Origin of the sequence: Streptomyces sp. NPDC090442 (assembly GCF_044769405.1) — a bacterium.
Taxonomy (GTDB): Bacteria; Actinomycetota; Actinomycetes; order Streptomycetales; family Streptomycetaceae; genus Streptomyces.
The window spans coordinates 1-57,671 of the sequence record NZ_JBIVXW010000054.1; the positions used below are offsets into that span (position 1 = coordinate 1).

Annotated in this window: 30 protein-coding genes and 1 pseudogene (1 of these 31 running past the window's edge); 13 read left to right on the forward strand and 18 right to left on the reverse strand. The window is 72.7% G+C overall.

The annotated features are described in order from the left end of the window. The coding region (locus tag ACIQU6_RS30910) for an integrase core domain-containing protein (RefSeq protein ID WP_403485010.1) at nt 1-187 on the forward strand (187 nt) is incomplete at its 5' end. Here ACIQU6_RS30910 and ACIQU6_RS30915 read toward each other — a convergent pair. From ACIQU6_RS30915 to ACIQU6_RS30930, 4 genes are read right to left on the reverse strand one after another with little or no spacing between them, the layout of a single operon-like run. Beyond that, nucleotides 184-1,500: an MFS transporter gene (locus ACIQU6_RS30915; protein ID WP_403485011.1), complete on the reverse strand. Its 1,317-nt coding sequence runs from the start codon at nt 1,498-1,500 to the stop codon at nt 184-186. The genes ACIQU6_RS30910 and ACIQU6_RS30915 overlap by 4 nt on opposite strands. Further along, a complete protein-coding gene (locus ACIQU6_RS30920) occupies nt 1,497-2,234 on the reverse strand; it encodes a thioesterase II family protein (RefSeq protein WP_403485012.1) in 738 nt (245 codons plus the stop codon). Before ACIQU6_RS30920 ends, ACIQU6_RS30915 begins: the two co-directional genes overlap by 4 nt. Beyond that, the gene (locus tag ACIQU6_RS30925; RefSeq protein ID WP_403485013.1) at nt 2,231-7,609 is read right to left on the reverse strand and encodes an SDR family NAD(P)-dependent oxidoreductase; all 5,379 of its coding nucleotides are present in this window, start codon (nt 7,607-7,609) and stop codon (nt 2,231-2,233) included. Before ACIQU6_RS30925 ends, ACIQU6_RS30920 begins: the two co-directional genes overlap by 4 nt. After that, a complete protein-coding gene (locus ACIQU6_RS30930) occupies nt 7,606-12,621 on the reverse strand; it encodes an amino acid adenylation domain-containing protein (protein WP_403485014.1) in 5,016 nt (1,671 codons plus the stop codon). Before ACIQU6_RS30930 ends, ACIQU6_RS30925 begins: the two co-directional genes overlap by 4 nt. Nucleotides 12,622-13,435: 814 nt before the next feature. Here ACIQU6_RS30930 and ACIQU6_RS30935 point away from each other — a divergent pair. The 5 genes from ACIQU6_RS30935 (at nt 13,436) to ACIQU6_RS30955 (ending at nt 18,198) form a co-directional block, all read left to right on the forward strand. After that, entirely contained in the window at nt 13,436-14,980 is a 1,545-nt protein-coding gene (locus tag ACIQU6_RS30935) for an AMP-binding protein (protein ID WP_403485015.1), read from the forward strand. Continuing rightward, nucleotides 14,977-16,182, forward strand: coding sequence for a thiolase family protein (locus ACIQU6_RS30940; protein ID WP_403485016.1), 1,206 nt, complete (start codon nt 14,977-14,979; stop codon nt 16,180-16,182). The genes ACIQU6_RS30935 and ACIQU6_RS30940 overlap by 4 nt, the downstream gene beginning before the upstream one ends. Nucleotides 16,183-16,188: 6 nt before the next feature. Further along, nucleotides 16,189-16,836, forward strand: coding sequence for an energy-coupling factor transporter transmembrane component T family protein (locus ACIQU6_RS30945; RefSeq protein ID WP_403485017.1), 648 nt, complete (start codon nt 16,189-16,191; stop codon nt 16,834-16,836). A 118-nt stretch (nt 16,837-16,954) separates the two neighbouring features. Continuing rightward, entirely contained in the window at nt 16,955-17,521 is a 567-nt protein-coding gene (locus tag ACIQU6_RS30950; protein WP_403485018.1) for a biotin transporter BioY, read from the forward strand. Continuing rightward, a complete protein-coding gene (locus ACIQU6_RS30955; RefSeq protein ID WP_403485019.1) occupies nt 17,518-18,198 on the forward strand; it encodes an energy-coupling factor ABC transporter ATP-binding protein in 681 nt (226 codons plus the stop codon). Before ACIQU6_RS30950 ends, ACIQU6_RS30955 begins: the two co-directional genes overlap by 4 nt. Before the next feature lie 83 nt (nt 18,199-18,281). On the opposite strand, the gene ACIQU6_RS30960 is transcribed toward ACIQU6_RS30955, so the two are convergent. Next, a complete protein-coding gene (locus tag ACIQU6_RS30960; RefSeq protein WP_403485020.1) occupies nt 18,282-18,836 on the reverse strand; it encodes an avidin/streptavidin family protein in 555 nt (184 codons plus the stop codon). 449 nt (nt 18,837-19,285) lie between these two features. Here ACIQU6_RS30960 and ACIQU6_RS30965 point away from each other — a divergent pair, with 449 nt between their 5' ends. Then, nucleotides 19,286-20,671 carry a cytochrome P450 gene (locus ACIQU6_RS30965; protein ID WP_403485021.1) on the forward strand — a complete coding sequence of 462 codons (1,386 nt, stop codon included), beginning with the start codon at nt 19,286-19,288 and terminating at the stop codon, nt 20,669-20,671. Between the two features lie 57 nt (nt 20,672-20,728). Here the strand turns inward: ACIQU6_RS30965 and ACIQU6_RS30970 are convergent, their stop codons facing one another. The 6 genes from ACIQU6_RS30970 to ACIQU6_RS30995 form a co-directional block, all read right to left on the reverse strand. Then, nucleotides 20,729-22,477: an AMP-binding protein gene (locus ACIQU6_RS30970; protein ID WP_403485022.1), complete on the reverse strand. Its 1,749-nt coding sequence runs from the start codon at nt 22,475-22,477 to the stop codon at nt 20,729-20,731. After that, a complete protein-coding gene (locus tag ACIQU6_RS30975; protein WP_403485023.1) occupies nt 22,474-27,249 on the reverse strand; it encodes an amino acid adenylation domain-containing protein in 4,776 nt (1,591 codons plus the stop codon). Before ACIQU6_RS30975 ends, ACIQU6_RS30970 begins: the two co-directional genes overlap by 4 nt. A 49-nt stretch (nt 27,250-27,298) precedes the next feature. Further along, nucleotides 27,299-28,123 (reverse strand): SDR family NAD(P)-dependent oxidoreductase, encoded by an 825-nt coding sequence (locus tag ACIQU6_RS30980; RefSeq protein ID WP_403485024.1) that lies wholly within the window; start codon nt 28,121-28,123, stop codon nt 27,299-27,301. Nucleotides 28,124-28,244: 121 nt separating this feature from the next. Further along, complete coding sequence (locus ACIQU6_RS30985) at nt 28,245-29,429, reverse strand: MFS transporter (protein ID WP_403485025.1); 1,185 nt, start codon at nt 29,427-29,429, stop codon at nt 28,245-28,247. Between the two features lie 34 nt (nt 29,430-29,463). Then, the gene (bioB, locus tag ACIQU6_RS30990) at nt 29,464-30,525 is read right to left on the reverse strand and encodes a biotin synthase BioB (RefSeq protein WP_403485026.1); all 1,062 of its coding nucleotides are present in this window, start codon (nt 30,523-30,525) and stop codon (nt 29,464-29,466) included. A 184-nt stretch (nt 30,526-30,709) separates the two neighbouring features. Further along, a complete protein-coding gene (locus ACIQU6_RS30995; RefSeq protein WP_403485027.1) occupies nt 30,710-31,231 on the reverse strand; it encodes a DUF6879 family protein in 522 nt (173 codons plus the stop codon). A 221-nt stretch (nt 31,232-31,452) separates the two neighbouring features. Here ACIQU6_RS30995 and ACIQU6_RS31000 point away from each other — a divergent pair, with 221 nt between their 5' ends. Beyond that, nucleotides 31,453-31,800 (forward strand): hypothetical protein, encoded by a 348-nt coding sequence (locus tag ACIQU6_RS31000; protein ID WP_403485028.1) that lies wholly within the window; start codon nt 31,453-31,455, stop codon nt 31,798-31,800. Continuing rightward, nucleotides 31,797-32,051 (forward strand): type II toxin-antitoxin system RelE/ParE family toxin, encoded by a 255-nt coding sequence (locus ACIQU6_RS31005; protein ID WP_403485029.1) that lies wholly within the window; start codon nt 31,797-31,799, stop codon nt 32,049-32,051. Before ACIQU6_RS31000 ends, ACIQU6_RS31005 begins: the two co-directional genes overlap by 4 nt. Nucleotides 32,052-32,112: 61 nt before the next feature. On the opposite strand, the gene ACIQU6_RS31010 is transcribed toward ACIQU6_RS31005, so the two are convergent. Continuing rightward, the gene (locus ACIQU6_RS31010; RefSeq protein WP_403485030.1) at nt 32,113-32,493 is read right to left on the reverse strand and encodes a hypothetical protein; all 381 of its coding nucleotides are present in this window, start codon (nt 32,491-32,493) and stop codon (nt 32,113-32,115) included. A 62-nt stretch (nt 32,494-32,555) separates the two neighbouring features. On the opposite strand from ACIQU6_RS31010, the pseudogene ACIQU6_RS31015 reads away from it, so the two are divergent. After that, nucleotides 32,556-32,732 (forward strand): annotated as a pseudogene (locus ACIQU6_RS31015) (IS5/IS1182 family transposase); the annotation flags it as partial. Between the two features lie 154 nt (nt 32,733-32,886). On the opposite strand, the gene ACIQU6_RS31020 reads toward ACIQU6_RS31015, so the two are convergent. From ACIQU6_RS31020 to ACIQU6_RS31045, 6 genes are all read right to left on the reverse strand, one after another. Next, nucleotides 32,887-33,528: a TetR family transcriptional regulator gene (locus tag ACIQU6_RS31020; protein ID WP_403485031.1), complete on the reverse strand. Its 642-nt coding sequence runs from the start codon at nt 33,526-33,528 to the stop codon at nt 32,887-32,889. Nucleotides 33,529-33,624: 96 nt separating this feature from the next. After that, nucleotides 33,625-41,286, reverse strand: a complete 7,662-nt coding sequence (locus ACIQU6_RS31025; protein ID WP_403485032.1) for a type I polyketide synthase — start codon at nt 41,284-41,286, stop codon at nt 33,625-33,627. Further along, nucleotides 41,283-42,062: a thioesterase II family protein gene (locus ACIQU6_RS31030; protein ID WP_403485033.1), complete on the reverse strand. Its 780-nt coding sequence runs from the start codon at nt 42,060-42,062 to the stop codon at nt 41,283-41,285. Before ACIQU6_RS31030 ends, ACIQU6_RS31025 begins: the two co-directional genes overlap by 4 nt. Then, nucleotides 42,059-43,642: a GMC family oxidoreductase gene (locus ACIQU6_RS31035; protein WP_403485034.1), complete on the reverse strand. Its 1,584-nt coding sequence runs from the start codon at nt 43,640-43,642 to the stop codon at nt 42,059-42,061. The genes ACIQU6_RS31030 and ACIQU6_RS31035 overlap by 4 nt, the downstream gene beginning before the upstream one ends. Before the next feature lie 6 nt (nt 43,643-43,648). Then, entirely contained in the window at nt 43,649-48,223 is a 4,575-nt protein-coding gene (locus ACIQU6_RS31040; protein ID WP_403485035.1) for an amino acid adenylation domain-containing protein, read from the reverse strand. Beyond that, on the reverse strand, nt 48,220-52,413 hold the full coding sequence (locus ACIQU6_RS31045) for an amino acid adenylation domain-containing protein (protein ID WP_403485036.1): 4,194 nt from the start codon (nt 52,411-52,413) through the stop codon (nt 48,220-48,222). The genes ACIQU6_RS31040 and ACIQU6_RS31045 overlap by 4 nt, the downstream gene beginning before the upstream one ends. Nucleotides 52,414-52,789: 376 nt before the next feature. Here ACIQU6_RS31045 and ACIQU6_RS31050 point away from each other — a divergent pair, with 376 nt between their 5' ends. The 3 genes from ACIQU6_RS31050 to ACIQU6_RS31060 all read left to right on the forward strand — a co-directional run. Then, a complete protein-coding gene (locus tag ACIQU6_RS31050) occupies nt 52,790-55,393 on the forward strand; it encodes a LuxR C-terminal-related transcriptional regulator (protein ID WP_403485037.1) in 2,604 nt (867 codons plus the stop codon). Between the two features lie 151 nt (nt 55,394-55,544). Then, nucleotides 55,545-56,465: an NAD(P)/FAD-dependent oxidoreductase gene (locus ACIQU6_RS31055; RefSeq protein ID WP_403485038.1), complete on the forward strand. Its 921-nt coding sequence runs from the start codon at nt 55,545-55,547 to the stop codon at nt 56,463-56,465. Continuing rightward, nucleotides 56,462-57,671: the 5' portion of an MFS transporter gene (locus tag ACIQU6_RS31060; protein ID WP_403485039.1), read on the forward strand. The gene runs 5 nt beyond the window's last position; the window shows 1,210 of its 1,215 coding nt (coding positions 1-1,210); it begins with the start codon at nt 56,462-56,464; the stop codon falls past the right edge of the window. The genes ACIQU6_RS31055 and ACIQU6_RS31060 overlap by 4 nt, the downstream gene beginning before the upstream one ends.

The following is a 57,671-nucleotide window of genomic DNA, read 5'->3' on the forward strand; positions in this document are numbered from 1 at the left end:
GGTTGAGCGGTTCAACCGCACCCTCCTGGACGAATGGGCCTACGCGCAGCCCTACCGGACCGAGGCCGAAAGACGCGCCGCCTACCCCGCCTGGCCGCACACCTACAATCACCACCGCGGACACACCGCGCTCAAGGGACAACCACCCACCAGCCGCGTCCCCAACCTCACAGGGCAATACACCTAGGGACCGCGGGGTGGTGTCGACTGTTGGGGCGCGGGGCGGTTTGTGCGGCCGGCGGTGGAGTTGAGGGGGGAGGCCAGGGCGCCGAGGCCGACGAGCAGGCGCAGGCCGCCCGCGAGCGCGATGATCAAGTACATGTTGTGCCAGTGCTGTTCCAGCACGCCGCCCAGCACCGAGGCGACCGGGATCGTCAGAAAGGCGACCATCCGGGTCGTGGCCACGACTCGGCCCAGGAGTTCGGGCGGTACGGTGCGCTGGCGCAGTACGAACCAGCTCACCATGTTGACGATGCCGACTCCGTAGACCAGGGCCCACAGCACCGCGATGCCGGTCACGTCGCGTACCGCGGCCAGGACGACGATGCCGGCACCGGCCAGCACCGTGCCGGCGATGACGACACGGCCGGGGGCGAACCGGCGGCCGATCCAGGGGCAGAGCGCGGCCCCGAGTACCGCGCCCGCGCCCTGTGCCGCCAGGACCGCGCCGATGCCCGCGGGGGTCACACCGTGGTAGTCCCTGAGGTAGTAGACGAGGTTGGCCTGCACCATCCAGGTACCGAGGTTGGCGAAGGCGAAGAGGACGGCGCCGCTCAGCAGGGCGCGGTTGTCGCGGCAGATGTGGGCCAGGGTGTCGCCGATCTCGCCGAGGAAGGTGCCGCGCGGCGGCGGGTCCGCGGCGGGCCGGGCCTCGGGCGGTGGTGCGGGAGGTGTGGGTGTTGGCCCTGAGCGGCGTCCGAGGGCCAGGATGGCCAGGGCCGACACGGCGAAGGTGGCGGCGTCGGTCCAGATGGCGCCCTGGTAGCCGAGGGCGGCGATGAGGACGCCGGCCGCGGCCGGGCCGGCCAGGCTCATCACGTTGTCGCCCATCTGCAGCCAGGCGTTGGCCCGTTCCAGGTCGGTGTCGCGCACCAGGCTCGGCACCAGGACCTGGAACGCGGGGTAGTACAGCGGCTCGACGCAGGCCAGCAGGAACGCCAGGACGTAGACCACGAGGACCGGCGCGGCGCCCGAGGTGACCACGAATGCCAGGAGCCCGGCCAGGGCCGTCGCCGCCAGGTCTCCGGCGACCAGGATGCGGCGGCGGTCGAAGCGGTCGGCCAACACCCCGCCGGGCAGCGACAGCAGGAGCAGCGGAGCGTACTCCAACGCGTAGACCACGGCCGTGTTCAGGGCCGAACCGGTCAGCTCCAGGACCATCAGCGGCAGGGTGAGCCGGTAGGTCCAGTTGCCGAGTCCGGAGACGACGAAGGCGAACAGCAGCATTCCGTACCGGGCGCCGAGCCCCCGGACGGCGGGGGCTCGGGCGGTCGCGGTCACCCCGCCACCTCGCGGACCAGGTCGAGGACGGCCGTGCGCCACGGGCGCAGGTAGAAGTGGTCGCCGGGGAACATGCGGACCGCGAACGGGCCCGTCACCTGCGGGCGCCACGCCTCCAGTTGTGCGAGCGGGATCGGGTCGTCGGTGCCGCCGAGCACGGTCGCGGCCACCGGGAGCGGGTCCGCCGCGGTGGCCCGGTAGGTCTCCAACACCTCGTAGTCGGCGCGGAAGTAGGGGAGCACCAGTTGGCGCAGCTCGGGGTGGTCGCGCAACTGCGCGGGTACGCCGCCGTGTCGTTCGGCCACGACGTCGAGGAAATCCGCCTCGGGCAGGTCGTGGAGGCTGCCCTCGTAGGCCACGAGGCCGGGTGCGGGGCGGGCGGAGAGGAGCAGGTGGCCGGGGCCGGGCAGGCCCGCTGTGCGCAGCGCGCGGGCCGCCTCGAAGGCGACCAGGGCGCCGAAGCTGTGCCCGAAGAACACGGTCGGCAGGTCCGTGCGGAGGTGTCCGGTGAGCTCCGCGACCAGCGGGCCCATCCGGGTGTGCGGACGCTCCCGGGCGCGGGCGCCGCGGCCGGGCAGCTGCACCGCGCAGACGTCCACGCTGTCCGGGAGATAGCGGTGCCAACTGCTGAACTCCGCCGCGGTGCCGCCCGCGTGGTGGAAGCAGTACAGGCGGGTGCGGGCGCCGGGGCGCGGGGCGCCGCGGACCACCGCGGTCTCGTGGCCGGCGGTCACCGGCTCTCCCCCGCCCGTCGGCGCAGTTCGCCGGCGAGTGCCTCAAGGGTGGGAAACGCGAACAGCTCGCCGATGCCCATCTCGACGCCGAGCCGGTCCCGGACCTCGGCGATCAGGCCGACGGCGCTGAGCGAGTCCCCGCCGAGGGCGAAGAAGTCGTCGGCGGGTCCGATGGCGGTACGGCCGAGCGCGGTCTGCCAGATCTCCGTCAGGACCGCGGTGGCGTCCGGGGCAGCGCCGCGGTCCGGTGCCGGCAGCGGGTCCGGGGGCGCGGGAGCGGGGTGGGAGGCGGCGGTCGGTTCGGGGTCCGGGGGCGGGGTGTGAAGGGGCTCCGGTGTTGTGGTGGGGAGGGGTTCGGGCGGCACCGGTTTGCCGTCGCGGTAGGGGCGGACCGTGACCTGCCGGCCGGGGCGGGCCGCCAGGATGTCGAAGAGCAGCGCCACGCCCTCGGCGGGCGGGATGCCGTCCGCCGACGGCAGGCCAGCCGCCGGGGTGCCGCCGCCGTCGGGTTCCACCACGGACCCGTCGTCGGCCTCGACTTCGGTGGCCGCCGACGCGAACGGGCGGTCCGCCACCGCGCGCATCGTGAAACCGCGGACCGTGACGGCCGGCGTCCCGTCGGGGTGTACCAGGTCGAGGTCGGCGACGAGGACCCCGCTGCCGCCGCGCCGGTGCCGCACATGGGCGGCGAACGCGCCGGGCAGGTCGTCGTAGACCGTGATCTCCTCGTACAGCAGCGGCAGATGGTGGCCGTCGGTGCGGCGCCGGGTGAGGGCGGTGGCGCTGTCCAGCAGGGCCGGGTGCAGTGCGTGGTCGTCGAGTTCGGCGTGGAAGCGCGGTTCGAGGCGGAGCCTGGCGAGCTGTTCGTCCGCGGAGCGGTGCACCTCCGCCACGGTGTGCCAGTGCGGGCCGAGTTCGGCCAGGCCGGCGGGGTCGTCGTCCTCGGCGGGTCCGGTCAGGCGCGCGGCCACCGCGGCCAGGTCCACCCGGGGCGGGGCCGCGTCGGCGGGCCGCTCCACCCGACCGGTGGAGTGCACGGTGGAGCCGCTGGCGAGCGTGAACTCCCAATGGCCGTCCCGGGGTTGGAACAGGATGCGAATGCGGCGGGTGCCGTCGACGAGCAGCGGACGGTGGAAGACCGCGTCGCGCAGCCGCACCGGCGCACCGGACGGCTCCGGGAGCAGTTCCCGGGCGGCTCGGACCACCAGGTCCAGGTGGGCGGTGCCGGGCAGAACGGCGCGCCCGTCGAAGCGGTGCTCGTCGAGCATCCACTCCCGTTCGGACAACTCCCGGTCGTGGACCAGGGGCTGTGGTGGGCGGCGGGTGGCGGACCAGTCGGCGAGCGGGGCGCCGCTGCCGGGGTCGACGGTGGACCGGGCGGCCATCCCGACGGCGGCCCAGCTCGGCCAGTTGACGCTGACGCAGCGCTGCCGGGAGGCGGTGGCGTGGGCGTCGAGGAAGGCGTTCGCGGCGGCGTAGTCGGCGCTGCCGACCAGCCCGGCGAGGGAGGCGCGGCTGGAGAAGTGGGCGAGGAAGTCGAGCGGTGGGCGGTCGGCGAAGACCTGTTCCAGCACGAGGGTGCCCAGGGTCTTCGGCCGCAGTACCGCCCGCAGTTGCTCGACGGTGCGGAAGGCGATCAGGCCGCCGCCGGGCAGCCCCGCGGTGTGCAGTACGCCGTGGAGGCGACCGACGGTGCGTTCGACGCGGTCGGCGAGGTCGCGCACGGACGCCTCGTCGGTGATGTCGGTGCGCTCGGCGAGCGCCCGCGCGCCCAGCCGGGTCAACTCGGCGAGGTGCGGCTCGGTGGCGGGGGTGGGTCCGCGGCGGCCGGTGAGGACGAGCGTCGGGGCGAGGCCGGTGGCGGCGAGCCCGCGGGCGGCGGCCAGGCCCAGGCCGCCGTATCCGCCGGTGATGAGGTAGGTGCCGCCGGGGCGGAGCGGTGGCTCGGTGGCGGGTCGGTGCGGGATCGGCACCTCGACGGGCGTCCAGCGGCGGTCGCCGCGCAGCGCGACGACCGGCGGCCCGGCGGGTTCCTGGAGCTGGTGGGTGATCAGGTCGTCGTCGGTGCCGGGTGCGATGTCCAGCAACAGGCAGACGACGCCCGGCAGTTCCAGCGGCACGGTGCGGGCGAGTCCGGCCAGGGCCGCCTTGGCCGGGTGGAGAGGTTCGCCACCTGAGACGTCCACGGCCTGCTCGGTGAGCAGCAGGAAGCGGGGCGGGCGGCGGGCGCCGCGGGCAACGGCCTGGACCAGTTCAAAGGCGCTCTCGACGCCCGCGGCGAGTTGGTCGGTGACGTTCCCGACGGTGGCCTCGGGCCATCTGCCGGCGGCGCGGGCGTGGACGTAGCGGGCCGGTTCGTCGCCGTCCGCGCGGAGGTTGTGCAGGACGTCGGCGAGGGTTTCGGGGTGGGCGGGGACGACGCGGTGGCCGGCGCGGCCGAGGAGTTGGGTGACGCGGCGGGCGGCGGCGGGGTCGTCGGGGAGCAGGGTGAGGGCGGTGCTGCCGCGGTGCCGGGGTGGACGGGCGGTGGCGGGCAGTTCGCGCCAGCGGACCAGGGACAGCGGGGAGGGGCTGGGTGCGGCGGCGTCTCCGGGGGTGGTGCGGGTGCCGTCTCCGGGTGCGGTGTGCTCCCCGCCCTCCGGCCGCGGTGGTTCGGCGGGCCGCTCCATCGCGGGTGGCGTCGCATCGGTGTCGGTGGCGGCGGGTTCCGGGGTGGGCGGCGGGCTGATCCAGTGCCGGGTGCGCTGGTAGGGGTAGGTGGGGAGGGCGGTGCGGCGCAGCGGGCGGGGCGGGCCGACCGCTTCCCAGCGCAGGTCGTGGCCCTCGGTCCACAGCGTGCCCGCGGCGGACAGGGCGGCGCTCGGGTCGTCGGCGTCGGTGCCGAGGCCCGGCACGGCGAGGGTGCCGCCGCCGTGGCCGCGGACGAGCGTGGTGAGGGCGCGACCGGGGCCGGCCTCCAGCGTGGTGCGCGGCCGGGCGTGCAGGAGGTGGGCCAGGGCCGGGCCGAAGAGCACCGGGGCGGTCAACTGCCCGGCCCAGAAGGCGGGGTCGGTGGCCTGTGCGTCGGTGAGCGGCTCGCCGGTGGCGGCCGAGACGACGGGGACGGCGGGCGGGGCCAGCGGTACACCGTCGAACGCCGCCAGGAACTGCTCGGCGGCGCGCGCCATGGCCGGGGAGTGGAAGGCGTGCGAGGTGGTGAGCCGCCGGGCCCGCCCGCCCGCGCCCCGCACCCGGGCGGCCGCGGCCTCGATCGCCTCCGCCGGGCCGGCCAGCACGCTCTGGCGCGGGCCGTTGACGGCGGCCAGGGCGAGGCCGTCACCGAGCAGGGCCCGCGCCTCGTCCTCGGGCAGGGCGACCGCGAGCATGGCGCCGGGCGGCATGGCCTGCATGGCCTGGGCGCGGGCGGTGATCAGGCGCAGGCCGTCCTCCGGCTCGGCGACGCCGGCGACCAGCGCGGCGGTCAACTCCCCGACGCTGTGGCCGAGGAGGGCGGTGGGGGCGATGCCCCAGGCCCGCCACATGGCGGCCAGGGACAGACCGACGGAGGCCAGCAGCGGCTGGGCGTACTCGGTGCGGTGGAGCAGTTCGGCGGCGTGCGAGCCGCGCCAGGCCGGCTCCAGGTCCACGCCGAGGGCGCCGACGGTGTCCAGGCAGCGGCGCATGGTCTCGGTGAACACCGGGTCGCTGCCCAGGAGTCCGGCGGCCATGCCCGGCCGCTGGGAGCCCTGGCCCGGGAAGAGCAGGGCCACCGGCCGGGCGGCGGCGCCGTCGGTCGGGCGGAGCACGTCGCGGCCTTCGGGGTCCGAGAGCAGGTCCACCGCGGCGCGGGCGGTCTCGGCGACGGCGGCCCGGCGCAGCCGGTGCACGGTCCGGCCCTGCCGCAGGGTCGCCGCGGTGTCCGCGAAGCCGTCCGCGCCGCGCCAGGTGAGGTGTCGGGCGAGCCGGGCCCGCACCTCGGGTTCGGCGGCCTCGGTGCGCGCCGACCAGACGAGCAGTTCGGGGCCGTCGGTGGCGGGGCCGGGCGGGGCGGGCGGCGCCTGCTCCAGCACGACGTGGGCGTTGGTGCCGCCCACGCCGAAGGAGCTGACGGCCGCGGTCCGGGGCCGGTGTCCGGCGGCGGGCCAGGCATCGCGCCGGCCGACGACGCGGAAGGGAGTGGTGTCCAGCTTCAACCGGGGGTTGGGCTCGGTGAAGTGGACGGTCGGCACCAACTCGCCGTGCTCCAGGCAGAGGACGGTCTTGATGAGCCCGGCGATCCCGGAGGCGGGGCCGAGGTGGCCGATGGCGGACTTGACGGAGCCGAGCGCGATGCCGGTCGGAGCGTCGGCGCCCGCACCGGTCAGGAAGCGGTACGCGGCGGTGAGCGCCTCGATCTCGATGGCGTCGCCGATGTCGGTGCCGGTGCCGTGTGCCTCGATGTAGTCGATGTCGCCGGGGGCGAGGTCCGCGACGGTCATCGCCTCTGCGATGGCCCGCAGTTGGCCGTCCACACCCGGTGCCGAGAAGCTGACGCGGTCGGCGCCGTCGTTGGCGACCGCGGAGCCACGGATCACCGCCCGGACGGGGTCGCCGTCGGCCAACGCGTCGGTGAGCAACCGCAGGACGACGGCGCCACCGCCGTTGCCGAAGACGGTGCCGTTGGCCCGGACGTCGAACGGGCGGCAGAACCCGTCCCGGGAGTAGATGCTGCCGGGCGCCCAGCGATAGCCGTGCCCGTAGGGCAGTTCGATCTCCGCGCCGCCCGCCAGGGCCGTCTCGCACTCGCCCGCCCGCAGTGCCTGGCAGGCCAGGTGGACGGCGACGAGGGAGGTGGAACAGGCGGTGGCCACGGAGAGGGCGGGGCCGGTCAGGCCCAGGCGGTAGGCGACGGTCGCGGCGACGTAGTCGTTGTTGTTGTGCAGGTCCAGGGCGAGCGCGCCGGCCCGGGCGGCGGTCTCCTTGTCGGCGCGCAGGTTGAACTCCGCATAGCGGTTGGCGGCGGCGCCCGCGTAGACGCCGACGGTGCCGGGCACCGCGAACGGGTCGTGGCCGGCGTCCTCCAGGGCGGAGTGGGCCAGTTCGAGGAAGAGGCGCTGCTGCGGGTCCCGCAGGGCGGCCTCGCGCGGGGTCATCCCGAAGAACTCGGCGTCGAACCGGTCGGCGTCGGAGAGCAGCGGGACGCGGCGGACGTAGTGCGGGTCGGTCAGGTGGTGAGCGGGGACGCCGGCGGCGCGCAGGGCGTCGTCGGTGAGGGTGGTGAAGCAGTCGGTGCCCTTGGAGAGGTTGTGCCAGAACCGTTCGAGGTTGTCGGCGCCGGGGAACCGGCCGGCCATACCGGTGATCGCGACCGGCTCGGTGGTGTGCTCCGACGTGGGCTGCTGCGGTGACGAGTTCATCGCTGGCTGGTCTCTTTCCGGTCGGCCAGACGGCGGCGGAGGGCGCGCCGGGCGGCGGCACCCGCGTGCGGTGTGGGGCGGGCGTCCGGTGTGGGACCGCCGAGTGCCGGCGCCCGCTCGCCGCCCAAGTGGCGGGCGAGCAGGCGGGCGTTGGGGAACCGGAAGAGGTCGACGACCTCGGCGGTCAGGCCGTCTGCGCGCAGCCGCTCGTGCAGGCGCAGCAGGGCGAGAGAGGTGAGGCCGGCCTCGAAGAAGTTGGTGGTCGCGCCGGGAGGCGCGGCCGGGGTGTCGCCGGCGGCGGTGAGCTGGTCGCGCAGGGCGGCGAGGACGGTGTCCTCGATGTCCAACGCGGCCTGACCCGCGGGACCTTGGGAGGTGCTCGCCCCGGCGGCGAGCGCGGCGGCCGCCCGCTGGTCGGGTTTGCCGTTGGCGTCCAGCGGCAGTGCGCCGACGAGCACGATCCGGTCGGGTACCGCCCATGCGGGCAGCACCGTGGCCAGTTCGTGCCGCAGTTCCCCGGCGAGTACCGGCCGCGCGCCGGGTGCGGCGACGACGGCGGTGAGGCCGGCACCGGCAGCCACCACGACACAGCCGGTCACGGCCGGGTGGGCGAGCAACGCGACCTCGATCTCGGCCGGTTCCAGCCGGTGGCCGCCGACCGACAGCTGCCGGTCCCGGCGACCGGCGAATTCGAGCTGCCCGTCCGGGGTGTAGCGGCCGAGGTCGCCGGTGCGGTAGGTGGTGACGCCCGGTTCGCCGTGCGGGTCGGGGCCGAACGGGGTGGCCTCTGCGGCGGGGTGGGTGCGCACCGCGAGGCCGCGACCGCGCACCACGATCTCGCCGAGCTGGCCGACACCGGCGCCCGGGAGGAGGAGTTCCCGCCATGGACTGCTGGCGGCCAGTGGTGCGCCGGTGCGGTCGCGGCGGCGCCGCACCGGGTCGCCCGCGGGGTCGCGCCAGCGCAGCCAGGTGCTCAACTGGGGCGTCTCGGTGGCGCCGTAGCCGTGGTGGATCTCGGCGGCCGGGGCGGCGCGGCGCAGTTCGCGGGCGACCGGGTCGGTCAGCGCCGCGCCGGAGAGCACGATGTGCCGCAGGTGGTCCAGTCGCCGTCCGGCCGCGCGCACCGCGGAGGCCAGCAGCCGGGCCCGGCCGGGGGTGGCGTGCAGCAGGGTCAGGCGCTGCTCGGCGAACAGGGCGGCGAGCGCGGCGGGTTCGGTGGTGTCGGGGAGGTAGAGGGTGCCGCCGGTGGTGAGCGGGACGAGGAGGTCGCGTAGGACGGGATCGTGCCCGGGGGCGGAGAGCAGGGCGACGCGGTCCTGGGGGCCGGCGTCGAACGCCTCGCGGTAGTGGTGCAGGGCCTCGGGGAGTGCGTCGCGGGGGACGAAGACCACGCTGGGCTCTCCCGTGGTGCCCGAGGTGCACAGGGCGTGGCCGCAGTCGAGGGACCGCGGGCCGGTGGTGGGGCGGGGCAGGTCGGGCCCGGCGAGGACGGGGACGGGCCAGTCGGCGCCGCCGGGGGTGAGCACGGCTTCGACACCGGCACCGGCCACGGCGGCCCGTAGCCGCTGTGCCGGCAGGGCGGCGTCCACGAGCGTGACGGCGCATCCGGCGTGCCAGGCGGCGAGGAGTTCGACGACGGTGGCGGGCGTGCGGTCGCCGGGGAGCAGCACCATGCGGCCGCTCCAGCCGGCGGCGCGCAGGGCGTCCGCCCGCTCCTCGACCGCCTGCCGGAGCCGGCGGTAGGTCACCTCTCCGGTGGGGTGGTGCAGCGCGATCCGGTCGGGGTGTGCCTCGGCCGCCGCGGTGAACGAGGCGCAGACGGTGGGCGGTTGGGGCCGGGGCGCGAGGGCCGCGGGGGGCCGCCGGGCGCCGAGCGGCCAGCGGGCGGGCGCCCGGCCGAGGCCGTCGGGGACCTCGTGCAGGAGCCGGACGAGCTGGTCGAGGAGGTGGCCGGCGGTCTCCTCGTCGAAGACGTCGCGGGCGTACACCAGGCGCAGCCGGTAGCCGCCGGCCGGGCCGCGGTGCAGGTAGAGGCCGAGGTCGAACAGCGCGCCGGTGGTGTCCGGTTCGACCTCCTGGGCCACCGCCCCGGCGAAGGAGGGGGCGGGCGCGGCGTGGGTGAGGTCGTTGAACCACACCTGGTAGAGCGGGTTGCGGCTGAGCGTGCGGGGCAGTCCGAGGGCGTGCACGATCCGCTCGAAGTCCGCCCCGGCGTGGGCGTGGGCGTCGAGCAGCGCGCCAGACACCCGGCGGACCAGGGTGGCGAGGCGGTCGGCGCCGGCGACGTCGATCCGCACCGGCAGGGTGTCGACGAGGAAGCCGAGGACGTCGTCGTCGGGCCCGCCGTCGCGGCTCGACCAGGGGACGCCGACGACGACCTCGTCCTGGCCGCTCCAGGAGGTGAGCACGGTGGCGAACGCGGCGAGCACGACCGGTACCGGTGTGACGTCGAGTTCCCGGGCCACCGCGGACAGGCGGTCGGCGACCGTCCCGGCCAGGGTGGCGCAGGCGGCGGCGCCGGTGAAGGTGGGGACCGCGGGACGACGGGCCTGGAAGGGCAGGCCGTGGGCGCGGGGCGCGTCGCGCAGCCGGTCGGTCCAGTAGGCGAGGTCCGCTTCCTCGGCGGCGTCGTCCGCATGCGTGGCCCGGTGCGCGAGCAGGTCGCCGAACTGGGGCGGTGCGGTGCTCGGGAGGCGCCCGTCGTAGGCCGCGGCGAGGTCGGTGAGGAAGAGGTCCATGGAGCGCTGGTCGGCAACGGCGTGGTGCAGTACGGCTACCAACAGCCCGTCCGGCCCGGGGCCCGCGGTGTACCGGACGCGCAGCAGCGGCGCCGCGTCGACGGGCAGCGGCTCGGCCGCGGCGTCGGCCGCCAGGGCCCGACAGCGCTGCTCGGTGAGCGGCTCGTGGACGGTGGTGACGGAGAGCGGCGGTTCGACGTGTGCGGCGATGTCCTGGTACGGGCCGCTCCCGTCCCGCACCAGGCGGGTGCGCAGTGCCTCGTGCCGGGCGACGACCGCGGCCAGTGCGGTGCGCAGCCGGCCGGTGTCCAGTCCGCCCGCGACGCGCACGGCGGCCACGACGTTGTAGGCGCTGAGCCGTGGGTGGAGCTGTTCCATCAACCACAGTCGGCGCTGGCCGGCCGAGACCGAGGCGCGGGCCGGGTCGGGGCGCCGGGGCGGCGGGCCGGACGTGGGCCCGGGAGCGATGGTGTTGGTGAGGCGCCGGCGCAGCGCGGCCAACGTGAGGCGTCCGTGCAGCAGTTCGGCGAGGGTCAGGCGCAGACCGTAGCGGCGCAGCAGTTCGCCGCGCAGGCGGGCCGCCGCCAGGCTGTGGCCGCCGAGGGAGAGGAAGTCGCGGTCCTCGTCGGCGGATTCGAGGCCGAGCGCCTCGACCCACATCCGGGCTGCCGGGTCGTCGACGGGGGTGCCGCCGTCGCCCGGGGGCGCGCCGAGTTCCGCGGCGCGGCGCCGCAGCGCCGCCCGGTCCTGCTTGCCGCTGCCGGTCAGCGGCAGGGCGTCGAGGGTGACGAAGTGGCCGGGGACGTAGGCAGCGGGCAACCGGGCGGCCACATGGGCGCGGTAGTCGTCCTGCGGCCGCGGCTCGGCGGCGGGCCGGAGGAACGCCACCAGCCCGGGGGCGCGCCCGCCGGTCGCGACGACCGCGCACTCGGCCACACCGGGGTGCGCGCGCAGCACCGCCTCGACCTCGCCCGGCTCCACCCGCACGCCCCGGATCTTGACCTGCTCGTCGCTGCGGCCGTGGTAGTGGATCTGCCCGTCGGCGACACTGACCAGGTCTCCGGTGCGGTAGACCCGCTCCACACCGCTGCCGGCGGGCGCCGGGACGAACGCCCGCTCGGTCAGGTCGGGTTGGCCTAGGTAGCCGAGGGCGAGGGGCGCGCCGCCGATGCACAGTTCACCGGTGGCGCCGTCGGCGACCGGCCGGCCCCGGTCGTCCAGGACGAGCAGCACGCAGTTGTCGACGGCCCGGCCGATGGGGACGGTGTCGACATCGGCCGGGGCAACTGGGCTGTCCCAGTAGGTGACTTCGATGGATGCCTCGGTGGGGCCGTAGAGGTTGTGCAGCCGGGCCGGGAGGGTGGCCAGGCAGCTGCGGGCCAGGGCGGGTGGCAGCGCCTCGCCGCTGCAGAAGACGTGCCGCAGGCCGGTGCAGTCGGCGGCGCCCGGCCAGCGCAGGAACTCGTCCAGCATGGCGGGCACGAAGTGGCAGACGGTGATGCGGTGTTCGATGACCGCCTTGACGAGGGCGCCGGGGTCGGCGTGTTCGCCGGGGTCGAGCAGGACCAGGCGGGCACCGGCGATCAGCGGCCAGAAGATCTCCCAGCCGGAGACGTCGAAGGTGTACGGGGTCTTCTGCAGGACCCGGTCCGCGGGTGTCAGTCCGTAGTGGCGCTGGCCCCACAGCAGCCGGTTGGTGAGCCCGCCGCTGGGCACGAGGACGCCCTTGGGGGTGCCGGTGGAGCCGGAGGTGAAGAACACGTTGACGAGCTGGTCCGGGGCGACCGGGCGCAGCGGCGCCACGGGGTGGGCCGGGTCGGTGTCGGCGGCGAGCGGGACGACGTCCAGCAGCTCGGGGGCGTCCGGGCCCCGCCAGGCGGCCAGCGGGCCGGTGGTGCCGAGAACGACGGCGGGCCGGGCGGCGCCGAGGATCAGGGCGAGCCGTTCGGCGGACTCGTCGGTCGCCAGCGGCAGGTAGGCCAGGCCCGCCTTCAGGATGCCCAGCAGCGCGGCGACCAGGTGGGGGCCGCGGTGGGCCAGGACGCCGACCGGCCGGTCGGCGGGCAGGTCGCGATCGCACAGCGCGGCGGCGATCCGGTCCGAGATCCGCTCCAGTTCCCGGTAGGTCCAGGTGCCACCGGCGCCGGTGAGCGCGACGGCCCCGGGGGCGCGTTCGGCGGCGGCCCGGACCAGCCCGGGAATGCCGTGCGGGGCTGAGTGGTCGGCGACGGATCCCCGTAAGGCGTCGCCGAGTTGGTCGTCGGGACGGTGCATGGCGAATCTCCCCCGTATTCCTGGCACCGCGGCGGCGCGGCGCGGACCGTGCCTGGTGGCGCCCTGACGGCCTGCCGACTCCGCGGGAAGGATTCCGGGCGACGGATTTCCGGCTGACGGTACTTTCTCGTCGGACGGCGACCATCGCCGTGGAACGCTTCGGATAGAGCGAGGTGCGCGGGAAAGCGGCGATCACGCTGCGGCAATGCTGTCGCATCGGCCCGGCGGGTGACCGTTGCTCGGAATCGTTCCGGAATACCGCGAACGGCCGCTAAAGATCGCCGAATTCGCCGACCCGGGACATTCCCCCCGTGGCGCCGATGCTAGTCAGCCCGGCCCGGAAATACATCCCGGCGTGACCCAGGTCACGCCGGAGGATTCCCGCCCCGCGGGACCCACCATCGCCGCCGCAGCCGTACGCGGCCCACGCGTCGCGGCCGGCCACCACCCAGCGCGCAATTCACCGCATAGTCACGGGAATTGGCCGGAATCTCACGCTCCGACTCCGCAACCCGTCCAAACCGACGGCGATTTCCGGACACGGCCCGCTCGATTCATGTCCAGAACCCGGCTCCATGGCGGCCCACCTGCTGATACGTTGCCGCCACGACCTTGCTTATGCGGCCGCCACAGAAAACACCGCAGGTGGAAACAGCATGACCGGAAAGGCCACAACCGGAATCACCACCGAAAACGCGACGCCGAAAAGAACGGGCGGCAGCCGCACGTCGTACCGCGGGCGAGGCACCGCCACCGCCCGCACGGGCGACCACCCGACCACCCGACCACCGGCCGAGCGAGGGCAATGACGCCTATGACGATCGCCAGCGGATTCCTCTCCCACGCCACCACCGCACCGGACCGGGTAGCACTCACCCTGGGCGACGGCGACGGCTCACGCCCATACAGCTACCGGACGCTGCGGCGCGGCGTACTCACCGTGGCGCGGGCGCTGCGCGCCGAGTTCGGTCCGGCACCCGGCCCCGAGGTGCGGCTCGCCGTCCTGCTCGGCAACCGCAGGGAGTTCCTGGAGATCTTCCTCGGAGCCGCCGTCGCCGGAATCCCGGTGATGGTGCTCGACCCGGCGTGGAGCGACCCCGAACTGGCCGCCGTCCTGGCGGACACACCCCCGGCCCGCCTGTTCCGGGACACCCCCGCCACCGCGGCCGAGGAGTGCCTACCCCCCGGTGCGGTCGTGGACCTGACCGGCCCGGACTTCGCGGCCTGGCTGCGACGGCACGACAGCCACCAACTCCGCGCAACCGTAAACGACTTCGGCGAGGTTCCGGACTCCGCACCGTTCTACGTGGGGTTCACCTCCGGGAGCACCGGCCGCCCCAAGGGCGCCGTGCGCTCGCACCGATCCTGGATCCGGACGTTCCAGCACTACACCGACGGCTTCGGCATCGGGCCGCCCGACGCGGTCCTGCTTCCCGGGTCACTGGCGCACTCCCACTTCCTGTGCGGGGCGGTGCACGCCCTGCACGTCGGGGCGACCGCGTGCCTGCTGCCGTCCTTCGACCCGGCGACCGTCCTCGACCACATCGAGCGGTACCAGGCATGCCACCTGTTCCTGGTACCGACGATGTTCGAGGCACTGCTGGAACACGCCCGTCACCACCCGGGCCGCACCTTCCCCCAGGTCCGCTCGCTGCTGTCGGTGGGCGCGAAGTGGTCACCGGCCCGCCGCGCACGGGCGGTCGACCTCTTCCCCCGCGCCGACGCCGTGGAGTTCTACGGGGCCACCGAACTCAGCCTGGTCTCCGTACTGCACGGCGACGACGGCGGCCCGTGGGAGTCGCTGGGCCGGCCGGTACCCGGCGTCGAGGTGTCGGTGCGCTCCCCCGCCGGGGAGGAACGCGGGGTCAACGAGGCCGGCCAGTTGTACGTGCGCAGCGACATGCTGTTCGACGGCTACCTGTCGACCGAGCACACCCAGGCGCCGGACGCCGACGGCTGGTTCACGGTCGGCGACATCGGCCGGCTCGACGAGCGGGGCTACCTCCACCTCGTCGGGCGGGAGAAGGGCATGCTGATCAGCGGCGGCCTCAACGTGCACCCCGAGGAGGTGGCGGCGGCGCTGCTGCGACTGCCGGAGGTCGCCGAGGTCGCGGTCGTCGGCCTACCGGACGAGCGGTGGGGCGACCTGGTGTGCGCCGTGGTGCGCTGGCAGGAGGGCGCACGGCTGGGCCGGGCGGAGCTCCGGGACCGGGCGGCGCACCACGTCTCGCGGCAGAAGTGCCCCCGGCGACTGTTCGAGACCGACCAACTGCCGTACACACCAAGCGGGAAGATCGACCACAGACAGGTGCGCGCCCTCCTCCTGGACGGGCGGCAGGACATACGGGAGGTTCTGTGAACGCGAACGGGCAACGGCCCGTCGTAGTGGCGGCACGACGCACCCCGATCGGCCGGATCGGCGGCACGTTCGCCACCACGCCGATTCACGAACTGCTGCGACCGGTCCTCACCGGCGTGCTGGACGACCTCGGGCTGACCGGGGCCGAGGTCGACGACGTGATCGTGGGCAACGCCGGCGGCTCCGGCGGCAATCCCGCCCGATACGCCGCGCTCTTCGCCGGCCTCGGCATCGACACCCCGGCGATGACCGTCGACCGGCAGTGCGCCAGCGGCCTGGAGGCGGTCAACCTGGCGGCGGGGCTGGTCGCGGCCGGCCGGGCGGACGTGGTGCTGGCCGGCGGCGCGGAGAGCTCCAGCACGGCTCCGTGGCGGGTGGAGCGCCCATCGGTCCCCCACGGCACGCCGCGCTTCTACGCCCGGCCGCACTTCGTACCGCAGGAGTTCGGCGACCCGGACATGGGCGTGGCCGGGGAGAACGTCGCCCGGCTGGGCCGGATCGACCGGGAGCGGCAGGACCGCTACGCCCTGGAGAGCCACCGTAAGGCGCTGGCGGCGGCGCAATCAGGCCGGTACACCGCGGAGTTGGCGCCCGTGGAGGTGCGGGTCGGCCGGGCGGGCAGCGTGACGGTCACCGCCGACGAGTGCCCCCGCCCGGACACCACACTGGACAGACTCGCCCGGCTCAAGCCGGTGTTCGCCGAGGACGGCACGGTCACCGCGGGCAACGCCTGCCCGGTGAACGACGGTGCCGCCATGGTCGCGGTGGTCTCGGAGCGCAAGTTCCGCGAACTGGGCCTGGCCAAGGGCCTGCGGGTGGTGGACGCCGCGGTGACCGGCGTGGACCCGGAGATCCTGGGCTGGGGCCCGGTCCCGGCGGTACGCCGGCTGCTCAAGCGCAACCCCGGGATCACACTGGACGACATCGCGCTGGTGGAGTTCACCGAGGCGTTCGCCGGGCAGGTCCTGGCGTGCCTGGACGAACTGGGCATCCCCGAGGAGCGGGTGAACCGCGGCGGCGGGGCGATCGCGCTGGGGCACCCCTGGGGCGCCTCCGGCGCGGTCCTGGTGACCCGGCTGTTCTCCGACATGTTCGGCACCCGCGACCCGGTCGCCGCCGGGGCGCGGTACGGGCTGGCCACACTGGGCGCGGCCGGCGGCCTGGGCGTCGCGACGCTCTTCGAGCGCCACGACGGTGGGTGAGCGGCGGTGATCGGGCTCTACCACCCCGCCCGCACGTGCGTGCACGCGGCGCCGGCCGGCCTGAAGCTGCTGGTGCTGTTCGCCGCGGGCACCGCGTCGTTCTTCGTCCGCTCGCCGCTCGCGCTCGGCGGGGCGGTGGTCGTGGTGGCGCTGTGCTACGCGCTGGCCCGGATCCCGGTACGGCTCGCCATGCGGCAGGTGCTGGCCATCGTGCCGTTCGCCGCGCTGCTGGTGGCCGCCCAGGGCCTGCTGACCAGTTGGACGAGCGCGCTGCTGGTCGGGGAGCGCGTCGTGGTGCTGGTGACGCTGGCGAGCCTGATCACGCTGACCACCCGGACCTCGGACATGGTGCGGACCGTGGAGTGGGCGCTGCGGCCCTTCGCGCGCCTGGGGGTGCGCCCGGAGCGGGTTGGCCTGATGGTGGCCATGACCATCCGCTTCGTCCCGGTCATCAAGGAGCAGGCCGACCTGGTGCGGGCGGCCCAGAAGGCCCGCGGAGTGGAGCGCAGCGTCGCGTTCCTGACGCCGCTGCTGGTGCGGACGCTGCGCCTCGCCGACGGCCTGGGTGAGGCGCTCGAGGCACGCGGGTTGGACTCCCGACCCGACCTCCCGGAAAACGCCCGGCAGCCCGGTCCCAAGGCTCCGGCCGGGTGAACACCGCGCGAACTCAGTCGAGATCAAACCGACTTGCAGGACAGGCGGTGCACGTCATGCGTGCCGCCTAGGATGAACCGCTGGCCGTAATTCCACATCGTTCCCGGGGGGTTGAGGGGTGCGTACGAAAGACATCGCGCAGATCGCGCTGTTCGCCGCGATCATGGTCGTGCTGGGACTTTTCCCACTGATCGAGGTGCCGTTCGTACCGGCTCCCATCACGTCCCAGACACTCGGCGTCGCGCTCGCGGGATCCATCATCGGCGCACGCCGGGGCGGACTGGCGGTGCTGCTGTTCGTGGTGCTGGTCGTGGTCGGACTGCCGGTGCTGCCCGGCGGGCGCGGCGGCCTCGGGACGATCCTCGGCCCCACGGGCGGCTTCATCCTCGCCTACCCCCTCGGCGCCTGGCTCGCCGGCCTGCTGACCGAGCGGATGTGGCACCACTACACGCTCTGGCGGGCGATCCTGGCGAACTTCGCCGGCGCGGCGCTGCTGCTCTACGTCGTCGGCATCCCGTGGATGGCGGTGGTCTCCGGCATGCCGCTGGGCAAGGCCACGGTCGCCTCGGCGGTCTTCCTGCCGGGCGACCTGCTGAAGGTGGTACTGGCCTCGGTCGCCGCCGTCGCGGTGCGCCGCGCGTACCCGCTGATCGAGCCCCGACGGACGGCGGGCGCCGGCGCATGATCGAGATCGACGGCGTCAGCCACCGGTTCGGCGAGCGGTGGGTCCTGGACGACATCACGCTCACCCTGGACACCCATCGCATCGGCGTGGTCGGCGCGAACGGCTCGGGCAAGAGCACCTTCGCCCGGCTGCTGAACGGCCTGCTGGTACCGGAAAAAGGCCGGGTACGGGTCAACGGCCTGGACACCGCCCGCAAGGGCCGCGAGGTGCGCCGCCAGGTCGGCTTCGTCTTCCAGGACCCGGACGTGCAGATCGTGATGCCCACGGTCGCCGAGGACCTGGCGTTCGGACTCAAGCACCACGGTCACAGCCGGACGGAGATCGCCGGGCGGGTGGAGGAGGTGCTGGTGGAGTACGGGCTGAGCGAGTTCCGGGACCATCCCGCGCATCTGCTCAGCGGCGGGCAGAAGCAGTTGCTGGCGATCGCCGCGGTGCTGGCCCTGGAGCCGCGGTACGTGGTGTTCGACGAGCCGACGACGCTGCTGGACCTGGGCAACCGCCGCCGGGTCACCAAGCTCATCAGGGAACTCCCACAGCACGTCGTGGTGGTCTCCCACGATCTCGAACTGCTCGCCGAGCTGGACCGGGTGATCGTGCTCGACCGGGGCCGGGTCGTCGCGGACGGTCCACCCCGCCAGACCATCGCGAAGTACGAGGCGATGCATCCCCCGCTGTAGCGCGACGCCACGGCCCGACGTCGGACGGGCGGGTGCCCGGAGAAGTCCCTCCGGACACCCGCCCGTTGACGTGGCGCGGCGCGTCACTTCCGGTCGACGGGCACCCCGCTGTTCACCCCGGCCTGACGGGCGGCGGCGACGGCGGCGGCCGTCGGCTTGGTCTTGGTGAAGGCATCGTGTCCGACCAGCGTGGACTGCCACTCGTTGGCGGTGGTGGTGCCGGAGGTCAGCAGCCACTGGGTGGCGATCCGGGCGTTGGCGCCACCGAAGTACTGTCCGCTCCACGCCGTCGCGGAGTGGGCGTTGCGGTAGTCGTTGCGCCAGGAGACCGTCCAACTCAGGGCCGTGCCGCTGCCGTCCGTGGCGGGTGCGGTGTCGTACCGGCCGGTCAGCACATAGCGCTTCTCGGCGTTGCCGACCGTCGAGTCGTAGGTACCGGTGAGGCCGCCGTCGGCGTCGGCGGTGACGACGAAGGTGGAGCCGAGCTGGTTGTACCAGGTGCCCGTGATGCCCGTCGCGGCGGACCGCGCGGCGGCCGCCTTGGCCGGGCCCGTCTGCGGCGAGGCGCTCGCGGTGACCGTGATACTGGTCAGCGAGACGGCGACCGCGGCAATTCCGATCTTGCGCAGGTGCGACACGAAATTCTCCCCACGTTGTGATCCAGAACCGGTCGGACGCGCGGGACCCCCGCATTTCCGCCGGAAGAATCAATTCCGCTGTCACGGAAAAGAGAACGACCAATTCCGTCGCCCGTGACCAGCAGTCCATGTCCGGCCGAGATCCTACTCTGGCCGACACCCCCGACTCAACACACATATCCCCTATCTCGTAAGGCATTTCGCTCGCACCATGACGCGCATTACCGACACCTGGACGATCACATTCCCCATAACCCTTCGAGCCGGCCCACGACGCACAGAGACCACGAGCCCCCACCGGCCGCTTACTTGGACGACGTCGAGCGCAACACCACTGCCGGAACCCGAAGTTGCCGCGTATGCGGCACCGGGGACTGCTACCGTGACATCGGGGTGGAATTGACCCCCGTACGCAGCAGTATCGGTCTTCGAGATGGGGGAATTCTGCTGTGTCCAGCGGCGTTGACGATCTGTCCAGCGGCGGCCCGACCGCCGGAACCGAGGCGCCCGCCGCAACCGGCGGGCCGACGAGGCCGCCGGGCCTGCGACTTCCCGCGGTCGTCCAGACCCTGCTCTTCTCCGAGTGCCGCCACTGGCTCTTCCCCCTGCTCAAACGCCGGTACGGAGAGGTGTTCACGCTGCGGTTGACCACCCCCACCCGGCACCTGGTGATCCTCTCCAGACCCGAGGACATCAGGACCGTCTTCGCCGGCCCGGTCGAGGTGCTGCACGCCGGCGAGGGCAACGCCATCATGGGGCCGGCGCTGGGCGACCACTCCGTACTCCTCAGCGACGAGGACGAACACCGCCGGGCCCGGCGGCTGTTGATGCCCGCCTTCACCGGCGCGGCACTGCGCGGCTACGAGGAGATGGTCACCAAGCTGACCAGGGCCGAGGTGGAGCGCTGGCCAGAGTCGCGCGCCATCGGCTCCCACCGCAGGATGCAGGCACTGACCCTGGAGGTGATCCTCCAGGTCGTGTTCGGCGTGACCGACGAGCAACGGCTGGAACACCTGCGGCCACTGGTGCGGGGCATCGCGGACATCGGCCCCGTCACCCTGCTCGGGCTGCCCTACCCCCTGCTCCAACGTGTCGGGCCGTGGCGCCGCCATGTGTCCCTGCAACGTCGGCTGGACAAGCTGCTCTACGCCGAGATCGCGGACCGGCGCCGCGCCGCGGACCTGCACAGCAGGACCGACGTGCTCTCCCGCCTGCTTCAGGCGGAGGGCGCCGAGGGCTCCCCGCCCGGAGAGAACCGTTTCACCGACCCGGAGATGCGGGACCAGCTCATCACGCTGCTGCTGGCCGGCCACGAGACCACCGCGACCGGCCTGGCCTGGGCACTGCACGAACTGGTCCGGGAGCCGGAGGAGTTGGCACGGGCCCAGAAGGCGGCGGACGAGAACGACGAGGCGTATCTGACGGCGGTCGCCAAGGAGGCCCTGCGGCTCAAGCCCGTGGTCTACGAGGTGGCCCGGCAACTCTCCGCCCCGCTCACCGTGGGCGGCTACCGACTGCCCGCCGGCGCCACGGTCATGCCGGCCATCGGGCTGGTGCACTCCGACCCCCGCCATCACGAGCACCCGGACGCCTTCCGCCCCGAGCGGTTCCTGGACGGCCAGCCGCCGGCCAACACCTGGATCCCGTTCGGCGGGGGCGCCCGCCGCTGCATCGGTGCCGGCTTCGCCCTGATGGAGGCGACGGTCGTACTGCGGGAACTGCTCCAGCGCTACGACCTGCGGCCGGACCGGCCGCAACCGGAGGCCCAGCGGGCCCACCACGTCACTCTGATCCCGCAGCGGGGAGCCCGCGTGGTGGTGACCCGGCGCCGCTGACCTCACGGGCGTCCCACGGATGCCGGACGCTCCCGCGGCGCCCGGCAACCTCCCGGCTCAGCGGGCGAGTTCGGCCACGACGGACAGCTCGCCCGCGAGATAGCGCTCCCGGCAACGGCCGCGCTGGACCTTGCCGGAGGACGTACGGGGGATCGAGTCCTTGGCCACCACCACGACCCGGTCCGGCGCGTGGCCGAGTTGTTCGCGGAGCCGCGTCATCACCCGCGCGGCGAGCTCCTCAGGTCCGTCCGCGCCCTTGACGGGCTCCACCGCGACGATCATGCGCTCGGTGCCCGGTACGGCGAAGGCCGCGCACACGGGCCTGACGCCCTCGACCTTGACGGCGACGTGCTCGTAGTCCTCCGGATAGAGGTTGCGCCCCCCGACAATGATCATGTCCTTGATGCGACCGCAGACCACCAGACCGTCCGCCATCCGGTAGCCGAGGTCACCGGTGCGCAGCCAACCGTCCCGCACCACCCGCGCGGTGGCCTCGGGTTCGGCCCAGTAGCCCTCCATGAGGGCGGGGCTGCGGACACAGATCTCGCCGACCTCCCGATCGCCCAGCGCCCGTCCCTCCTCGTCCGTGATCTGGACGCTGACCCCGGGAACCGGGTGCCCGCACACGGCCAGCGCCCTGGAGTCCGGTGACCCGGGGGCGACCGGCCGGGCGACACCTCCCGTCTGAAGCCCCTCCCGGGAGACGTGGTCCCAGGCGAGCGGCGCATCCACCTCACCCATCGCGACCGCGAGGGTGGCCTCGGCCAGCCCGTACATGGGCGTGACCGCCTGCGGCCGCAGACCGTGCCGGGAGCCGGCCGCGACGAACCTCTCCAGCGTCGCGGCCCGGATCGGCTCGGCACCGTCGCCGCACACCTCCAGGGCCGACAGGTCCAACTCCCGCGGCGCCAGGCGCATACCGCGGGCCGCCAGACCGTAGGCGAAGTTCGGCGCGACCGTGCTGGTGGCGCGGTACCTCGACAGGGCGTCCACCCACGAATCGGGGCGGGACAGGAACGCCTCCGGCGACTGGAGCACCAGCCTGATGCCGTAGGACATGCCCGCCAGCACCGAGATCAGACCCATGTCGTGGTAGAGCGGCAGCCAGCTCACGTGCACGCTGCGCTCCCGGTCCAGCCGCAACCTCTCACAGCACACGGCCGCGTTGGTGAGCAGTTGCCGGTGGGTGAGGGCGACCGCCCGCGCCGCACCCGTGGTGCCGGAGGTGAACTGGAGGTAGCCCAGGTCGTCGGGGGCGACGGCGATCGGCCCGGCCAGCTCCTCGCGCACCGCGCTCAGTTCACCGCATCCGAGCACCGGGCGCCTGGCGTCGATCCGGCCGGACATGAAGTCGCCGAACGCGTCGGCGACGACCACCGCACGGGCGTCCACGTGGTCCAGCCGCCGGTTGATCTCCGCGACGGTGTCGGGCAGGTCGGACAGGCGGTGCGGCAAGGGCAGGATGACGGGGACCGCCCCGGCCCGCCAGACACCGAACAGGCTGAACAGGAAGCCGGGGGAGGTCGAGGAGATCAGGGCGACCCGGTCCCCCGGGACGACGCCGGCCTCCGCCAGACCGGCGGCCACCCGCCGGGCGGACGACGCGAGCAGCGCGTACGGCAGCGGGGTCTCCTCCAGGTGACGGTCGACCACGGTGATCCCCGCCGCCGTGCCCGCGGAGCGCTCCAGCGCCTCGGGCACCGTCGCCGCACCGAAGACCCCCTCGGGTCTCGGATACTCCCCACCGTGCACGGCCCCGCTCATGACCTGTTCCTCCCCCGTCGTGATCTGCCCCTGCGGACTCATCCGGCCTCCTTGGCCATCGCGCGCAGTTCCTCGGTGAACCTCTCGGCGAGCATCCGCACGGTCTGCGCGGTGTGCAGGTGGGCGCTGTAGGTCCACACCAGTCGCAGTTCGCCGTCCGCGGTGAGCGCCATGAGGTCGAGCACCCGTGGCCGGTGTCCGGCGCCGCTGCGGTGATGGCCGAAGGACTCCACCACCGGGCGGGCGTCACCGGTGAAGTACTCGCTGACATCGCCCCAGAAGTTGAACCCGACCTCGGGCGCGGGCACGGCGGCCAGGCGCGCCCTGACCTCGGGATCGGGGTGCAGATAGCGCAACACCCCGTATCCCGTACCGCGGTTGGGGACGGCACGGAGCTGCTCGCGGACGGCGTCCAGGTCACCCGGGCGCAGCGCCACCGGCGACAGTGTGGAGAACCGGGCCACGGTGCGCGAGACGTCGAGCGTCCCGAACGCCCGCTCCCGGCCGTGCCCCTCCAACTCGACGAAGAGCTCCGGCTGTCCGGTCCACGCCGTCACCGTCCGGGTCAGCGCGGTGAGCAGCACCTCACGGATCTCCACCCCACGGGTGCGGGGCAGCTCGCGCGTGACGAGGACGGCTGTCGGACCGGTGAGGTGCACCATGTGCCGCACGGCCGAGGACTGGACGTTGGGGCCCAGGCGGTGGTCGACGGGCAGCGGTCGCCGGGCGCGCTCGGCCAGGCGGGTCCAGTACGGCAGTTCCGCCGCCGGCTCCGGGCCGGCCGCGTAGGCGTGCAGTTGCGCGGCGCACTGCGGCAGCGATGCGGTCTTGGGAGGCAGGGCGGGGGTCTCGCCACGCTCCAGGGCGGCGTAGGCGGTGCGCAGGTCCTCGTAGAACACCCGTGACGAGTAGTAGTCCATCACCAACCAGTGCGCGCTGACCAGCAGTCGGGGGCGGCGGCGCGCCCCGAGGTCGAAGTAGGTGAGCTGGAGGGTGCGGCCCCCGGCCAGGTCCAGGCCCCCGTTGCGCAGGGCGGCATGGCGGCCGATCTCCGCTTCGAGTGCGGTGTCGGGGACCGCGTGCAGGTCCACCACGCGTACCTCGGCGGCCCGTGCCGCGTCCTCGTCGGGCAGGTGGGCGTACCAACCCCGCTCGTCGCGACGGAACCGGGCCCGCAGACCGTCGTGGTGCCCGAGAACGGTGGTGAGCGCCTGGCCGAGGGACTTCGGGTCGAGCGGACCGTCCAGCTCGAAGACCGGCCACATGCCGTTCCAGTGGTCAGGATCCGCGAAGTTCTGCTCGAAGAACCACCGTTGGGCGGCGGCGAGGTCGGCCCGACCGGTGACGGCCGACTGCGGCGCCGTCGCGGGCGGTGTCCTCCTCGCCACGGTCGCCAGGCCCGCCAGGGTGGGATGGGCGTACAGCTCGCGGAGCGTGACGTACAGGCCGTGCTCGGCGGCCTTGGCGACGGCCCGCACCCCGAGCAGGGAGTCGCCGCCCAGGGCGAAGAAGTTGTCGTGACGGCCGAAGCGCTCCACCGGCAGGACCGCGGCCCAGGCCCGGGCCAGTCCCTCCTCGACGGGGGTCACCGGCGTCTCCCGGCCCTCCGCTGCGGCCGCGGGCGCGGGCAGCGCCGACCGGTCGAGCTTCCCGTTGGCGGTCAGCGGCAGGCGGTCCAGGGTGACGAACGCCGAAGGGACCATGTACGGGGGGAGTTCGGCCGCGGCATGGCGGTGCAGTTCGTCGGCCGTGGGCGCGCTGTGACCCTGCGGGACCACGTACGCGATCAGCCACCTGCCGTCCCTGGCCACCACGACGGCGGACCGCACCTTCGGGTGGCCTCCCAACACCACCTCGATTTCGCCGAGTTCGATGCGGTGACCGCCGATCTTGACCTGGAAGTCGTCCCGGCCGAGGAACTCCACGGTGCCGTCGGGCAGGTACCGGCCCAGATCGCCGGTGCGGTACAGGCGCTCACCGGTGTGCGGGTGACACAGGAACCGTTCGGCGGTGCGCTCGGGATCACCCCAGTACCCCCGGGCGACACCGAGTCCGCCGATGTAGAGCTCTCCGGGCACGTGGTCGGGCTTGGGAGTCAGACCGGGGCCGAGCACATGGAAGGTCTGGTTCCGCAGCGGTGTGCCGTACGGAATGCTCCGCCAGGCCGGATCCACGTCGCCGATGGGATGGTGGATGGACCAGATGGCCGCCTCCGTGGCGCCACCGAGGCTGGTCAGCTCGGGTCGGCCGGCGCTGACCGCCCTGAACCTGCCGGGCAGCGCGAGGGGTATCCAGTCCCCGCTGAGCAGCACGGTCCGCATCGTCGCGGGGAGCGCGGCGCCGTACCGCTCGCAGTGTTCGACGAGCAGCTCCAACAGGGCCGGGACGGTGTTCCACAGCGTGACGCCGTGTGCCCCGGCCAACTCGGCCCAACGGCCCGGATCGCGGGACTCGTCGGGCGCCGGGAGCACCACCGCACCACCCCCGCCGAGCACCCCGAAGACGTCGTACACGGACAGGTCGAAACTGAGGGACGACAGGCCGAGGACGCGCTCCGCGGGGCCGGCACCGAAGCGACCGCGGATGTCGTCGAGGGTGTTCACCGCCGCACGGTGACTGGTCATCACGCCCTTGGGCGCCCCGGTCGAGCCGGACGTGAAGATGACGTAGGCGAGGTCGTCCGGGGTGGTGTCCGGAACGTCGACCGGCCCGTCGGGCACGTCCGTCCAGGGCTGCTGCGGCACCGTCACCACGGTCGCGCCGGCCGGCGGCGTCACCCCGGGCTGAACCAGGGCGACCCCGGCGTTGCCGGCCGCGATCAGCCGCTCGATGCGGGCGGGGGGCAGCGCCGCGTCGACCGGCAGGTAGGCCGCGCCCGCGCGCACCACGCCGAGGACCGCGGCCACCTGTTGCCACCCCTTGTGCATGACGACGGCGACCAGGGTGTTGGGCGCGGCGCCCAACTCGCGCAGCCGGTGGGCGATCTGGTTGGCCCGGCGGTCGAGTTCACCGAAGGTCAGGGTGCGGTCGGCGCCGATCACGGCCGGGGCGTCGGGGCGGACTGCGGCCTGCCGGTCGAGCGCCGCGTGGATGAGCTCGTACGGGCTCGGCCCCGCGGTGGCGTTGACGGTCCGGCGCACCGCGAGCTGCCGCGCGGGAACGGTGACGGGGGCCGGGCTGTCCTGCTCCGCGAAGCGTTCGACGTGGTCGACATAGGCGCCGAACATGTCGTCCAGCACACCGTCGGGAAACGCCGCCGCCACGGCGTCCCAACTGACGAGCAGCTCACCGCCGCGCAACTGGACCTGGTTGTCGAGATGGACCTGCGGTGTCTGGGAGACGGCGTGACCGACCTCGAACACCACCCCCTCCAGCGCCCCCAGGCCGTCCCGCTCGTCGAGCAGGCTGGTGAACACCACGGGCATCCGCGCCTGGGCGCCGCCGTGGCGCCGGGCCATCTCACGCTGTAGCGCCACACCGCTGAAACGGGCGTGCTGGAGGTCCGCACGCAACCGCTGCTGGAGCCGCCCGGCCACCAGCGCCAGGTCCCGCTGCTCCGTCAGGTCGCATTCCAACAGGACCGTGCTGGTGAAGTCGCCGATCAGCCGCGGGATGTCCGGGTGCCAGCGCGGTCGGTCGGCAAGCGTGACGTTGACGGTGAAGCGCGGGGACTTGCTCCAGGTCCGCAGCACGTCCGCGTAGGCGGTGCACAGCAGCACCGACGGCGTGACCCCCAGGGCGTTCGCCCGGTCCTTCAGTCGCCGCCACAGGTGCCCGGAAAGCCGCCGCTCCCTACGGGTGAAGACCGGCAGACCGCCGTCCGGCAGGGCCTGGAGCGGCAGTTCGGGGGCGGGCGGCAGGGTGTCGACGCGCTCCAGCCAGTAGGCCCGGGCCGCCTCGCGGGCCGGCGTGTCACGCTGCTCGGCGGCCGCCGACAGGTAGTCGCGGAAGGTCACTTCCGGCGCCGGCCCCAGCGACCGCGGGTCGAGGATCAGCCGAATCCACTCGGCCAACAGCAGCCGCAGGCTGCCCGCGTCGACGAAGAGCAGGTCGATGCTGAGGTGGAGCCGCAGGCGATCGGCTTCCAGGCTGTGGGCGCGGATCTCGTACAGGGGCCAGGTCCGCGCGTCGAAGACCTGGCCCGCCATCTCCTCACGGGTCGCGTGGAGGCGACATCGACGGTCGTCCTCCGGCAGGCCGCGCAGATCCGCATGTCGGAAACGGTAGGCGGGCACCTGGCGCGCCACCTGCTGCCGGCCGTCGGCGAGCACGGTGGCACGCAGCATGTCGTGCCGGCTGATCAGCTCGTTGAAGGCCCCCTCGGCGCGCTCGACGGAGGCCGGGAACACATCGACCTCGGCGTAGAAGTGGGCCGAGCGGCCACCCAGGTCGAATCCCGCGTCCCCCAGCCAGTACGCCTGCTGGACATCGGTGAGTGGAAAGGGCTCGAAACGTTTCTCCGGCCGCGGCACGAGCGCCGGCACCGCGCCGTCGTCGCCCACCGGCGCGAGGGTACGCACCGCCTCGGCCAGCGTGCGCAGCGTACCGCCGCCGAAGAACAGTTCCAGCGGCACATCGACGCCGTAGCGCGCCTCGATCGCGGTCTTGGCGTACACCGCGTCCAGGGACGCCAGGAAGAGCAGGTCGTCGGGCCCCGTCGGCAGGACCAGGTCCTCGTTGTCCTCAGCCAGTTCCGCGAACAGCTCACCGAGACGCCCGATGATCTCGTCGACCTCATCGACCTCGCCGGTGCCGGCGACGGTCTCTGCAACGGGTCTTGCAACGGGTTGGTGCGACCCCGAGCGCACAGACATGACGGAACTCCCCCTGTTCTGGCCCTTCGGCCGCAACCGTCCCGACGGACTAACCGCCGCGTCTTCCGACGTCGGCGACCTCACGCAGATACGAATAGACCCCGCTGTTCCGGGCCACCCAGGCGGTCAACCGCGGTGACACCGCGCTGAACACGTCCGCGATCCTCTCCATCACGGGAGACACGGTGATCTCCACCCGGTCCTTCCGGATGCACCTGAGCACCGCCTCGGCCACCGCCTGCGGGGTCACCTGCCCCAGCGTCAACGGGCGCTTCCCGGCCGACCAACGCGCCGAAATCCCCACGTCCGCCACGAGGGTGGGATAGACCGCAGACACCCCGACCCCCGTGCCGCGCAGTTCCTCCCGCAGCGACCAGGTGAATCCCACCAGCCCGTGCTTGGCCGCCGAGTTGATCGTCCCGTACGGGTACGCGGTGCGCCCGCCGACGGATCCGATGTTGACGATGTGGCCGCTGCCGGCCGCGAGCATGTGCGGCAGGACCAGCCGGGTCAGCGCCTGGGTGCCGAACAGATTGACCATGAGGATGGTCCTGATGTCCTCGACGGCCACGTCCTGAAAACGGGAAATGCGTTCCACTGCCGCGTTGTTGACCAGTAGGGCGGGCGGCCCCAGTTCACGGCACACCGTCTCCACGATGTGCTTCTGCCCGTCCTCGTCGGAGACGTCGGCGGGCACCGTGAGCGGTTCGGGTCCGTAGCGCCGCAGGTGCCGCGCCGTTGCGGCCAGCCCTTCCTCGGAACGCGCGACGAGCGCCAGGCGCACGCCTTCCCGTGCCAAGCGCTCGGCGATGACGGGCCCGACTCCACGTGACGCACCGGTGACGATTCCGACCGCACCGCTCAACTCCCGCACGGCCCACCCCCCTCAAGCCGAGTCGGATTCTACACAGACTCCTCACCCAAAAAGGGGAGTTGAGGCGCAACTCACGCGCCGACCGCTCGCCCCCACCCGCGGACGGAAAGAGTCCGGTACCTCAGCGCGGCTGCCCGGACGCCGGCTCGGGCGCGGCACCGGAGGCAACCGCCGCCGACCGCCGACCGGACGCCAGGTGCACCACCACCGCGACCAGGCACAGCCCGGCCCCCACCAACGGCACCGTACGGGCCGGGAAGCGGTCGAGCACCGCTCCCCCGACCACTCCGGACAGCCCGATTCCGAGATACAGCGCCGAGGCGTTGAGCGCGAGCAACAGCCCGCTCGCGGACGGCGCCAGCTCGATCAACCGCCGCTGCACGGGCGGGTTGAAGGCCCAGGAGGACACGCCCCACACGAAGAGCAGTCCGGCGGCCAGCACGGCGTTGCCCGTCACCGACAGGACCGAGAGCGTCAGGACACTGCCGCAGACGGCCGCCAGCAGCGGCAGCCGGTACCCGAACCGGTCGGCGGCCACGCCGCCGACCACGTTGCCGATCGCACCCCCGATGCCGTAGCCGAACAGCAGCAGGCTCAACGTGCCCCCCGCGACCGAGACCGTGGCGGCCAGCACCGGGGCCGCGTAGGTGTAGACCGAGAACACCCCGAGGCTGGCCGCCAGCGTGATGCCGAGGACCGCGAGGACCCGCGGATCCCGGGCAACGACGAAGCGCTCGCGCAACGTCACCTTCGGCGGCGCCGCGACCGCGGGCACCGCCAGAGCCACCGCCACCGCCGCGGCCGCGCACATGCCCGCGACGAGCCCGAACACACCGCGGTACCCGAGCGGGCCGACCAGCAGCGACCCGACGGGCACCCCGACGATCGTCGCGATCGTCATGCCGCCGAAGACCACCGCCGCGGCACGCGCCCTGCGCTCGGTCCCGCTCAACTCGGCGGCGACGACGGTGGCCGCCGGGGTGAACACCGCCGCGCCGGCGGCCGTGAGGATCCGCGCCGCCAGCAGCGAGACGAAGTCGGGTGCCACCGCCGCGCAGGCGTTGCCGAGCGCGGCGACCAGCAACGCGCAGACGATCAGGGGCCGCCGTCCCCAGCGGCTGGTGGCCACCGCCAACAGCGGTGAGCCGATCGCGTAGGCCACCGCGAAGGACGTGGTCAGCAGACCCGCCGTCGAGGCGGACACCGCGAGCTCGGCGCTCAACTGCGGCAGCACGCCGGTGATGATGTACCCGCTGGTGCCGACCGCGAAGGCCCCCAGAGCGAGCGTGGAGATCCTGCCGAACATCGCGTCCCCCTTGTCCCGATCCAGCCGACTACCGTCAGGCGTTCGCCGCGAGGTCGGTACCCGCACCCCGCTTACGCGGCCGGACCGTGTCATTCCGGTGCTTGGGCAAGGTCGCCTCCTCGGCGCCCTCGACCACGAATCCGGCGTCCTCGATCATCCGCAGGTCGACGCCGCCGTCCTGTCCCTCGCTGGTGAGGTAGTCCCCGAGGAAGAGGGAGTTGGCCAGGTAGAGCCCGAGCGGCTGCAGACTGCGCAGATGGATCTCCCGGCCGCCGGCGACGCGCACCTCGACGTCGGGGTGGACGAAGCGCACCATCGCCAGGATCCGCAGACAGCGCTGCGGGGTCAGGCTCCACTGCTCGGACAGCGGCGTGCCGTCGAACGGGATGAGGAAGTTGACCGGCACGGACTCCGAGCCGAGCTCGCGCAGCGCGAAGGCGGTGTCGACCAGGTCCTCGTCGCTCTCGCCCATCCCCGCGATCAGTCCGGAACACGGCGAGAGCCCGGCCTTCTTGGCCTTCTCCACCGTTGCGGCACGGTCCGCGTACGTGTGGGTGGTGCAGATGTCCGCGTAGCGCTCGCCGGAGGTGTTGAGATTGTGGCTGTAGGCGTCGGCCCCCGCGTCGCGGATGCGTTCCGCCTGCCCCTCGGACAACAGGCCGAAGCACGCACAGATCTCGACCTGGGGGTGCTTCTCCTTGAAGGCCGCGATGGTCCGCCCGACCCGGTCCACGTCTCCGTCCGTGGGCCCCCGGCCACTGCCGACCAGGCAGACGCGCTTGGCACCGTGGGCCACCCCGGCCTCGGCCGCGGCCAGCGCCGCCTCGGGCCCGAGCCAGGTGTACTTCAGGATGTCGGCCTTGGACCCGATCCGCTGCGAACAGTAGGAGCAATCCTCCGGGCAGAGCCCGCTCTTGAGGTTGACCAGGAAGTTCAGTTTGACGCGCTTCCCGAAGAAATGGCGCCGGACCCGGTACGCGGCGGCCACCAGGTCCAGCAGGTCGTCATCACCGCTGGCCAACACGGCGAGCGCCTCCTGGCGGGTGGGCGCCTCACCCCGTAACGCCTTCTCCGCCAGCCTGTCGAATACGTCCATGCGTCGGATCATGGCACGCCACCACCACGAACACGGCAACTATCGGCCAACTCCCCCTGCGTGGCGTGGATTTCACGAGGTCGGACGAGTCGACGTAAGGCCCCGAGTAGGCGGACGAACGTCCCGCGTCACCGAAGAGGGAACGAGGCGCATGCCTCCGGCACTTGGTCAGCCCGGGAACAGTTCAGCGCGTGTACTCACTGTGCGGGATGGCCATGCCCCAGAGCAGGTCCCGGACACGGATGCACTCGCCAACGATGGCAGGAGTCTCCACGACCTCGGAGCCGAGTACACGCCCTGAGCCGTCGAAGTACCCCACGGCCAAGAGCTTGTCGTCGAAGAGCCACCAGTCGTTGCCCTTCACGGGGAGCACCAGTTCCTCGGGCATCTTCTGCCTCGGCAACCACCGAATGGACTCGCCGGCCGCTTCGTTGACGTGGGTGGTGGCGTGCTCCCACTGGATGTGGGGGGTGTGCGGCTCGGTGACGACCCGGACCCGACGCACAGTCATCCCTGAGCCGGTGACGCGCTTCATGAGCTGCGCCCACGGCGCCATGAACGAGCCGTCGGCTGTCCCGCTGAGCCAATCCCTATACACTCCCTCCTCATTGGGGACCGAGTAGTCGTCCCTCAGTTCCAAGTGGAAAGCGTCGTGTGCGAAGCGCTCAAAGAGCAGGTTGCGCTCAGCGCTGGAGATCAGCTCCACGTGGTTCCTCCAGTAACGGGGTGATCGCGGCCTTGAGGACCTCGACGACGGCCTCGTAGTCTGGTATCTCCCTCTCTGACAGGGCTTCAGGACGGTCACTTTAGAGCCCTGGGCGACATACGTTCCAGAGCATCCTTCAGGACCGATACGTCCCTCAGGGTCGCTTTTGGTAGACATGGCCACGCGGTAGCGTCTGCTGTGCCATTGGAGAGGAGCAGAGCATGCCTGAGTTCGGCTGGGCGGACGCTGTGCGTCAGGCTCGTGAAGCGACCGGCTACGCCGGCGAGGACATCCCGCGGACCGTTGACGCCGTGCGAGGACGTCTGAGGGCCAACCGTCGGGAAGAGTTCGACCAGGAACTTGGCACGCTCGACGCCGGCGGCGCTTTCGAGGCATTCCTCAACCACTGGTGGACTCAAGCCCTAGCCGACACCGCTCTCGATAGCGAGGCCAGAGAGCTGGCAATCGAGTTCGCCGACCTCACGGTGGCGCTCCGCGTCCGCGCTGAGGGCGGTCCGACCTACACCTCCGTCGAGGTCGAGCAGATGATCGCGAGGAAGGCTTCGTGAGCCACACCGTCATCTGGGAACGAACCGCGTCCGAAGGCCTGAAGCGGTTACGTAGCAAGCACGGTGACGCAGTCAAGCCCTTCGTCCGTGCCGTCAACGCACTCGCAGACAACCCCGAGCCCCTCTCCAGCACCAAACTTGGCGGCACCGACCTGCGCCGCCTCCGCGTGGGAAACTTCCGCGCCACCTATGAGATCGACGGGATCCACATCGCCGTGAAGGTTCTCAGCGTCGGAGCCTCTCCGGCCTAAACCGACGCGGCCCTTCATTACGACCAGTACCGGTAGCGAGGACAGCTCTGTGGTCCGGTGATCAGCAGAAGTCGAGCGTGACGTCCTTGTCCACGCAATACTTCATGGCGGCGACCAGCTGACGGGTGTCATCAATGCGTCGTTGGAGAATGGGATCGCCGGCAGCGTGTGGCCGCTCGTTGATGATTGCTTCCAGCCGCGGCAGCATGGCCGCGCATCGAGCGGGCGCGAGGTCGCCTTCGTGGTCTGGATGGTCGAGTAGCGGTGCCAGCGTGGTACTGACGCTGCTCCACGGACGGTTTCCCCCGAAGCCGACCATCTCACGGAGGGCGAATCCCTCGCTTTGCGCCAGCCACTCCCTGAACAGCTTGAACCCGTGGTGCGACCAGGAGATATCCGGGCTGGTCACTTCGTCGTCTGCGGGGCAGAGCATGAGCCCCATCCTGTCCTCCTTGCTTGCTGGATGCCCATGATCAGCCGTGGGGAGGAGTACCGGCAACTGAAATGATCTGTCGCACGGTTGGTGTGATCACGGCGTCGGAACCGTCCGGAGTAGCGCCGTTCGCCGGGCTGAGCTCACGCTGTTTCCGCAAGCTGGTGACCGCACCGCACCGCGAGCGAGCGGACGCCGTCCAGCACAGCCGGCCTTGGAACCTGTCGCTGGAGGATCGGGTCCTGATTGGAAAATCCTCCGCGACTGCCGCCTCAAGCAACGGCATTCATCACGGCGTGCTCGGCATCACGCGTCTCCACAACCTCGCCCTTGCCGGATAGATCGAGGAGGCCACGCCACGGAACTGTCCAACTCAGCCGGTCGAACACTGCGGGACAAGCCTCAGCTGTTGCGGGCCGGCCCCGTCAGGGTTTCCAGGGAGAGCGTGGCCAGTTGTTCTTCCAGGGCCGCGTGGTCTTGCAGTACGGCGGCGCGGAAGCGGTGGGCGGCGAGCGTGGAGAGGAGCCACCAGGCGCCGGTGTTCGGGTCGAGGTCCTGGCGGAGTTCGCCGGCTTGTTGGCCCTTGTCGATGAGGTCGGCGAGGACTTCCGCCACGCGTTGGACGGCGGAGCGGGCCGCGGCCGCCACCTCGGGGTCGGCGGTGAGGCCCATGGCGTCGGAGAACAGCACGCCCGCGGACCCGTGGGCGTGCAGCGCTTCGAGGTGCTGCGGGGACATCTGCGCGGTGAGGAAGGCGAGGACGGACCGGTCCGATTCGAGGGCGGGCCGGGCGTTGTCGGCGAGTTGGTCGGCGGCGCGTTGCAGTACCGCGGCGAAGAGTGCCGACTTGGAGCCGAAGTTCTGGAAGACCACGGGTTCGCTGACGCCGACGCGCGCGGCGATGGTGGAGATCTTGCTCCGCTGGTATCCCAACTCGGCGAAGACCTCGATGGCCGCATCGAGGATGGTCGCTCGCCGCTCCGCGGCGGACATGCGGGTGCGTCGCGGTGTGGCTGGTGCGGGCGTCGGCTCGGGTCTGGTCACGGGATCAGGGTATCCGGGGTGAGGTGGGCGACTGGGGGTGAGTGGCGGCGCCCGCCCTGGGTGGGTGGCAGGGCGGGCGCCGTGGGTTGGCGATGGTCAGAGGCGTACGACTTCGGTTTCCTCTTCGGTGGTCGCGGGGGTGGGCTCGTCCGTGTCCATGACGGCGCGGAGGGTGATCTGGCGGGAGACCAGGTCCGCGATGTCCGAGACCGTGGCGGCGCCGAACAGTTGCTTGGTGGGGACGTTGGCGGAGAGGCCGGACAGCAGTCGGTTGCGTAGTTGGACGGCCATCAGGGAGTCCAGCCCGATCTCGTTCAGGCGGACGTGCGGGAAGGTCGGGCGCAGTTCCTCGCGTTCGTGGGCGTCCATGCCCACCAAGAGGCTTACCTGGCGGAGCAGTTCGGAGATGACCGCTGCCGTGCCGGCTTCGGGCTCTTCGAGCACGAGACGGGTCAGTTCGCGCAGGCGGTCGGCGTCCGCGTCCGTGGTGCCGTGCTGTTCGGTGGGTTCCAGGTCGGCGAGGAGGGTGTAGGGGAGGCGGCGGGGGGTGGCTGCGGTGAAGCGTCCCCAGTCGGTCTTCGCCAGGCCGAAGTGGGCGGAGTCGGTGGTGAGGAGCAGCGGGAACGCGTCGCTGGCCTCGCGGGTGCGGATGCCGTGCATGCCCGTGCGGGCGAGCCGGTCGAGCTGCTCCGGTGTCACCATGCCGTCGTCGGCCCACGGCCCCCATGCCACGCTCAGGGCCGGCAGCCCCGCCGCGGCGCGGCGGTGGGCGAGGGCGTCGAGGACGGCGTTGGCGACGACGTAGTTGGCCTGGCCTGGCGAGCCGAGCAGCGCGGCCATGGAGGAGATCACGACGAAGAGGTCGAGCGGTTGGTTGGTCGTGGCGTGGTGGAGGTTCCAGGCGCCTCGGATCTTCGGGTCCAGGACCTTCGTCAGGCGGTCGTGGTCCAGGTCTTCCAGCCGACCGTCGTCGGTGCTGCCCGCGGCGTGGAACACGCCGTGTAGCGGCGGGAGTTCGCCAGCGATCCGGTCGATGAGTCGTTGGACCGCGGTGGTGTCGGCGACGTCCGTGGCGCACAGCTCGACCCGTACTCCTCGGTCGCGGAGCGCCGTGATCCAGGCGGGCACCGGGTGGGGCGGTCGGCGGCCGGCCAGGGCCAGCGCGGTGGCGCCGCGCCGTACCAGCCACTGCGCGAGGGTGCGGCCGATGCCGCCCCAGCCGCCGGTGATGAGGTAGGTGGCGTCGGGCCGGATGCGCGCGGTCTCCGTCGGAGCCTCCGGGAGCGCGGCCTCGCGGAGGCGCGCCTCGTACCAACGGCCGTTGCGGACGGCCAGATGGCCGGAGCCCGGGTGCTGGTCGACGCGCCGGAGCAGGGGTGTCAGGGGCACCGTACCGTCGGTGGCCGAGGAGTCGACCTGGACGCACTTGAGGTCGGGGTACTCGTGGACGACGGCCTTGGCGAAGCCTGTGAGGACCGTCTGGTCAATGTCGATGTCGATCCGGTGCCGGGCGGTGTCGCTGCCGGGGGATTCGGGGGGCGTACCGGTGTCTTGGGAGTGCAGGACGAGCAGGGCCTGTTGTTCGACGCAGGTGGGGAGGAAGGAGCGGAGGGTGGTGAGGGTGGCGTGGGCCAGGTCGTAGAGCGGGTGGTGGTCGGGGGTGTCGGAGGGGGACTGTGGGGCGGAGGGGGTGGTCGGGGCGCCGTCCAGGATGACGCCTCGCAGGGGTGTGGTGGTGGTCTTCGCGGCGGTGAGGAGGGCGGCGAAGGCGTCCTCGGATTCGGGTTGGGGGATGTGGAATTCGCCGGGGTCGGTGGGGACGAAGGCCGGGGTGTCGGTCACCGCCAGGAGGGGGTGGGAGCCGGCTCGGGCGAGTTCGTCGCGCCAGGTGCGGCCGGTCTCCGGGTTGCGGGTGACGATGAGCCAAGTGCCGTGCTGCGGGGTCCGGTTGTCCGTCGTCTCGCTGGTCTGGCCAGGGATCGGCCGCCAGTCGAGGGTGTAGCGGCGTAGCGGCGGCAGCGTCGCGTCGGGCAGGAGGGTGCGGGACACGGCCCGGAGTCGGAGGCCCTCGATGGTGGCCAGTGGCTTGCCTTCGGTGGAGAGGATGTCCAGGTCGGCCAGGCATGCGTTGTCCGTGGCCGCCGTGCCGTGCCAGCGGGCGTGGCACCAGAGGTCGCCGGTGAGGCGGTCGTGGACGGTGATGCGGTCCACGGCGGCCGGCAGCCAAACGGGGGAGGCGTTGCTGGCGTCGGGTTGGGTGAGGAAGGAGGCGGCGATGTGGAAGCAGGCGTCCAGGGCCGCGGGGTGGAGGGCGTAGGCGTCGTCGCCGGCGCGGCGTTGGGTGGCCTCGATGCGGGCGAGGGCTTCGTTGCCGTCGCTCCATAGTTGGGTGAGTCCCCGGAAGGCCGGGCCGTACTCGACGCCGAAGCCGCTGGCCCTGCGGTAGACGGCCTCACTGTCGGCCTGCGGAAGGCGGGCGGCGAGGGCGTCGGGCGTGTCGGGCGCCGGGCCTGGTTCCTGGTGGCCCGGCGACGCGGCCGTCACCGTGGCGCACTCCGTCCACGGGGAGGTGGCGGCATCCGCCTCGCGGACGAAGCAACGCACCCGTCGCGCGCCGGCGTTCACGTCCACCGCGTTGCCCGCCGCGTCCGCGGCGCCCGTCTCCTCCACCAGGGCCTGCACCGTGGTCGGTCGGTCCTCGTGGAGCGGGACGAGTTCGTTGAAGGTGATCCCTTCCAGGGTCCACGGGCCGGCCGTTGGGGCGGCTTCGCGGAGGGCCGCCAGGGACCATTCGACCATCGCGGCGGCGGGGAGTACGGGGGTGTCCAGTACGCGGTGTTGGGCGGCGTACCAAGGGCGGTCCGCGGTGAGGGTGTTGGTATACCAGCGGCCGTTGGTGCCGGCGAGTTCGAGGCGGCTGCCGAGCAGTGGGTGGGTGGTGGTCGCGGTGGCCGTCGTGTCGGAGCGGCCGGCGCGGTACCAGTGACGGGCGGGGCGGAGGGGGTACGGGGGCAGCGGGACCGGCTCGGGCGGGCGGGTGCCCGTCCCGCCGCGCGCGGTGCTCAGTCCGGCCCAGTCGACGGTGCCGCCGTGGGCGTACCACTCGCCGAGGCTGCGCAGGAAGCGGCGGTCGTCGGCGTCGTCGCGGTGGGCGCTGGGCAGCCAGTGGCCGTCGGTGACGGTTTGCTGTCCGAGTCCGCTGAGGACGGGGTCGGGTCCCATCTCGATGAAGAACCGGCAGCCCTGGGCGGCGAGGGTGGTGATGCCGTCGGCGAAGCGGACGGGTTCCTGGATCTGGCGCAGCCAGTAGTCGGCGCCCATCTCGGCGTCGGTGACGGTCTTTCCGGTGAGGTTGCAGATGAGGGGGATGCGGGCCGGGTGGTAGGTCACCTTCTCGGCCTGCTGTCGGAACTCGTCGATCAGGCCGGCCATGAGGGGCGAGTGGGAGGCCCGGGTGACGTTGAGCCGGGTGACCTTCGCGCCGAGGGAGGTCCAGCGCCCGGCCAGCTTCTCCGCCGCGGTGGCGTCGCCGGAGAGGGTGAAGTCGTGCGGGCCGTTGAACGCCGCGACGGCGACCGTCTCCGGTTCGGAGGCGTGCAGTTCGTCGATGAGTGCCTGGGGGGCGTCCGCGTGGACCGCGTACATCGCGCCGGGTGGGGTCCGGTCCTGCATCAGGCGGGAGCGGAGCATGACCAGGTGGAGGGCGTCGGGCAGGTCCAGGATTCCAGCCACGCAGGCCGCCGCGTACTCCCCCAGGCTGTGGCCCAGCACGTGGTCCGGTCGGACGCCGCACGCCTGCCAGGTCGTCGCGAGGGCGTATTCGACGGTGAAGAGGGAGGGTTGGGCGTAGCGCATCTGCGTGAGGTCGACGAGTTCGCCGGGGCTGCCGCAGAGGGTGGGCAGGAGGGAGACGCCGAGCTCCGCCCGGACGATCTCGTCGCAGGCGTCGGCGGCCTCGCGGAAGGCGGCGTAGCGGGAGTGGAACTCCTTGGCCATGCCGATCTGTTGGGATCCCTGGCCGGGGAAGAGGAATCCGGCGCGGGGGCGTTGGGCGCCGGTGGCCAGGCCGGTGGAGACGTGTGCGTCCTCCTCTCCCCTGTCGAACGCGCGCAGGCGCTCGGCGGCGTCCGGGGCACAGCGGGCCAGGATCGCCAGGCGGTGGGCGTGGTGTTGGCGGCGCGCTCCGGCCGCCCCGCAGAGTTCGGCGAACGGCGGTGCGTCGGCGGCGGGCGTGCCCTCGGGGGCGTGCGGGGCCTGCTCCAACAGGTCGGCGAAGGAGGTGGCGAGGGTGCGCAGCGCCGGGTCGTTCTTCGCGGAGACCGGCAGCAGGTGCCATGCGCCGCCTTCGGTCCCTGTGGTGGACCGGGCGGCGTCGGGGGTCGCGCGCTGCGCGCCGGGGGCTTCCTCGACGATGGCGTGGGCGTTGGTGCCGCCGAATCCGAAGGAGCTGACGCCGGCCGCCCGGGGGTGGTCGCCGCCGGCCCAGTCGCGGGTTCCGTCCGGTATCCGGGTGCGGGTGCCGTCGAGTTGGATGTAGGGGTTGAGTTCGCGCAGGTGGAGGTGGGCGGGGATGGTGTGGTGTTCCAGGGAGAGCACGACCTTGATGAGGCCGGCGATGCCGGCGGCCGCTTCGAGGTGGCCGATGTTGGTCTTCACCGAGCCCACGTGCAGCGGTTGGCCCCCGACGCTTCCGTAGACCTCGTTGAGGGCGCCGATCTCGATGGGGTCGCCGAGGCTGGTGCCGGTGCCGTGGGCCTCGACGTAGCCGATCCAGCTCGCGGGGAGGCCGGCGTCGGCCAACGCCCGGGTGATGACGGCCTGTTGGGCGAGGGCGTTGGGGGCGGTGAGGGTGTTGCTTTGGCCGTCCTGGTTGACGGCCGTCCCGCGGACCAGGGCCCGAATGCGGTCGTTCGCCTCGTGGGCGGTGGAGGTGCGGCGCAGCACGACGACGCCGCAGCCCTCGCCGCGCACATAGCCGTCGGCCGAGGCGTCGAACGTCTTGCAGCGGCCCTCGGGGGACATCATGCCGGCCTGGGAGAAGGCCACCGTGAGGTCGGGGTCGAGCAGCAGGTTCACGCCCGCGACGAGCGCGGTGTCGCATTCGCCGAGCCGCAGGCTCAGGCATGCCTGGTGCAGCGCGACGAGCGAGGACGAACAGGCGGTGTCGACGGCGAAGCTGGGGCCGTGCAGGTCCAGGAAGTAGGACAGCCGGTTGGCGGCCAGGCTGAGCGCGGTGCCGGTGCCGGTGTAGGCGTCGAGTTCGGCGCCCTCGCGGGTGCCGCGCTGGCGGTAGTCGTTGGAGCTGATGCCGACGAAGACGCCGGTGTTGCTGCCGGCCAGCGAGTCGGGCGCGATGCCGGCGTCCTCCAACGCCCGCCAGGCGGTGGTCAGGACCAGGCGCTGCTGGGGGTCCATGTTCCTGGCCTCGGTGGCCGAGATCCCGAAGAAGGCCGCGTCGAAGCCGTCGACGCCGTCGACGAAGCCGCCCCAGCGGGTGTTCATCCGGTCCGGGGTGGGCGGGCCCTCCTGGTAGTAGCGGTCGGCGGGCCAGCGCGCGGCCGGCACCTCCGCGACCGCGTCCCGCCCGTCGACGAGCAGCTCCCAGAACTCCTCGACGGATGCGGCGCCGGGGAACGTGCCGGCCATGCCGACGATCGCCAGCGGTTCACGGGACGGTGGCCCGGTCGGGTCGGGCGCCGGGCGGGAGGCCGGCTCGTCGGCGGGCGGCCGGGTGAGGGCTTCCGCGAGGCGTTCGATGGTCGGGTAGCGGAAGAGGATGACCGGGTCGACGGTGATGCCCAGCCAGCGTTGGAGCTCACCCGACACGGTGGTCAGGCTCACCGAATCCAGGCCGTGGCTCCCCAACGGGGCCCGGACGTCGACCTGTTGGCCGGAGGTGCCGGTGAGGTGGGCCACCCGGTCGCGGAGCCACTCGACGATTTCCTGTCGGCGTTGGGGCGCGACGGTGGCCGGGGCGTGGGAGGCCTCCGGGGCCCCGGGGCTGTCTTCGGTGGTGCGGGGTGGGTTCTGGTGCCAGATGTGGTCGGTGGTGAGGCCGCCCGTTGCGTAGAGGTGTCGGCAGTGTCGGCGGCGGACCTTGCCGCTGGTGGTGACGGGCAGCGAGGCGGGGCGCAGCAGGACGACGGCCTCGGCCCCGATGCCGTGTTCCTCGGCGACCGCCTGGCGGACGGCGGCGACGATGTCCTCGTGGGCGTGCCGGCCGCGTTCGGTGCGCCTGATCTCGTGGATGACGACCAGGCGTTCCTCGCCGTCGGATTCGACGGGGAAGGCCGCGCCCCTGCCGCGGGCGAGCGCGGGGTGGGAGTCCGCGACGGTGGTCTCGATGTCCTGGGGGTAGTAGTTCCGGCCCCGGATGACGATCAGGTCCTTGCGCCGGCCGGTGATGTAGAGGTCACCGTCCCGGAGGGCGCCGAGGTCGCCGGTGCGCAGGAACGGGCCGCTGCCGTCGGCGAGTTGGGCGCCGAAGGTGGCGGCCGATTCCGCCGGCCGCTGCCAGTAGCCGCCGGCGACGGTCCGGCCCCGGACCCACACCTCGCCCTCGCGGCCGTCGGGCACCGGGACGTGTGACTGAGGGTCGACGATGACGACGTCCGTGTCGCCGCAGGCGGGGCCGTTGGCCACCAGTCGACGGTGTCGGGCGTCCGGGCCGGGGGCCGGGGTGAGCCGGCCCTCGCTCAGGGCCGCTGCATCGGCGTCCAGGACCGTGAGGGGCTGCGCGCCCCTGCGGATGGTGAGCACCAGGGTGGCCTCGGCCATGCCGTATCCGGGGCGGAAGGTGTCGAGCCGGAAGCCGCAGGGGCCGAAGGTGTCGGCGAAGCCTTCCAGGGAGTCGGCGCGGACCGGTTCGGCGCCGATCGCCGCGACGCGCCAGCTCGACAGGTCCAGCGCGGTGCGCTCCTCCGGTTCGATGCGGGTGCGGCACAGTTCGAGGGCGAAGTTGGGGCCGAAGCTGACGGTGCCGCGGTAGCGGCTGATCGCGGAGAGCCAGCGCAGGGGGTGTTGGACGAAGGCGGCCGGCGGCATCATCACCGTGGTGCCGCCCAGGCGGAGCGGGGCGAGCAGGCCGGCGATCAGGCCGAGGTCGTGGAAGAGGGGCAGCCAGGTGACGTGGACGTCCTCCTGGTGCAGGTCGAGGCTGTCGCACCACAGGTCGAGTTGGTGCAGCAGGTTGCCGTGGCTGACCATCACGCCGCGCGGGTCGCTGGTGGATCCGGAGGTGTACTGGAGGTAGGCGAGGTCGTCGGCGTCGAGTTCCGGGTCGGTCCAGGACTCGGCGTCGGGCAGGGCGAGTTGGTCGATCACCGCGACGTCGCAGTCGCCCCGCCGGAACGTCTCGCCGAAGGTCTCCAGCGCGCCGGACGTCAGCAGGGCGAGAGTCGGCCCGCAGTCGGCGAGGACGTGTTCGATCCGCTTGGCCTGGGAGCCGCGGGTCGGCGGGTTGAGCGGCACCGGGATCGCCGCGGCGTACAGGCAGCCGAGCATGCCGATCACGTAGTGCGTGCCGGAGGGTAACAGCAGGAGCACGCGTTCCCCGGCGAGGCCGCGCCGTTGGAGGTCCGCCGCCAGACATCGGGCGCGGCGGTCCAGTTCGGCGTAGGTGAGGTGTTCGGTCTCGGTCTCCCCGTCGGGGAGGTCGCGCAACGCGACGTGGTCGCCGTTCCCGCGTGCGTATGCGCGCAGGAGGTGGACCAGCGTCGGGAGGTGGGAACGGTGGTCGTCCCGGACTGCGCTGCTCATCGTTCCTCCGTGGGGGCCGGTGCGAGGTCGTGGGAGACGGCGGACAGGACTTCGGTGTGCTGGGTGTTGAGGAAGAAGTGGCCGCCGGGGAATTCTCGGAGGGTGCAGTCACCCTCGGTCTGCGCCCGCCAGGCGCGGAGTTCCTCGGCCGTCGCCTGCGGGTCGGTGGTGCCGCCGAAGACCGAGAGCGGGCAGGTGAGCGGCGGGCCGGGCCGGTAGGCGTAGGTCTCGGCGACGGACCAGTCCGCGCGGAGCGTGGGCAGGATGGCGGAGAGGGCGTCGGCGTCGTCGAGGACCTCGGGCGGTGTGCCGCCGAGTTCCCGCACTCGTTGGACGAAGGCTCCGGTGGGGGCGTCGTGGAGTCGCGGCCGGTTGCGGGGGAGTTGGGGCGCCGGGGTGCCGGAGACCAGCAGTCGCTGGGGTTGGGGCAGGCCGATGTGGCGTGCGGTGCGGCACACCTCGAAGGCGGTCAGGGCGCCCATGCTGTGGCCGAAGTAGGCGTGCGGCCGGTCCAACCAGGGCCCGAGGGCGCGGACCAGGGAGGGCACGAGTCGGTCGAGGCGGGTGAACGGCTCCTCGCCGTACCGGCGTTCGCGCCCCGGCGGTCGCACCGCGACCACCTCGATGTGCGGGGCCAGCCGCCGGGCCCACGAGCGGTAGGCGTAGGCGCCGCCGCCGGCGTGCGGCAGGCAGAACAGCCGCAACCGGGCCTGCGGCAACGGCCGGAAGCATTCGAACCAGGCGTGCGTGCGTGTGACGTCCGGCGTGGTGGTCATCGTTCGGCGTCCATCCATTCCGCCGCCCGCTCGGCGAGCATGATGCAACTGAGGTTGGGAGGTGCGCTGGGGAGCGAGGGCATGACGGAGGCGTCCACCACCCGCAGTCCGTCCGCCCCGTGCACCCGACAGTGCGGGTCCACCACGGCGCGGGGATCGCCGACCGGTCCCATGCGGGCGGTGCCGGCGGCGTGCCAGGTCGGGGAGACGAACGAGGTGACGGCGCGCCGCAACCGGGCGTCGTCCTCGACCATCCGGTCGTTCCACAACAGCACCCGGTCGAGGAGGTCCGCCACCGGTCCCGACCGCACGATCCGCCAGGCGAGGCGGACGCCGGCCATCAGCCGCTCCACGTCGGCCGGCGCGGAGGCCAGTCGCAGGTCGATGACCGGCGCGGTGTCCGGGTGCGCGTCCGACAGCCGGACCGCGCCACGGGAGACGGGGTTGAGCAGCATCGCCGAGACGGCCGCCGCGACGGGGGCGTCCAACAGACCGGTCAGGATGGGCAGTCCCTCGGTGGCCACGTTGTTGAGCAGGTAGATCTGGAAGTCCGGCGGGCCGGGGGTGGTTGCCGCGCGGGCCAGGACCTGGTGCCACGGCTCGCCGTCCTGGCAGACCCCCACGGCCGGCTCCGCCCAGAAGACCACCGCCGGATGGTCGATGAGGTTCTCGCCCACCCCGGGCAGGGCGAGCAGCGGAGCAACCCCCAGTGCCCGCAGGGCGGTTGGGTCCCCGATCCCCGAGCGCTGCAGGATTCCGGGCGTCGCGATGGTGCCCGCCGACACGGTGACGCGGTGCGCCCGCACCTGGAAGGACCGGCCCCCGCGGCGACCGCGGACGCCGACGGCGCGCCGCCCGTCCATCACCACCCGGTCCACCTGGCTGCGCTCGCACACGGTCAGGTTGGGGCGGGAGCGGACGGGCGCCAGATAGGCGGCGGCGGTGGAAACCCGCTGCCGGTCCGCCACGTTGGTGGGGGTCGGTCCGCATCCGCTGCGGGCGTCGGCATTGAGGTCGGCCACGAACGGCAGCCCCACGTCCGCGCATGCCTTGACGAACGCCTGCGGAAGCGGGCCCAGTCGATCGGAGCGCGGGCGGCGGATGGGGATCGGCCCGGAGTCGCCGTGGGCCTCGCCCCGGAAGTCGTGGTCGCTCTCCACCTTCCGGAAATACGGCAGCACTTGGCTCCAGGACCATTCCGGGTTGCCGGCCCGCGCCCAGGCATCGAAGTCGTCCGGAAGGGCGCGCACGGCCATCGCCCCGTTGACGGCCGACGAGCCACCGGCCACCTTCCCGGTGGGGTAGGGGTAGCGTCGGCCGCGCTCCGAGGCGGGACCCGCGTAGGCGGCGTGGTCCCAGTTGTGGCCGTCGAGCACCGGGGCGTGCGCGTCGAGCAGGGCCCGGGGCGGCGGGGCGAGGGTGGTGTCGCTGCCCGCCTCCAGGAGCAGCACCCGGCGCTCCGGATTCTCCGAGAGGCGGGCGGCCAGCACGCAGCCGGCGGACCCGGCGCCCACGATGACGTCGTCCCAGACGATGTCCGGCACCCCGGCCGGTCCGGCTGCGGTCGCGGTTTCCCACACGGGCGTTCAGGCCCCCTTCTCGTCGTCCAGGGCTTGGGCGAGTTCGGCGATGGTCGGCGCGCCGAAGAGGCGCTGAAGGCCCTGCTCCGCGTCGTCCTGGAGGCCGAACTCCCGGCGCAGGCGTTCGAGGATGCGGATGGCGTGCAGCGAGTCGCCGCCCAGGTCGAAGAAGTCGTCCTCGACACCGAAGTCGTCCCGTTCCAGCACCTCGCACCAGATGCCGTGGATGGTCTCCTCGGTGGGCGTGCGGGGCATGGTGCGCTCGCGCGCGCTCTCCCCCTCCCAGGGCAGCGGCAGCGCGGGCAGGTCGACCTTGCCGTTGGCGGTCAGCGGCAACCGGTCGAGGGTGACGTAGTGGTGCGGAACCATGTATTCGGGCAGCACCGCCTCGATCCGGGACCGCAGTCGGGCCGGGTCCGGGCCGGCCCGTCGGTCGGTGGCCCGGGCAAGCAGCACGTGCTGCGCCATGGCGGCGGTGACCGGGCCGTCCGCCGGGAGCGCGGCGAAGTCCTCGAACCCCGCCGAGCGCAGCGCGGTCCGCCACTCCTCCACGCTGAGCAGCGGCAGTTCGCGGCCCTGGTGAGCGAAGCCCTCGATGAAGCCGACGGTGATCATCTGGATCGGCGAGTTCTCGGTGCCCTCCACCAGGAGCAGCAGGCCACCGGGGGCGAGGGCGTCCCGCAGACGTTCCAGCGTCCGGTCCAGGTCCTTGGCGTCGTGCAGGACGTTGGCGGCGAGGACGCAGTCGGCGGAGCCGGGGGCGAGGCCCTGCGGGCCGGAGTCGTCGATGTCGCAGACGCCGTAGTCGACGAACGGGTAGGCGCTGAAGCGCCGTTCGGCCCGGCGGACGAAGTAGGTGGAGATGTCGGTGAAGCGGTAGCGGACCCCGTCGGCGGGAAGCTGGGGCAGGACGGCGGCCGTGGTGGCGCCCGTCCCCGCACCGACCTCCAGGAAGCGCACGGGCTCCGCGGTCGACCCGTCCGTGAAGTGCCGGGCCACCTGCCCGGCCACCCGGTTCTGCAACGCCGACACCGGATTGAGGGCGTAGAGCATGTCGGTGACCTCGGCACTGCCGTCGGGAAGCAGCAGTTCCAGCGGGTTCGACCGGCCGAGCAGCAACTCGACCTGCCGGTCGGCGCAGTTGGCGACGTAGTCGACGAAGGCCCGGTACGCGCCGCCGCCCTGGAGCCCGGCGAGCCCGGAGCGCACCCGCGCGTCCGCCGCCTCGGCGTCGAAGCGCGCCGCGCACCGGTAGCGCCCCTCCCCCATGTCCTTGAGCCGACCGGCCCCCGCCAGGAGCGCGAGCCACTGCCGGACCAGCCCGAGGTAGCGGTCCTTGATGCCGCGCGCCGCGACGACGTTCTCGGCGCTCGCCTCCTCCCCCGGCGAGGTGAACGTGCCCAGCCGCGCCAGGGTGCGCTCCATGACGTCCGGACACAGCTCCTCAAGGACCTGCCAGATGTGCGTGAACGACCGCAGCTCCTCGGCGAGTTCGCCGCCGGCGGCGCGGCACTCCGCCTCCCCCGCCGCCACGAGCCGCCGCCAACCCTCGGCGGCGCCCTCCCCGTCCCCCGCTCCGCCGGCGGCGTCGCCGTCCGGCACGGTGTACGCGACGAGCTGTTTGCGGCCGCCGCGCGGCCCGTCCACCACCGTGACCAGCGCCTGACCGACCCCGGCCTGCCGCTCCAACGCGGCGGTGATCTCGCCCAGCTCGATCCGATAGCCGTTGATCTTGACCTGGTGGTCCTCGCGCCCGAGGAACTCGATGTCCCCGCCCGGGAGATACCGCCCGAGGTCACCGGTGCGGTACAGCCGCTCCCCGCTGACGGGATGGGTGACGAACCGCTCGGCCGTCTTGTCCGGGTCGGCCCAGTACCCCAGCGCGACGCCCTTCCCCCCGATGCAGATCTCCCCGGTCGACCACACCGGACACGGCCGCAGGCCGGCATCGAGGACCTGCATGGTCTGGTTGGCCAGCGGCTTGCCGTACGGGATCCGCGACCAGTGCGGGGGCACCTGGGCGATCGGGTAGTGCACCGACCAGATGGACGCCTCGGTCGCCCCGCCGAGGCTGATCACCGCCGTCTTCGGACATCGGGCACGCAGCGCGTCGGGCAGCGTCACCGGGATCCAGTCCCCGCTGAGCAGCGCCAGGCGAAGCTGCGCACCGTCGGCCGGGGCGCTGCCGTCCGCGGCGTCCAACCACGCCTGCATCAGGGCGGGTACGGAGTTCCACACGGTGACCCGGTGCGCGGCCATCAGCTCCGACCAGTGCGCGGGGTCGCGTTGCCGGCCCGGCGTCGGCAGCACGATCCGGCCGCCGGCCGCGAGGGGGCCGAAGACGTCGTACACCGACAGGTCGAAGCTGAGCGCGGAGAGACCGAGCACGCTGTCCTGCGGGCCGACGCCGAAGCGGTCGTTGATGTCCTGGACGGTGTTGGCGGCGCCGCGGTGGTCGATCATGACGCCCTTGGGCCGCCCGGTGGAGCCGGAGGTGAAGATCACGTACGCCAGGTCCTCGGGCGCCGGCCCGGAGCCCGGGGGCTCGATGGCCGCGGACGTGACCTGCGGGTCGTCGAGGGTCACCAGGCGGGTGCCGGCGGGCCAGGTCAACTCGTCGCGCAGCCGCGCGGAGGTGACGACGGTGTGCACCCGGCCCTGGTCGAGGAGGTCGTCCCGCCGGGCCGTGGGCCACTGCGGATCGATCGGCAGGTAGGCGGCACCGGCGAGGTTGACACCCAGGACCGCGGCCACCTGCTCCCACCCCTTGTCCAGCACCACGGCGGTCAGGGTGTTGCGCAGCGGGCGCCCGTCCTCCGCCAGGCAGCGGGCCAGTTGGACCGCGCGCCCGGTCACGTCCCGGTAGGAGTGCTCCCCCGTCCCGTCGACCACCGCCACCGCGTCCGGCGTGCGGCCCGCCTGCTCCAACACCAGCCCGCAGAGGGTCCGTTCGGGGATGTCCTGGTCGGTGGCGTTGGCCGCGCGACGCTCGGCCCGCTGCCAGTCCGGCAGCTCCACCCCGGCCCGGCCGTCGCCCCAGTACGCCTCGTCGTCGATGAGGCGGTCCAGGAGCCCGCGGTACACCGCGAACATGTCGTCGAGCACCCGGTCCGGGAAGAGCGCCTCGACGGCGTCCCAGTGGAAGACCAGATCGCCGTGGTCCTCCATCACCTGGTGGTCCAACCAGACCTGGGGCGTCTGGCTGACGCCGTGAACGATGTCGCCGATGAAGTCCCGCGCCCCGGCCAGGCTTCCGTCCCGCCCCACGCCCAACGCACTGGTGAAGACGATCGGCATCGCCGCGGCCGGCCCGCTGCCCACCATCCGGGCGCGCTCGCGCAGGGCACGGATGCCGCTGAATTCCAGGTGCTCCAGGTCCTCCATCAACTGGCGGGTCAACTGCTGGGTGCGCTCGGCGAAGGAACTCTCCGGCGCCGGCTGCACGGCCAGCAGATTGAGCGTGGTGAAGTCCCCGACGACCCGGTCGATCTCCCCGTGCACCGGCGCCCGGTCGAACAGGGTCAGATTGAGCGTGAAGTGCGGCTGCCGCGACCACACCCGGAGCACGTCGCTGAAGGCCGACATCAGGACCGACGACGGCGTCACACCGTACTGCCGCGCCCGCTCCTTCAACCGCCCCCAACGCCCCTTCTCCACCACACCGGTGCGCCGGGTGAAGTCGGGGCGCTCCAACTGGGCCGGCTGGACCGCCAACGGAAGCGCCGGCGCCGACGGCAGCCCCTCCAGCCGCTCGGTCCAATACTGTTCGGCCTTCTTGTAGCGCGTGCTGGACCGGCGCTCCTCCTCGGCCAGCACGCAGTCCCGATAGGACAGCGTCAACGGCTCCGGCGACCAGTCGGGCTCCTCGTAGAAGCGCCGCCAGTCCGCGAACAGCAGGTTCACGCTCCAGGCGTCGACGATCAGGAAGTCGAGACTGAAATGCACCCTCAGCCGGTCGTCGGCCAGTTGGGAGGCGCGGATCTCGAACAACGGCCACTGGTCGGCGGGGATCACCTGCGCGGCCAGGTCCGCCCGGGTCCCTTCGATGGCCGCGGTGCGCTGCTCCTCGGTCATCCCGCGCAGGTCCTGGGCGGCGATCTCGTACGGCGGGACCTCGGGCAGGATGCGCTGCCGACCGTCCGGGTCGATCACGGCCCGGAGCATGTCGTGCCGGTCGATGACCTTGCGCAGGCTGCCGGCCAGGCGGTCCAGGTCGAGCCCGGCGCCTTCGAGTTCGAGGTAGAGGTGGGTGGACACCCCGCCGAGTTCCACGGCGGGACTGCGCCCCACCCAGTAGGCGTGCTGGATGTCGGTGAGCGGGAACGGTTGGTTCCGCTCGGCCGGCCGCGGGGTGATCTGCGGCAGGGCCTCGTCGTCCGCGTGCCGGCCGAGGTCGGCGATGAGCTCGTCACGGTGCCGGGTCAGCGCCTCGCGCAACTCCGCGGTCAGCGCCCCGGCCGGCGCGACGACGTCGAGGTGGCCGTCGGTCAGCCGCAACCGGATGCCCCGCCGGCGCAGTTCGAGCAGCAGGTCCTGGATCATCGGGTACTTCTCCTGCCTGATGTGTACGGGTGGGGTCACCGGGCGGAACGGTCGCCGGCCGACAGCCGGCCGAACTCCTCGGTCACGGCCGCGACCTGGGGTTCCGTGAGGAGGCTGTGGTGGCTGCCGGGCAGCGTGGTGGCGCGGACGGTGCCGCGGGTGTGCGCGGCCCAGCCCCAGTCGACGTCCCGGCTACGGGGGTGGTCGGCGAACTCGCTCACCCTGCCGTCCCGGGCGCGCAGAACGGTGAGGTCCGCGGCGACGACGGGCGGTTCGTAGGCGTTGCAGGCCAGCACGACGCTGCGGAACACGGCGTAGGCGTCGGCGAGTTGAGCGGCGTCGAGGCCGTCGACCGCCACGCCCTGGGCGCGGGCCAGGCCGAGCGCGGCATCCAGGCGCTCCGCCTCCGGCATACGGGCCAGTCGGGCGGCGTCCTGCACGTCGAGCGCGGAGGGGTCGAAGCCGATGCCGGTGTCCTCGACGAACCACAGCAGGAGCGCCGTCTCGTCGATCGCGCGGTGGTGCTCGCGGGTGGGGGCGGGCGAGTCGATCACGACGACGTGCTCGACCGTCTCGCCCCGGGCCTCCAGCTGGCGGGCCACCTCGAAGGCGAGGACCGCCCCCGACGACCAACCGGCCAGGACGTACGGCCCGTGCGGCCGGGCATCGAGCAGCGCCCGGACGTAGAGCGCCGCGAACTCCTCGACGGACGCGGGGAGTTGTCCGCCCAGTGCGGGGTCCGGGGCCTGGAGGGCGTACGACGGTCGGGAGAGCCGGTCGGCCAGCAGGCGGTAGCACAGCACGTGCCCGCCGGAGGGGTGCACGAAGACGACCGGGGCGCCCTCGCCCCCGTCCTTCAGCGTCACCAGCGGTGTCCAGTCGTCGGACGGCTCCCGCAGGCGCTCCGCCAGGTCGGCGACCGTCCCGCCGCCGAGCAGTACGCTGAGCGGGAGCCGTTGGCCGAACCGCTGGGCGATCTTCGCGATGACGCGGAGCGCGGCGAACGACTGCCCGCCCAGGGCGAAGAAGTCGTCGTGCACGCCCACGCGCTCGGCGCCGAGCACCGACCGCCAGATGTCCACCAGGGCGGACTCCAACGGGGTGCGCGGGGCGGTGTAGGGGCGCTGCCGCTCCGGGGCGGCGGAGCCCAGCGCCGCGAGTGCGCGCTGGTCGACCTTCCCGTTGGCGGTGAGCGGCAGCCGGTCGAGGACGGTCACCGAGGCGGGCAGCAGATAGGACGGCAGTCGCTCGGCCAGGAAGGCGCGCAGCTCCTCGGCGCCGGGCGCGGGCCGGTCGTCCAACGCGACGGCGAAGGCGACCAGTTGCCTGCCCGAGGCCGAGTCCCGGACGACGACCGAGGCGCGCCGCACGTCGGGGTGGGCGGCGAGGGCGTGCTCGATCTCGCCCGGTTCGACGCGGAAGCCCTGGATCTTCACCTGGAAGTCGGCCCGGCCGAGGAACTCGATGTCCCCACCGGGCAGCCAGCGGCCCCGGTCACCGGTGCGGTACAGCCGTTCCCCGGTCACGGGATGGGGGATGAAGGCGGCGGCGGTCTTCTCGGGCGCGTTCCAGTACCCCAACGCCAGCCCCGCGCCACCGATGTAGAGGTCCCCGGCGACCCAGTCCGGTGTGTCGTTCCCGTTGGCGTCCAGGACGTGCCACGTCTGGTTGGCCAACGGCCGTCCGTACGGGATGCTCGGCCACTGCGGGTCGACGTGGTCGATGGGGTGGCAGATCGACCAGATGGACGCCTCGGTCGCGCCGCCGAGGCTGACGACGGTGGCGTTGGGGGTGACGTCCCGGATGCGTTCCGGCAGGTCGACCGGTATCCAGTCGCCGCTGAGCAGGACGGTGCGCAGGGACGGCAGGCGGACGCCGGCCGACTGGGCCTCCTCGGCGAGGAGTTGCATCAGGGCGGGGACGGAGTTCCACACCGTGATGCCGTGCGCGCGGATCAGCTCGATCCAGGCGGCGGGGTCCTGGGGCCTGTCGGGGTCGGGCAGGACCAGGGTCGCGCCCGCGTCGAAGGCCCCGAACACGTCGTAGACGGACAGGTCGAAGCAGAGTGAGGAGACGCCCAACAGCACGTCGTCGGGGCCGATGCCGAACCGCCGGTTGATCTCGCCGATGGTGTTCAGCGGGCCGCGGTGGTTGAGCATCGCGCCCTTGGGCCGCCCGGTCGAACCGGACGTGTAGATCACATAGGCCAGGTCGTCCGGCGTCCGCGGGGCGGCCGGTGGCGCGGCCTGGTCCTCGGAAGCGGGTTCGTCGACCGCCAGCACCCGGGCCCCGGTCAGGCCCTGCAACCGGTCGCGTTCGGCGCGCACCGTGAGCACCACAGCGGCACCGGCGTCCTGCAGCAACTGCCGCAGCCGGTCGTCCGGCCAACCGGGGTCGAGGGGAACGTACGCCGCGCCGGAGGCCACGATGCCGGCCGCGGCCACGATCTGCCCGGGCCCCTTGGGCATGGCGACGGCGACCAGGGTGTTGGGTTCCGCGCCCGCGGCCCGCACCCGCCCGGCCAGCCGTTCCGCCTCCGCGTGCAGTTCGGCGTAGGTCAGGGTGGCGTCCGCCGTGACCACCGCCGGCCGGTCGGCGCGGTCCGCCGCCCGCTCGGTCAGGGCGTCGTGCAGCAGCCGTTCGGATACGGCGCCGACCGGGCGGTTGAGCGCCTCCCGGCGTTGCCGCTGCTCGTCCGGCAGCCGGACGAGCGTCGACCGCTCCCAGGCGGCGTCCTCCCCCGCCAACGCCTCCAGCACGGCGCGGAATCCCGCGTGCATCGCCGTGACCAGGCCGTCGGGGAACATCGACTCGATCAGGTCCCAGGCCACCCAGAGGCTTCCGTCGTGCTGCTCCCAGAACTGGCAGTCGAGCACCACCTGCGGGGTCTCCAGCGTGCTGAAGACGGGACGGTCCATGCGTCCCATGTAGAGCCCGCTGGTGACGACGAACGGACACGGCGCGCGCCCCGGGGTGCCCCGGACCTGGTTGAGCCCCTGGAGCACCTTCACCCCGCTCCAGTACGTGTGCTCCATGTCGGACATCACCTGGCCCTGGAGTCGCCGGGCGCGGTCCGCGAACGGCCCGTCCCCGCGCCAGTCGACCTCCAGGGGGTACAGCGAGGCGAAGTTCCCCACCACTTCCCCGATTTGGGGGTGCAGCGGCATGCGGTGGGTGACCATGTTGTTCAGCAGGAAGTGCCGGGAGCCGCCCCAGTGGGCGAGGACCTCCGCGTAGGCCGCGTACAGCACGTTGGACGGGGTGAGGCCGCGGCGTTCGGCCCGTTGCTGGAGCGACTGCCACAGGTCCGCGGGGAACACCGTCTCCCGCCGGCTCAGCCGGGAGCGCCGGCGCGAGTCGGCCCCGACCGCCAGCGGAACGGCCGGCGCATCGGGCCAGTCGGCGATCCGGTCCATCCAGTACTTGCGCGACGCCTCACCGAGCGGGGACTCCTCCAGCTCCGCGAGCGCGCGGACACAGTCCCGGAAGCTCAACTCCAGCTCGGGCAGCGGTTCATCCGGGTGGTGGTAGTGGTGCAGCACGCTCTCCAGGAACTTGTTGCTGCCGATCCCGTCGCTGAAGAAGTTGTTGTTGTTGTAGTGGAACCGCGCCCCGCCCCCCGGGTGGAGACTGATCTCCGCCTCGAACCACGGCCAGCGGTCCAGCGGCAGTTCCCGCCGCTGCATGGCCTCCCGGATACCGGCGATCGCCTCGTCGACCTCCGGCCCGGACCGGGCCCGCAGATCATGGACCCGCATCTCGACGGGGACGAAGTCCCGTACGGCTTGGAGCTGTACGTCCTCGGTGAGCACCACCAGATTGGCCCGCTGTCGCGCCAGGCTGCGGTTGAGTGCCGCCTCGAAACGGGCCGGGTCGAGTGAATTGAATTCCACTTCCATGTACTGGTGGGGCCGTACCGGATATTCGATTCCGTCCTGGCTCCCCATCAGGAATGAGGTCTGCAGGTCCGAGAGCGGAAAGGGTTCCCGGGCACCGGCCGCATCGGGGCTGATGGTGGGGAGTTCCACCGGAGTCGTCTCCGCGGCCGCCGTGCGCACCAGTTCGTCAATCAGCTCGGCCTTGTGCCGCGCCAGCCGCGTGCGCAGTTCGGCGGAGATCCGGCCTTTGGGCGCGCTCACTTCGAGTTGTCGGTCTTCGACGACTCGCAACTTGATGCCCAACTGCGCCAGTTCGGCGAGTAAGGACGGCAGCAGTCCGGTGTCGGTCACGCATTCCTCCGACGGCGAGGAGAGATGAGGGGGGATGGGATCTCCTGGATCGATCCTGCTTATGGCGCCTGCTCGGCAGCCTAAGGTCGGACCGGATCGGATCGTCGTCCGTAATCGGTACGTACTCGCTTACGCAATCACCGCCGACGCCTACGGTGACACTTCCGAACTCCCTCAGTAAGCAGGCGTTTTACGGGCCGGGACCGCAGGCCCCGCCGGTGGGCGGCAATGCGGCGCACCACACCTACCGCCCACAACGCGGCCAAGCCCGGCGAATCCGCCCAACCCCGAAGAGACCCGCCCGGGCGCGGATAGCAGCCCGGTCACGCCCGGCGGCGCGGGTTACCCCGAACAGGGAGTCGGGTAGATACGCGCCATGCGCGAACGATGTTGGGCAATAGGACGTTCCGAGGAAATAGACCAAGTAGTCCAGGCGGTCCGCAAGCGGTCAACGCCCCTGGCGGTAATCACCGGAAGGCCGGGAGTCGGCAGGTCGCGGGCCCTGGAGGAAAGCCTCCGCTTTCTCGCCTCCGAAGGACACCCCACCCTGCACATATGCGGCACCTCGACCCTCACGCAAGTACCTTTCGGGCCACTGTTACGGGAATTCCCGCCAGGCATCGAGGAGAACTCCGTACCGGTAATTCTCCAGAAGATGCGCCGCCACTTCGGCACCAGCGGCCTGACCGGACGCCATCTCGTGCTGGCCGTCGACGACGCGCATCTGCTCGATGCCGAGTCCGTCGCCCTGCTCACCCTGCTCGCCGCGGAGGGAAAAACCGGAATCGCGCTGACCATGCCGAGCACCTGCGACCAAGAGGAACTCCTCGCACCGCTGTGGAAGGACTACGGCGCACACTGGGTGGAGCTGCATCCGCTGGCCGCGGGGGCCACTGCGGAGATGGCACACGCCCTACTGGAAGGCCCCGTTGACGGCGCACTCGCCATGGAACTCCACCGGCTCTCCGGCGGCCTCCCCCTCTGGCTGCGCGAACTCCTCCGTTCCGCCCACGACGAGAACGCCCTGACCCGCGCCGACGGCGGCCTGTGGCACCTCGCCACGCCCCGACTCCCCCTGTCCACGCGGCTGTTGAAGCTGGCCAGGATGCGCCTGCCGCACTGTCCACCCCGGGCCCGCCAGGCCGCCGAGCTCGTCGCCCTGGCGGACAACCACCTGATGCTCTCCTGGCTCCAGGCCCTGGTGGACACCGAGGACATCGCGCACGCCGAGGCCGCCGGCCTGCTACGGATCAGCGGCTCCGAGGAACCCGTGGTCACCCTGCACGACCCCGTCATGGGGATGCTGCTCCGGCACGACCTGCCGCTGGTGGCCGCCAGGGAGGCGTACGGCCGGCTCGCCGACGCGGCCACCTCCACCGGGCTGCTCGCCGAGCCCGACCTGCTCCGGGCCGCCCGATGGCAACAGGAGGCCGGCGGCAAACGCCCGCTCGACATGCTCGTCGGCGCGGCCGCGGCAGCCGCCCGCAGCGGCCGCCACCACCTCGCCCTCGACCTGGCCCACGAGGCGGGCGTCGACGCCGCCGACGCGTCGAGCGAACTCCTCCACCTCGCCACCGCCGCCGCCTTCTGGTCCGGAGACCCCCAACGCGCCAAGGACTACGCCCTGCGCCTCCAACAGGCTGACCAGGGCGACGTCGAGGCTCCCGCACCCCAGCCACCGACCCCGGCGCCCCTCACCGACGCCTCACTCGCCATCAGCGCCTCCGCCCGCGCGGAGAACGCCCTCGTCGACCTCACCCAGCACGCCGGCCCCACCAGCCCACTCGGCGAATCGGCGGTGGCACTGCGCGCCCTCTCCCACCTCGAAACCGGCGACGTGAGCCTCGCGCTGCACCTGATGAAGCAGCACGGCGAGGACGAACGCCAACAGGGCGAGACCCTCGTCGGAGCCCGCATCGCCGCGCTCTGCGCCGCGGGACGCCCACTCGACGCCCTCGCCCTCGACGAGCGAACCCCACGCCGCGACGCGGACTTCGACCGCTACCGCATCGGCCTCGACACCTCCTCGCTCGCACTGGCACTGTGCTACGCCGGCGACCGGGAGCGCGCCGTCGAGCTGGCGCGGACCGGCTACGCGCGGGCGGCCGACGACGGCGCCGACCTCAGCCGGGCCGTGTGGGCCCACACCGAAGGCCATCTGAGCCTCGTCCTCGGCGACCACGAGAACGCGGTCCACTCCCTGCTCGAAGCCTTCGAGCTGCCCCGCCGGCTGGGCACGGCCTTCTGCCCGGAGATCGTCGCCGGCTGCCTGGGACGGCTGGCCCGCGCCCAGCTCGGCGCGGGCGACGCGGAGGGCGCCGCGCGGACGTTGGCGCGCCCCGAGGCGTCCTGGCCGACATCACCCGTCGCCAGCGTGGAGATCGCCCGGGCCTGGCTCTCCGCCGTCGAGGGCGAACACCAGGCGGCACAGGAACGCCTGTGGCGCACCGCCGCGTTCAACCGGGCCGCCGGCGCCCTGCTGCTGAGCGCCACCGCACTGCTCGAACTCGCCCGGATGGGAGTGGCCTCCCAGGTGGCCGCGCCGCTGGCCGAGATCTCCCGGCTCGCCCAGGGCCCGGTCATCAGGGCCTGGTCCTGCACGGCGGCCTCCCTGGCCGACCCGGACTCGGAGCAACGCTCCTCCTGCGCCGTCGAGTTGAACCGACTGGGCTTCCACCGGCTCGCGGCCGACATCGAGGAAACCGCACACACCCTCGACCAGGCGACGCCCGACGCGGAACTACCGGCCAAGGAGCGGGCCTGCCGAGCGGCGCAACTCCTCCAGCGGCTCACCCAACGCGAATGGGAGATCGGCCGACTGGTCAGCGAGGGGTTCTCCTCCGCGGCCGTCGCCGCCCGACTGCACCTGTCCCGGCGGACCGTCGAATCCCATCTCCAGCGCGCCTACCACAAGTTGGGCGTGCACTCCCGCAGGGAGCTGGCGGTACTCATCACGGGCGACTACGCACCCGCGAGCTGACCACTCCCCCGGACCGGCACCCGCCCCCGCGGACGCGGCGACCACGGTAACGTCCTTGCGCACTCTACTTAGCCGTCACTAAGTTTAGTCGCGACTAAGTACGTCGACCCCGCGGTCGACCGACCCGCGCCTGCGCACACTGGAGGTTGCTGTGCTGGATGCCACCGTCATCGGTGCCGGCCCGGGAGGGCTGCAGACCGCCCTCACCCTGGGCCGCTCCCGACGCTCCGTGCTCCTGCTGGACGGCGGCCCGGGACGGAACGAACCGGCGCACGAGGTGCACAACTTCCTCAGCCGCGAGGGCACCCCACCGGAGGACTTACGCGCCATGGGCCTCCGGGAACTCGCGGCGTACCCGACCGTCGAAGTCCGCCGCACCGAGGCCGTCGCGGCAATCAGCCAAGAAGGCGGCTACACCGTCCGCCTCTCCGACGGCACCGCCGAGAGCGCCCGACGCCTGGTCCTGGCCACCGGAGTCGTCGACGCCCTGCCCAACATCGAGGGCCTGGGCCCCCTCTGGGGCCGCACCGCCGTGCACTGCCCGTACTGCCACGGCTGGGAGGTACGCGACCGCCCCTTCGCCGTCCTCGCCATGCGCCCCCAGGACGCCTACTTCGCCGCACACCTGACGCGCTGGAGCCCCGACGTCGTCCTCTGCCTCAACGGCCAGGACGAACTCCCCGACGACCAGGCCAGGTTGCTCGCCTCCCTCAACGTCAAGGTCCGCCCCGAACCCATCGCCCGCCTGGAAGGCAAGGGCAGCGAACTCCAACGCATCGCCTTCACCTCCGGCCCACCCCTGGACCGCGGCGCCCTCTTCCTCAAACCACCCACCGCACAACGCAGCGACCTCCCCCGCCTCCTGGGCTGCGAGATCCTCGACGACGACTCCGTACGCGTCGACAACTTCGCCCGCACCTCCGTCCGCGGCGTCTACGCCGTCGGAGACATGGCCCGCCGCCCGGAGATCCCCATCGCCACCCCCCAGGTCGCCGTCGCCGCAGCCGAAGGCGCCACCGCCGCCGTCGCCATCGACACCGAGCTCGTCTACGGAAAGTTGCCGTGGGAATGAGCAACACCGCACCACAGCCCAAGACCGGCGCCATGCCCCCCTGGCTGATCGTCCTGCTCGCCAGCACCTTCGTCTTCGGCACCGGCGACTACGTCGTCGCCGGCATCCTCCCCGAAACCGCCAAGGGGCTCGCGGTCAGCGAGGCGGTCGCCGGCCAACTGGTCAGCGTCTTCTCCATCGTCTACGCCGTCTCCGCCCCCATCCTCGGCATCGCGACCGGCAAACTCCCCAGAAAAACCCTCATCACCACCGGCCTGGCGGTCTTCGCCCTCGCCAACTTCCTCTGCGCCACGGCCTCTTCCTACGGCCCGCTGCTGATCTGGCGCGTCCTGGCGGCGCTGGCGGCCGGCACCGCCACACCCGCCGCCCTGGCCGCCGCGGGCACCCTGGCCCAACCCGAACGCAAGGGCCGAGCCCTGGCGGCCGTCTCCGCCGGACTCACCGCCTCCCTCATCGCCGGAGTACCCGTCGGCACCTGGATCGGCGGCGCCTACGGCTGGCGAGCCACCTTCACCTTCGTGGGCGGCGTCTCCCTCCTCGTCCTCGCCGCCGCCCTGGTCCTCCTCCCCTCCGTCCCCGCCGCCACCACGGACACCTCCGCCGGACAACGACTGGGCAGCCTCGCCCGACTCCCCCTCGTCGCCGGCCTCTTGGGCACCGCGGTCGCCACCAGCGGCGGCCTGATGTTCTACACCTACATCGCCCCGGCAGCACGGGAGGCGGCCGGCGCCACCTCGGGCGTGCTGGCCGTCATCATCGCCGTCGCCGGCATCGCCGGACTCGTCGGCCCGCTCATCGGCGGCAAGTTCACCGACTCCGCCGGGCCACGCCCCACCATGACCAAGGCGTTCGCCGGCTGCTCGCTGGTCCTGTTCGCCTTCGCGGGCGCGATCGCCTGGGGACACACCCCCGCCGTGCTGTTCTGCGCCCTCGGCGCCGCCTGGGCCATCACCTCCTGGGGTGCCTATCCCCCCACCCAACTCCGCCTGCTGACCCTCGCGGGCGACTCCGGAAACGAGGCGATGGCCCTCTACAGCAGCGCGATCTACCTGGGCACGGCAGTAGGCGGAGCCGTCGGCGGCGCCCTCCTCACCGGCTTCGGCGTCTTCACCCTCCCCCTCGTCGGCGCAGTCCTCCAACTGATCGCGCTGGCCCTCTATCTGCTCGGGTACCGCCCCCGGTTCAGCACCTCACCGGCGGCACACA

Excerpts from the sequence above, each read along its gene's own strand:
- ACIQU6_RS30935 (WP_403485015.1), top strand. The coding sequence starts at position 13,436 with ATGACGATCGCCAGCGGATTCCTCTCCCACGCCACCACCGCACCGGAC.
- ACIQU6_RS30955 (WP_403485019.1), top strand. The coding sequence starts at position 17,518 with ATGATCGAGATCGACGGCGTCAGCCACCGGTTCGGCGAGCGGTGGGTC.
- ACIQU6_RS30925 (WP_403485013.1), bottom strand. The coding sequence starts at position 7,609 with ATGAACTCGTCACCGCAGCAGCCCACGTCGGAGCACACCACCGAGCCG.
- ACIQU6_RS30970 (WP_403485022.1), bottom strand. The coding sequence starts at position 22,477 with ATGAGTCCGCAGGGGCAGATCACGACGGGGGAGGAACAGGTCATGAGC.
- bioB (WP_403485026.1), bottom strand. The coding sequence starts at position 30,525 with ATGGACGTATTCGACAGGCTGGCGGAGAAGGCGTTACGGGGTGAGGCG.
- ACIQU6_RS31025 (WP_403485032.1), bottom strand. The coding sequence starts at position 41,286 with ATGAGCAGCGCAGTCCGGGACGACCACCGTTCCCACCTCCCGACGCTG.
- ACIQU6_RS31050 (WP_403485037.1), top strand. The coding sequence starts at position 52,790 with ATGCGCGAACGATGTTGGGCAATAGGACGTTCCGAGGAAATAGACCAA.
- ACIQU6_RS30985 (WP_403485025.1), bottom strand. The coding sequence starts at position 29,429 with ATGTTCGGCAGGATCTCCACGCTCGCTCTGGGGGCCTTCGCGGTCGGC.
- ACIQU6_RS30930 (WP_403485014.1), bottom strand. The coding sequence starts at position 12,621 with ATGCACCGTCCCGACGACCAACTCGGCGACGCCTTACGGGGATCCGTC.
- ACIQU6_RS30975 (WP_403485023.1), bottom strand. The coding sequence starts at position 27,249 with ATGTCTGTGCGCTCGGGGTCGCACCAACCCGTTGCAAGACCCGTTGCA.
- ACIQU6_RS31010 (WP_403485030.1), bottom strand. The coding sequence starts at position 32,493 with ATGGGGCTCATGCTCTGCCCCGCAGACGACGAAGTGACCAGCCCGGAT.
- ACIQU6_RS31000 (WP_403485028.1), top strand. The coding sequence starts at position 31,453 with ATGCCTGAGTTCGGCTGGGCGGACGCTGTGCGTCAGGCTCGTGAAGCG.
- ACIQU6_RS31030 (WP_403485033.1), bottom strand. The coding sequence starts at position 42,062 with ATGACCACCACGCCGGACGTCACACGCACGCACGCCTGGTTCGAATGC.